At 31.0% G+C, this 57,671-nt stretch carries 52 protein-coding genes, 1 tRNA gene and 2 pseudogenes (1 of these 55 running past the window's edge); 21 read left to right on the top strand and 34 right to left on the bottom strand.

Translation table 11 applies throughout. The features are described from left to right. Positions 1 to 634: the 5' end (the start) of a helix-turn-helix domain-containing protein gene (locus ACIQ06_RS10390; protein WP_396146093.1), read on the bottom strand. 641 nt of this gene lie to the left of the window's left edge; the window shows 634 of its 1,275 coding nt (coding positions 1-634); it begins with the start codon at positions 632 to 634; its stop codon lies beyond the left edge, outside the window. Between the two features lie 42 nt (positions 635 to 676). On the opposite strand from ACIQ06_RS10390, the gene dusB reads away from it, so the two are divergent. Then, on the top strand, positions 677 to 1,669 hold the full coding sequence (gene dusB / locus ACIQ06_RS10385; RefSeq protein WP_396146091.1) for a tRNA dihydrouridine synthase DusB: 993 nt from the start codon (positions 677 to 679) through the stop codon (positions 1,667 to 1,669). On the opposite strand, the gene ACIQ06_RS10380 is transcribed toward dusB, so the two are convergent. Both ACIQ06_RS10380 and rbfA read right to left on the bottom strand, forming a co-directional pair. Then, complete coding sequence (locus ACIQ06_RS10380) at positions 1,666 to 2,868, bottom strand: ABC transporter permease (protein WP_396146089.1); 1,203 nt, start codon at positions 2,866 to 2,868, stop codon at positions 1,666 to 1,668. The genes dusB and ACIQ06_RS10380 overlap by 4 nt on opposite strands. Then, entirely contained in the window at positions 2,869 to 3,261 is a 393-nt protein-coding gene (gene rbfA, locus ACIQ06_RS10375) for a 30S ribosome-binding factor RbfA (RefSeq protein ID WP_298305562.1), read from the bottom strand. A gap of 128 nt (positions 3,262 to 3,389) precedes the next feature. Between rbfA and mce the strand changes: the two genes are divergently transcribed. Beyond that, positions 3,390 to 3,791 (top strand): methylmalonyl-CoA epimerase, encoded by a 402-nt coding sequence (gene mce, locus ACIQ06_RS10370; RefSeq protein WP_396146086.1) that lies wholly within the window; start codon positions 3,390 to 3,392, stop codon positions 3,789 to 3,791. 109 nt (positions 3,792 to 3,900) lie between these two features. Beyond that, positions 3,901 to 3,974: transfer RNA gene (locus ACIQ06_RS10365), tRNA-Ile, on the top strand. A gap of 333 nt (positions 3,975 to 4,307) precedes the next feature. Here ACIQ06_RS10365 and ACIQ06_RS10360 read toward each other — a convergent pair. From ACIQ06_RS10360 to ACIQ06_RS10275, 18 genes are all read right to left on the bottom strand, one after another. After that, entirely contained in the window at positions 4,308 to 4,907 is a 600-nt protein-coding gene (locus tag ACIQ06_RS10360; RefSeq protein WP_396146084.1) for a hypothetical protein, read from the bottom strand. Beyond that, a complete protein-coding gene (locus tag ACIQ06_RS10355; RefSeq protein ID WP_396146082.1) occupies positions 4,894 to 7,932 on the bottom strand; it encodes a class I SAM-dependent DNA methyltransferase in 3,039 nt (1,012 codons plus the stop codon). The genes ACIQ06_RS10360 and ACIQ06_RS10355 overlap by 14 nt, the downstream gene beginning before the upstream one ends. A 132-nt stretch (positions 7,933 to 8,064) precedes the next feature. Beyond that, positions 8,065 to 8,376, bottom strand: coding sequence for a helix-turn-helix domain-containing protein (locus ACIQ06_RS10350; protein ID WP_396146080.1), 312 nt, complete (start codon positions 8,374 to 8,376; stop codon positions 8,065 to 8,067). A 59-nt stretch (positions 8,377 to 8,435) separates the two neighbouring features. Continuing rightward, a complete protein-coding gene (locus tag ACIQ06_RS10345; RefSeq protein WP_396146078.1) occupies positions 8,436 to 9,035 on the bottom strand; it encodes a hypothetical protein in 600 nt (199 codons plus the stop codon). Positions 9,036 to 9,127: 92 nt separating this feature from the next. Further along, positions 9,128 to 9,868 (bottom strand): hypothetical protein, encoded by a 741-nt coding sequence (locus ACIQ06_RS10340; RefSeq protein ID WP_396146076.1) that lies wholly within the window; start codon positions 9,866 to 9,868, stop codon positions 9,128 to 9,130. Between the two features lie 35 nt (positions 9,869 to 9,903). Continuing rightward, the gene (locus tag ACIQ06_RS10335; protein ID WP_396146074.1) at positions 9,904 to 11,298 is read right to left on the bottom strand and encodes a hypothetical protein; all 1,395 of its coding nucleotides are present in this window, start codon (positions 11,296 to 11,298) and stop codon (positions 9,904 to 9,906) included. A 26-nt stretch (positions 11,299 to 11,324) separates the two neighbouring features. Further along, positions 11,325 to 12,110: a hypothetical protein gene (locus ACIQ06_RS10330; protein ID WP_396146072.1), complete on the bottom strand. Its 786-nt coding sequence runs from the start codon at positions 12,108 to 12,110 to the stop codon at positions 11,325 to 11,327. A gap of 135 nt (positions 12,111 to 12,245) precedes the next feature. Continuing rightward, a complete protein-coding gene (locus ACIQ06_RS10325) occupies positions 12,246 to 12,683 on the bottom strand; it encodes a hypothetical protein (RefSeq protein WP_396146071.1) in 438 nt (145 codons plus the stop codon). Positions 12,684 to 12,894: 211 nt separating this feature from the next. Continuing rightward, positions 12,895 to 13,668, bottom strand: coding sequence for a SprT-like domain-containing protein (locus ACIQ06_RS10320; protein WP_396146069.1), 774 nt, complete (start codon positions 13,666 to 13,668; stop codon positions 12,895 to 12,897). Between the two features lie 131 nt (positions 13,669 to 13,799). Beyond that, positions 13,800 to 14,744 carry a two-component system response regulator gene (locus tag ACIQ06_RS10315; RefSeq protein ID WP_396146067.1) on the bottom strand — a complete coding sequence of 315 codons (945 nt, stop codon included), beginning with the start codon at positions 14,742 to 14,744 and terminating at the stop codon, positions 13,800 to 13,802. Position 14,745: 1 nt separating this feature from the next. Next, positions 14,746 to 16,539, bottom strand: a complete 1,794-nt coding sequence (locus ACIQ06_RS10310) for a hypothetical protein (protein WP_396146065.1) — start codon at positions 16,537 to 16,539, stop codon at positions 14,746 to 14,748. Positions 16,540 to 16,543: 4 nt separating this feature from the next. Further along, positions 16,544 to 17,290 (bottom strand): hypothetical protein, encoded by a 747-nt coding sequence (locus tag ACIQ06_RS10305; RefSeq protein ID WP_396146063.1) that lies wholly within the window; start codon positions 17,288 to 17,290, stop codon positions 16,544 to 16,546. Further along, positions 17,287 to 18,315, bottom strand: a complete 1,029-nt coding sequence (locus ACIQ06_RS10300) for an ABC transporter substrate-binding protein (RefSeq protein ID WP_396146061.1) — start codon at positions 18,313 to 18,315, stop codon at positions 17,287 to 17,289. The genes ACIQ06_RS10305 and ACIQ06_RS10300 overlap by 4 nt, the downstream gene beginning before the upstream one ends. Beyond that, the gene (locus ACIQ06_RS10295; RefSeq protein WP_396146059.1) at positions 18,300 to 19,046 is read right to left on the bottom strand and encodes an ABC transporter permease; all 747 of its coding nucleotides are present in this window, start codon (positions 19,044 to 19,046) and stop codon (positions 18,300 to 18,302) included. Before ACIQ06_RS10295 ends, ACIQ06_RS10300 begins: the two co-directional genes overlap by 16 nt. Positions 19,047 to 19,054: 8 nt before the next feature. After that, positions 19,055 to 19,801 carry an ABC transporter ATP-binding protein gene (locus ACIQ06_RS10290; RefSeq protein ID WP_396146057.1) on the bottom strand — a complete coding sequence of 249 codons (747 nt, stop codon included), beginning with the start codon at positions 19,799 to 19,801 and terminating at the stop codon, positions 19,055 to 19,057. 253 nt (positions 19,802 to 20,054) lie between these two features. Beyond that, positions 20,055 to 20,450 (bottom strand): hypothetical protein, encoded by a 396-nt coding sequence (locus ACIQ06_RS10285; RefSeq protein ID WP_396146055.1) that lies wholly within the window; start codon positions 20,448 to 20,450, stop codon positions 20,055 to 20,057. 52 nt (positions 20,451 to 20,502) lie between these two features. Further along, positions 20,503 to 21,351, bottom strand: coding sequence for a hypothetical protein (locus ACIQ06_RS10280; RefSeq protein ID WP_396146053.1), 849 nt, complete (start codon positions 21,349 to 21,351; stop codon positions 20,503 to 20,505). Between the two features lie 39 nt (positions 21,352 to 21,390). After that, positions 21,391 to 23,139: a type IV secretion system DNA-binding domain-containing protein gene (locus ACIQ06_RS10275; RefSeq protein ID WP_396146051.1), complete on the bottom strand. Its 1,749-nt coding sequence runs from the start codon at positions 23,137 to 23,139 to the stop codon at positions 21,391 to 21,393. 517 nt (positions 23,140 to 23,656) lie between these two features. Here ACIQ06_RS10275 and ACIQ06_RS10270 point away from each other — a divergent pair. The 12 genes and pseudogenes from ACIQ06_RS10270 (at position 23,657) to ACIQ06_RS10215 (ending at position 32,733) form a co-directional block, all read left to right on the top strand. Beyond that, the gene (locus ACIQ06_RS10270; protein WP_396146049.1) at positions 23,657 to 23,872 is read left to right on the top strand and encodes a hypothetical protein; all 216 of its coding nucleotides are present in this window, start codon (positions 23,657 to 23,659) and stop codon (positions 23,870 to 23,872) included. 187 nt (positions 23,873 to 24,059) lie between these two features. Next, positions 24,060 to 24,488, top strand: a complete 429-nt coding sequence (locus ACIQ06_RS10265) for a hypothetical protein (protein ID WP_396146047.1) — start codon at positions 24,060 to 24,062, stop codon at positions 24,486 to 24,488. 43 nt (positions 24,489 to 24,531) lie between these two features. Then, positions 24,532 to 25,119 (top strand): hypothetical protein, encoded by a 588-nt coding sequence (locus ACIQ06_RS10260; protein ID WP_396146045.1) that lies wholly within the window; start codon positions 24,532 to 24,534, stop codon positions 25,117 to 25,119. 233 nt (positions 25,120 to 25,352) lie between these two features. Then, on the top strand, positions 25,353 to 25,796 hold the full coding sequence (locus tag ACIQ06_RS10255; RefSeq protein ID WP_396146043.1) for a hypothetical protein: 444 nt from the start codon (positions 25,353 to 25,355) through the stop codon (positions 25,794 to 25,796). A 26-nt stretch (positions 25,797 to 25,822) separates the two neighbouring features. Then, positions 25,823 to 26,047 carry a hypothetical protein gene (locus ACIQ06_RS10250; RefSeq protein WP_396146041.1) on the top strand — a complete coding sequence of 75 codons (225 nt, stop codon included), beginning with the start codon at positions 25,823 to 25,825 and terminating at the stop codon, positions 26,045 to 26,047. 20 nt (positions 26,048 to 26,067) lie between these two features. Next, the gene (locus ACIQ06_RS10245; RefSeq protein ID WP_396146039.1) at positions 26,068 to 26,358 is read left to right on the top strand and encodes a hypothetical protein; all 291 of its coding nucleotides are present in this window, start codon (positions 26,068 to 26,070) and stop codon (positions 26,356 to 26,358) included. Between the two features lie 25 nt (positions 26,359 to 26,383). Continuing rightward, the gene (locus ACIQ06_RS10240) at positions 26,384 to 26,782 is read left to right on the top strand and encodes a hypothetical protein (protein WP_396146037.1); all 399 of its coding nucleotides are present in this window, start codon (positions 26,384 to 26,386) and stop codon (positions 26,780 to 26,782) included. 1,219 nt (positions 26,783 to 28,001) lie between these two features. Continuing rightward, positions 28,002 to 28,826, top strand: a pseudogene (locus ACIQ06_RS10235) (DNA cytosine methyltransferase). Between the two features lie 285 nt (positions 28,827 to 29,111). Continuing rightward, a pseudogene (locus tag ACIQ06_RS10230) lies at positions 29,112 to 29,633 on the top strand (DNA adenine methylase); the annotation flags it as partial. Between the two features lie 1,078 nt (positions 29,634 to 30,711). Continuing rightward, positions 30,712 to 31,107: a hypothetical protein gene (locus tag ACIQ06_RS10225; protein WP_396146035.1), complete on the top strand. Its 396-nt coding sequence runs from the start codon at positions 30,712 to 30,714 to the stop codon at positions 31,105 to 31,107. 507 nt (positions 31,108 to 31,614) lie between these two features. Further along, positions 31,615 to 32,364: a replication initiation protein gene (locus ACIQ06_RS10220; RefSeq protein WP_396146034.1), complete on the top strand. Its 750-nt coding sequence runs from the start codon at positions 31,615 to 31,617 to the stop codon at positions 32,362 to 32,364. Between the two features lie 159 nt (positions 32,365 to 32,523). Then, entirely contained in the window at positions 32,524 to 32,733 is a 210-nt protein-coding gene (locus ACIQ06_RS10215; protein WP_396146032.1) for a hypothetical protein, read from the top strand. A gap of 139 nt (positions 32,734 to 32,872) precedes the next feature. On the opposite strand, the gene ACIQ06_RS10210 is transcribed toward ACIQ06_RS10215, so the two are convergent. The 13 genes from ACIQ06_RS10210 to ACIQ06_RS10150 form a co-directional block, all read right to left on the bottom strand. Further along, positions 32,873 to 34,006: a type II secretion system F family protein gene (locus tag ACIQ06_RS10210; protein ID WP_396146030.1), complete on the bottom strand. Its 1,134-nt coding sequence runs from the start codon at positions 34,004 to 34,006 to the stop codon at positions 32,873 to 32,875. Further along, complete coding sequence (locus tag ACIQ06_RS10205) at positions 33,996 to 34,466, bottom strand: type II secretion system protein J (protein WP_396146028.1); 471 nt, start codon at positions 34,464 to 34,466, stop codon at positions 33,996 to 33,998. Before ACIQ06_RS10205 ends, ACIQ06_RS10210 begins: the two co-directional genes overlap by 11 nt. Beyond that, positions 34,459 to 34,782 (bottom strand): hypothetical protein, encoded by a 324-nt coding sequence (locus ACIQ06_RS10200; protein WP_396146026.1) that lies wholly within the window; start codon positions 34,780 to 34,782, stop codon positions 34,459 to 34,461. The genes ACIQ06_RS10205 and ACIQ06_RS10200 overlap by 8 nt, the downstream gene beginning before the upstream one ends. Beyond that, on the bottom strand, positions 34,770 to 36,053 hold the full coding sequence (locus tag ACIQ06_RS10195; RefSeq protein WP_396146024.1) for a hypothetical protein: 1,284 nt from the start codon (positions 36,051 to 36,053) through the stop codon (positions 34,770 to 34,772). Before ACIQ06_RS10195 ends, ACIQ06_RS10200 begins: the two co-directional genes overlap by 13 nt. Continuing rightward, positions 36,053 to 36,529 (bottom strand): hypothetical protein, encoded by a 477-nt coding sequence (locus ACIQ06_RS10190; RefSeq protein WP_396146022.1) that lies wholly within the window; start codon positions 36,527 to 36,529, stop codon positions 36,053 to 36,055. The genes ACIQ06_RS10195 and ACIQ06_RS10190 overlap by 1 nt, the downstream gene beginning before the upstream one ends. A gap of 3 nt (positions 36,530 to 36,532) precedes the next feature. Next, entirely contained in the window at positions 36,533 to 37,471 is a 939-nt protein-coding gene (locus ACIQ06_RS10185; protein WP_396146020.1) for a hypothetical protein, read from the bottom strand. Between the two features lie 45 nt (positions 37,472 to 37,516). After that, positions 37,517 to 38,245, bottom strand: coding sequence for a hypothetical protein (locus ACIQ06_RS10180; RefSeq protein ID WP_396146018.1), 729 nt, complete (start codon positions 38,243 to 38,245; stop codon positions 37,517 to 37,519). 73 nt (positions 38,246 to 38,318) lie between these two features. Beyond that, positions 38,319 to 38,840: a hypothetical protein gene (locus ACIQ06_RS10175; RefSeq protein ID WP_396146017.1), complete on the bottom strand. Its 522-nt coding sequence runs from the start codon at positions 38,838 to 38,840 to the stop codon at positions 38,319 to 38,321. Continuing rightward, complete coding sequence (locus tag ACIQ06_RS10170; protein ID WP_396146015.1) at positions 38,827 to 39,984, bottom strand: hypothetical protein; 1,158 nt, start codon at positions 39,982 to 39,984, stop codon at positions 38,827 to 38,829. The genes ACIQ06_RS10175 and ACIQ06_RS10170 overlap by 14 nt, the downstream gene beginning before the upstream one ends. A gap of 50 nt (positions 39,985 to 40,034) precedes the next feature. Next, on the bottom strand, positions 40,035 to 42,194 hold the full coding sequence (locus ACIQ06_RS10165; protein ID WP_396146013.1) for a type II secretion system protein GspD: 2,160 nt from the start codon (positions 42,192 to 42,194) through the stop codon (positions 40,035 to 40,037). A gap of 42 nt (positions 42,195 to 42,236) precedes the next feature. Continuing rightward, positions 42,237 to 43,646 carry a GspE/PulE family protein gene (locus ACIQ06_RS10160; RefSeq protein WP_396146011.1) on the bottom strand — a complete coding sequence of 470 codons (1,410 nt, stop codon included), beginning with the start codon at positions 43,644 to 43,646 and terminating at the stop codon, positions 42,237 to 42,239. Further along, on the bottom strand, positions 43,647 to 44,132 hold the full coding sequence (locus ACIQ06_RS10155; RefSeq protein ID WP_396146009.1) for a hypothetical protein: 486 nt from the start codon (positions 44,130 to 44,132) through the stop codon (positions 43,647 to 43,649). Further along, the gene (locus ACIQ06_RS10150) at positions 44,133 to 44,543 is read right to left on the bottom strand and encodes a prepilin-type N-terminal cleavage/methylation domain-containing protein (RefSeq protein ID WP_298140179.1); all 411 of its coding nucleotides are present in this window, start codon (positions 44,541 to 44,543) and stop codon (positions 44,133 to 44,135) included. 121 nt (positions 44,544 to 44,664) lie between these two features. Here ACIQ06_RS10150 and ACIQ06_RS10145 point away from each other — a divergent pair, with 121 nt between their 5' ends. The 6 genes from ACIQ06_RS10145 to ACIQ06_RS10120 all read left to right on the top strand — a co-directional run. Continuing rightward, on the top strand, positions 44,665 to 45,201 hold the full coding sequence (locus ACIQ06_RS10145) for an OmpH family outer membrane protein (RefSeq protein ID WP_396146006.1): 537 nt from the start codon (positions 44,665 to 44,667) through the stop codon (positions 45,199 to 45,201). After that, positions 45,185 to 45,793 (top strand): hypothetical protein, encoded by a 609-nt coding sequence (locus ACIQ06_RS10140; RefSeq protein ID WP_396146004.1) that lies wholly within the window; start codon positions 45,185 to 45,187, stop codon positions 45,791 to 45,793. The genes ACIQ06_RS10145 and ACIQ06_RS10140 overlap by 17 nt, the downstream gene beginning before the upstream one ends. A gap of 6 nt (positions 45,794 to 45,799) precedes the next feature. Then, on the top strand, positions 45,800 to 50,797 hold the full coding sequence (locus tag ACIQ06_RS10135; RefSeq protein ID WP_396146002.1) for a hypothetical protein: 4,998 nt from the start codon (positions 45,800 to 45,802) through the stop codon (positions 50,795 to 50,797). A 163-nt stretch (positions 50,798 to 50,960) separates the two neighbouring features. Beyond that, the gene (locus tag ACIQ06_RS10130; protein WP_396146000.1) at positions 50,961 to 52,460 is read left to right on the top strand and encodes a hypothetical protein; all 1,500 of its coding nucleotides are present in this window, start codon (positions 50,961 to 50,963) and stop codon (positions 52,458 to 52,460) included. 8 nt (positions 52,461 to 52,468) lie between these two features. Further along, a complete protein-coding gene (locus ACIQ06_RS10125; protein WP_396145998.1) occupies positions 52,469 to 57,196 on the top strand; it encodes a lamin tail domain-containing protein in 4,728 nt (1,575 codons plus the stop codon). A gap of 20 nt (positions 57,197 to 57,216) precedes the next feature. Then, positions 57,217 to 57,671, top strand: a 455-nt coding sequence (locus ACIQ06_RS10120) for a hypothetical protein (RefSeq protein ID WP_396145996.1), incomplete at its 3' end; no start/stop codon positions are given.

Below are 57,671 nucleotides of genomic sequence, written 5' to 3'. Positions count from 1 at the left end.
TTATCCATTTGAATAAAATAGAATCGGCATAACTTACAACCTGAAACATCAATTTTTTGTACACATTATAATATCGAATGCTTAATATAAAATAAATAATCATTGAAATTAAACCAAGCTTTTGATACCAATCGTCAAAATCTTTATCCATGCCATTTTCGTAGAAAAAATAACCACCAAAAATAAACTTATCATATATCCAAATAGACATAATGTAAACTAGGTAAATAAATCCTGGAAGTAAATGAAGAACTTCTTTTTTTGAAAATTTAAAAGATGGATTTAATAAACTTTGTGTGTAAAAAAATATTATCGGACCAACAAAAAGTAAATGCTGAAAAGGTGTGTAGAATAAAAAGTCCCTGTAAGGTTGATTATCATACCAGCCAGCAAAACCGAGCATCCATGGAGCAATGTAAAGACAACACAGAAAAATAAATAAACTCAGCCAGTAATTAGAGTTGTTTTCAGTTTTAATTGCCTTTACAAGTAATAAAATGCTGTAAATTATTCCTTGTGTAAAAGAAATAAGTAAAACTGAACTATAAAACCCAAATTGAAAAAGCATTGTGAAGTTTTTGTAAAAATAATTATTAATTTTTAAATGATTGTCACACATCATATTAAATTTCATAACTAAATTTTCTTAACTATCTTTGCAAAAAAAATTAGTTCAATGCCCAAAATAGGCAACATCATATTACCCGATTTTCCGCTATTACTTGCGCCGATGGAAGACGTGAGCGATCCACCATTTCGTAGATTGTGCAAATTGCACGGTGCCGATTTAATGTACTCCGAATTTATTTCCTCGGAAGGATTGATTCGTGATGCTGTAAAAAGTCGTCAGAAATTAGATATTTTTGATTACGAACGACCAGTCGGAATCCAAATTTTTGGTGGTGATGAAGAAGCAATGGAGATGTCTTCACGAATTGTCGATGCTGTTCAACCCGATTTGGTAGACATCAATTTTGGTTGTCCGGTAAAAAAAGTAGTTTGTAAAGGTGCAGGCGCAGGCGTTTTGAAAGATGTAGATTTGATGATTCGCTTAACAAAAGCAGTTATTAAAGGAACTAATCTTCCGGTAACGGTAAAAACGCGTTTGGGTTGGGATGAAAATTCTATCAATATCGATGAGGTTGCAGAGCGTTTGCAAGATATTGGAGTACAAGCTTTAACGGTTCACGCAAGAACGCGTGCGCAAATGTATAAAGGTCATTCTGATTGGAGTCATATTGAACGTGTAAAAAACAATCCTAGAATTACAATGCCAATTTTTGGAAACGGCGATATCGATTCTCCAGAAAAGGCTTTAGAATATAAAAATAAATTCGGCCTTGACGGAATGATGATAGGTCGTGCCGCAATTGGGTATCCGTGGATTTTTAACGAAATCAAACATTATTTTGCAACAGGAGAACATCTTGCAAAACCAACAATTGCTGATAGAGTAGAAGCAGCTAGAAATCATTTAATTTGGTCAATGGATTGGAAAGGTGAACGCCTTGGAATTGTAGAAATGCGTCGTCATTATACCAATTATTTCAAAGGAATTCATGGCTTTAAAGAATACAAACAACGTTTAGTAACGACAGACGAACACAACGGATTGATGGATATATTTGAAGAGATTAGTCAAGAATATGCTAATTATCAAATTGTTTAGTCTAAAAGCTTTTTTGTTACTCTACTGCTTGCAATAAAACTTGCAATAATTCCCAAAGAAACAATCGTTAAAAATACTATCAAAACATTTAATATTGAAAATTCAACAGGATAGGCCAATGTTGGATTTATCATGATAAGCTGGAATTGTTGTTGTATTAAAACAATGATAATTCCTAAAACCAAACCTATTATACCACCAAAAATACTTAATATGCTTCCTTGAAGCAAAAATACTTTACGTAAATCTTTAACTTCTGTCCCAAGGTTATACAAGGTTTTTAAGTTTGCTTTCTTGTCTAAAATCATCATTATTAATGCTCCAATTAAATTGAAAAGAGCAATAATAATTACAAGAGTAAAAATAAGATAAACCGCTATATTTTCAGTATTTAACATTTTGTGTAAAGTTGCGTTTAATTCAGCCCTTGTTTTTACGTCAACTTTATTATTGAAAATGGCTTCTATTTTGGTAATTACTTCAGCTTCATTTGAATTAGGTTTTAATTTCAATTCAATTCCTGAAACCTGATTTGTTTTGTATTGTAATAACTCCTGGGCCAAACCTAAATCGGCAAATACATACTTAGAATTAAGTTCATCGCTAATTGCATAAATTCCAACAGGAATCAAGATAGATTTATTAAATGAATCTTCTGGATTTAGAGCCAAATCACCTATTCCAGGCTTGGGAGCCTTTACTTCAAAAGCATTATTGAAGTCAAACAAACCCATAGATAGTTTTTCAGAAATCCCATAACCAACTACAACTTGGTAAGTTTCAGGTTTTAACCATTGACCGTTAAATAGCTTTTGAGATGCTTTACTAACATTTTTGAAATTATTATCAACTCCTTTTAGAATAGAAATTTGTTGTTTTCCATCAAAAGAAAATAGTACTCGCTCTTCAATTATTTTACTAAAGTCAACTACACCTTCGGTATTTCTAATTTTTTTCTCTTGATCAGTTGTTATGTAAAATGATTTTCCTATGGATGGATTTACTTTTAAATCTGGGTCAAAATCATTTGAAAAGGATAAACTAAATACTCTCAATCCACTAAAAACAGATAGAACTACAAATAAAGCCATGGCTCCAACAATAATTCCTCCTGAAGCAATTTTAGCAATAATGTTGATGGCATTATTCTTGCTCTTACTAAAAACATATCGTTTAGCTATGTAAAAAGGGAAACTCACTTACGATCTCTTGCGTTTTTCTAGTAATTCTCTGTTTTCTATAGGATTTTCTTCTCCTTTTAAAGCATTGTCAATTTTTTCGATATAATCTAGTGAATCGTCAATATAAAAAGAAAGATTAGGCACTTTTCTCAACTGCAATTTAACGCGTTGAGACAAGTCATGTTTTATTAATGGTGCATTAGATTTTACTGCAGCTAAAATTTCTTGAGCTCTATTTTGAGGAAAAACACTTAAATATACACGTGCTACACCCAAATCAGTTGTAACAACAACTTTAGAAACCGAAATTATCAAATTTGTAAGTCCGTTTTTTCTCACTTCACCTTGAAGAATATCTACTAAATCATTTTGTAGAACGCTTCCTATTTTTTTCTGTCTATTTGTTTCCATGGTGCAAAAATACGATTTTAAGTTTAATTTCAAGTCATAGCGTTCATTATGATAAAAATCATTAGTTAATAAAGTTGGGAATTAGTAACTTTGATTTCTAATAAATCATTGAAAACAATAGTAAAATAATGAGAAAAATAGAACATATAGGAATTGCTGTAAAAAATTTAGAAACTTCGAATTTATTGTTTGAAAAATTATTTGGTGCACCAGCTTACAAACAAGAAGAAGTTGCAAGTGAAGGAGTAAAAACTTCTTTTTTTATGAATGGGCCAAATAAAATAGAATTATTAGAAGCGACAAATCCTGAAAGTCCAATTGCTAAATTTATTGATAAGAAAGGCGAAGGGATTCATCATATAGCATTTGATGTAAAAGATATTATATCAGAAATGAAAAGACTGAAAGATGAAGGATTTATACTATTAAACGAAATACCTAAAAAAGGAGCTGACAACAAACTAGTAGCTTTTCTTCATCCAAAGACCACCAATGGAGTTCTGATTGAACTATGTCAAGAAATTGATTAGAGGAATTGAATTTCAAATGATTATAGATTTTGTAAAATTCTAATAAATCAAAAATTTAAAAACACTTGCAATAAATTAAAAATAGTAGTAATATTGCAACCTCATAACCGGTCCTATAGCTCAGTTGGTTAGAGCACCTGACTCATAATCAGGTGGTCCCTGGTTCGAGCCCAGGTGGGACCACGCTAAAAATCAGAGAGTTACAACGATTTAAAGTTGTAACTCTTTTTTATTTGCACATAATTTGCAAGTAAATTTTGGCTTGTAATGTCTTGAAACGGAATATTTTGGCTTAAAAGACCTATTTAGAGTTTGATTGTTCTAACAAATCAATCTCAATCGATAATCTCAATTACAATCATTAGATTTTTTGCAAAAGATACATTTGCACATAATTTGCAAGAGACTACAATTAGGGAAACTTCTCTTATATCAATTTTTAGAAAGATAACCAGAAATATTTTTCGATAGAAATTATTATAAAAACAAAATTAGCAAATAGGAAGAGTTCAAGCATTATGTGTTGAAATCAAAAATCAAGTGTTTTATAGTTCCAATACTGTTATGATTCGATTCATAATAAGAATTATGAAGGTTGGAACTTACAGAGTTTAGTATTTCTGAATCTCTTTGATCTTTTTTCAGAAGAGAATTAATTCCATGAATTGTTTCTATTTCATTTCCTTCAGTCAAGTAACCCAACATACATCCTAAAGGATATTTTTCAGAAATATACCGTTGCATACCTTGGTCTATGTATGCTCTTTTAAGATTAGAATCATTTTCTTTTAATCTTTTAGCTTCCATATAACAATGAAATCGTTTCCCATTCCATATTTTGAAATAAACGAAATCAATTCTCGGAAGTTTATCGGCAAATCCTTTTGTCTGATTGTCGGCTTCTGTTAAAAGTTTATTTTCAGTTTTGCATGTAATTCCCTTAGATAAAGAAAATGTACTCTCATTTACATAATATCCCAACAATTCTGAAAAATCGTTTTCAAGCCAGTCAGTTTGATATTTTTTTTCTGCAAGCGCCAATATATATGCATTGGCAATTAGTTCGATGCAATCTTGCTCAAAGGCTTTCCTATAAATCAGACTAAGCTTCATCATGCTCTTCATTTAAAATTTCAAGAATTAAATCTGAAGCGTCTTCTACAGCAATAGATTGTGACCAAAATCTTCGTTGATTTGGTCGAATAATATATATATCGTTATTTTTTTTATAATTTAATTTTTTTCTAAAATATATATTAGTGGCTTTTTTCTCCCACAGGTATTTATCAAGTTTTTTGAGTTCTATATCCACTTGTTCATCAGAGAGAACAATATCTCTAATACTTATATCGTGAGAAATTTTTATCATCATTAATGGAGTAAAAACGCCAATTGAATTATATACAGTAACATTAGCAAATAACTGTTGCCCATCAAGAAAGTTATTGAGTTCATTACTGAGAATTATCGCATAAGCTGTTACCTGTTCTTGTTTCACAGGATACAAAGCAATCGATTTTTCCTTTTTGTGAAATAAATCAACAGATAATGTTATAGTGTCAGAAACACGAATTATATCGTTTTGAGATAGGTTGTATAACTTGTTTATTTTTAATTCCCAATATTGAAAATCAAAACAATTTTTATGCTGGTTTAATAGGGAAATTTTTCGATCAAAACATACATCAGAAAATTGTATTTTTTCTAAGTCCTTCCCGTCTAATTCTGAATAAGGGAAATCTAAATACTCTGTTAAAACTATTCTATCCCGCTCAATTGCCCAGGAAGAAGAAGTCAGAAAGAAAAAATACGTTACCAAATTAGAATTGAAAGTAATTACAATAGATTTTAATTTTTCAGTCTCATGGGTTGAGAATCCGTATACTGCTTTGTTATAATATACATCATAATCAAAGTAACTTGAGAGAATGTTTTTGTTTGTAATTCCTTCTTTTAGTATAGCTAAGGGATGCCTAAACAATTTTAAATTATTTTTTCTATACTCCTTATTAATTTCGGTAGTCTTTTCAATAGGAGTATAATATTTTTCAATTTTATCGGTATCAGTATGCCTACCTTCTATAAGTAACTTATTATGTTCATTTTCTTTTGGATGCAACCCTGAGCCATAGTCAATGTTATTTTTAACTAGGTATGTTTTGAAGCTGGATTGTTTTTTGTTTATTTTTTTGATTAACTCCCAATCATTCATTCCTCCCCACATAGAAACCTTCCAAATTTTGGTTTTGGGATTTTGGCACTCCTCTCTTGGTAAGTATTTTAAATCAGTAAAATCTATACTTAAACCTTCAACAACATTTGTTTTTATGAATGTTTTAGGAGCATAATACATTATTTTGTCTGATAATTCTTCTGGTTTTTCCTTCTGATAATATACAATGCTTATTGGTCCAGTTGCATCTCCAAACAACTGACCTCCAAAATTTTTAGGAACATTTCGAAGAATGGAAAAGTTAAAAACCTTTTCAACATAACAATCATTGAAAAGCCATCTTCTAAAATTTTGATAGGTACCTCCAGTATTGGTTAAAACTTTAGTGTTAAAAATCAAAGCAATTTTTCCATTCGGAGCAAATTTTACAGCTTTATGTAAAAATGGCAAAACCATTTCTTTGGCAAATTTATTTTCATCACAATATTTACTCACGGATTCAAGCAAACCTTTTGTGCCAAAAGGAGGATTCCCTACAACAAGGTCAAATTTTATTTTTTCAATTTCCTCATTTTTCTGAATAGAATCTCTTCTAAAAAGATTGCTCCCTTGCGTTTTTAAGGTGCTGTCTTCTGGGTCGTTAATAAGGTTTGGGAGATGGCTGTTTTTCTCTTGCCAAATAGTTTTTGGGTTAAGATGGTCTACCAAGGCTAAATACAAACTGAATGCCGCAACTTTTATGGCTTGTGGGTGAATTTCTATCCCGAAGATATTCTCAGTTAATAATGTTTTGAGTTTTTCAAAATCTGTTAACTTTTCCTGATGATGATTTTCGTATCTCTTTACCAAACGTTTAAAACTTTCAACCAAGAAAATTCCTGACCCACAACTTGGATCTAGGACTTTTACATTAAAATTTCCTTGTCCATTTACTGGGAGTTTTTCGTTTAGAATAAATTCAACTAAAGGAGGTGGAGTGTAGTAGGTTCCTGTTTTTTTCTTTAATTCAGGGTCGGTTTTAAACAGAAAATTTTCATAAATCTCACTAAGCAGTTCAATTTGTATAATACTGAAATCAAAAAGCCTCCAGTCTTCGAATAATTGTATCTGCGGAGTATTATCATTACCACTTATAAAGCACTTCTTAATAAGTTGTAACTGTTCCAAGCTTATGATTTCATTTTCATTTATTGAGAATACATTCCCATTGAAATGACCTTCCAATCTATTGTATAAGCTGTAGGTAGCCTCTACATCTTCTAAAATATCGAAATAAGATTTCGCACTATCCTTTATTTGTGAATAGAATTTTTCATCGGTAGCACCCCTATCTTCAAGATAGAGTAAAAATAAAGAGCGGAGAATAATTTTATGGATGAAGTTTATTTCAAGCCCTTGTTGTTCAAGTTGACGAGTTGTATTTACCAAACTTTCAACTAAGTACTTATCAACCCTACGTTGTATATTGATTTTGTCCCTGATAAATTGAGCTTCTTTAAGTGTCCATATGACACCAGAGTCAATTGCAATAGAGGAAAAAAGATGATTAAGTTCCTCGAGATGTTCTTTATCGGAAAATTGATATTTTTGTATTTCAATTTTTTGCAACTCTTTTTCGTAATTAAACTCTGTTTGAGTTACAATGAGTGGTTTTTCAGAACAGCTGTAAATGCGAATTTCAGTTTCGCAATAGACGTAAAGGAATAAAACCTTTTTGTAATTCCATATATCTTTTTGTATTTCCGCGATTTCTTTTAATGTTTCAAAATCAAAAGATTGCACTTTTTTTAAAAATGTTGCAGGAAAACTATTTCCTTCTTGGTCAGTATTGAAATAAACGGAATCAACATTAAATTTTTTTGCTAAGGTTAAGACATGCCTTTGACTTTCAGTCAGTTTTTCATTTACCGAGTGAGTTGAAATAGCTCTGTTTAGACCTATTGATTCAATTACAGATTGTCCTGACATAAATTAAACACATCAAACTAACCATCAAAAGTAATCTTTTTTTTGTGCTTTTAAAACTTTAAAACTTAATTTTTACAATCTGCACGAATCATTGATTTCATTGCTCAATTTCGGAATGCATTTTGCATTTCATTAAAACACCTCCTCTTTTTTCATTTCAAGGTATTTTAAAATGGAATTCCTACAATAGTATATTTTTTTACTGCTTAAACGGGACACCATAATTTTACCTTCATTAACCAGCAAACGAAGTGTTGTTGGTGACTGAATATGCAGTAATTCCATGGCCTGTTTTTTGGTTAGCCAAGAGATCGATTGTTCCTGTTTTTGTTGTGCAATTATTCGCTGATAAATCACTTCTACAAGTTTGTAAAAATCAGAAGTTCCCATCATAATGTATTGTACCGAACTAGGATGGTTTTTTGTGTCAAAATTGAAGTTCATAATTGAAGTTTTTGAAAATAAAGTATTTTATAAAGCACTTGGTTTTGTTGAGTTATTAACTATACATTTTGTTTTGTAAAAATAGCACTTATGGGATCACGGAGATAACTGATGCAGAACTTTCTTTGATTAACGGGAAAGTCAGAATGTACTTGAAAATACTGACCCTGAGCCAGAATTTCTATCTGAACAAGTTCTTTCTCTAGCAACCAATCTTTATCTAACATAGCACATTGTTTTGAGGCAACCATTGATTCCTCTTCAAATGAATACCCAAGGTTATAGTTTATATGAATGTAATCATGCCATGCTCGAAAATACCAATTTATTTTAGGGTCAGAAAAAATTGTGGTTTCTGAAGCCCCAGTCCAAATATGGATTTTTGCAGTTTCTTTAAATCTTTCAACGTGTTTTTTATGTGTTTCAGAAATGTCATCTAAATTAAAGTCATCAAAGTCTACAAAAACAAAGTAACGTGAATGTTTATTATAAAAATCTTCAATCCAAATATTTAGCCTTTTTGAGAAGGCTATGTCAGGCTTTAATCGTTCAAAATTTGTAATTAAATATTCCCTTTGTTTGAGATTGTTTTGGTAAAAATCATGACTTTCTACAAGCTCTTGAAGAAAATCTCTTTGAGTGTTTGTTGTTGTTTTCATTTTTTTAAATTTAGTTATGTTGTTTTTAAAAGAATTATTTAATCGATAGAATTACTCCGAGGCAGAACCTCGGGGTAATTCATTAATGAAATTTATAATCTTAACCAGATAATATCTTTTTTATATCCTAGTGAAGAAAAGATAGAGCTCCAGAAATAGTCAGTAAACACCATTTTTGATTCAGATACACCTTTAGGAATTATTACTTTGATGCTTCTTACTTTGCCAAAGCAAGTATTACTTAAGCTATACTCATCCATTAACCTTTTGGCTAATGTTTTAGCTTGGTTTTCAGCAGAAATTTTATTCGCAAAACCTTTCATAATAATTCTTTGTGAATCTTCCTGCATGTCACTTATCAGCAGAATATCTATTGAATTTCTATATTCTTTTACAGATTCTTTAATTTTAGGTAAAAGGTCTAACAAGTATGTTTTAGGAGCTGATTTTTGGTTGAGTGTAATTAGATAATTGATAACATTTGTTAACATCCTTTTGCAATCATTTTGTTCTACAATCTTCTTTTTCATCAAATCAATTTTATTCTGGGCATCAGTCCTAAAGCCTGTAGGAGCTTTATAGGTTGAAATGAATTTAAAAAGTTTAGTATTTCCAGCATTATTGGAGCATTCGTTGGCTAGAAAAATTGCTACATCAGTGTTGGGTTTGCAATCTTTAATTAAACTTTTTTTAAGTTCATCAGATGAAGCGTTATTAACGCTAGCTGAAACATCATAAACAATCACTAAGATGTTGTTTTTAATTACACTAGCTTGTGCTTTACCGTTCAAGCAAAACAGTAATGAGAATAATAATAACATTGTTTTTTTCATAATTTCTAAGTTTTAAAGTTGTTAGTAAATAAGGGTTAAGAATTTTTTTCGTTGTAAAGAAGATACCTTTTGGGAGTATTATCAAAGGCAATATCTTTTGGTGTGCCATGTCGAATTCTATCAATAAATTGAATCTCGCCATGAAGGCATATAATTCGATACGCTTTATTTCGGTATGTTTTTATGGTAGTTTTTGTTGCTGAAAAACTAGCTGCTATTCGTGATAGTTTATTTGCTTTAGCCTCTACTTTGATTTTTAATTTTAAGCAGGTCGTATATATGGAAGCCATTTCAAAAAGTGTAGCTGAGTTTAATAAAATAATTAAGGAGGAGAAAATAATGGTTAAACGGTCTAAAAATGAATCTTGTTCTTCTAGTTTTTTGGCGACATTTTTTTTACGGGATTCGATATCGGCAAGTTGTGTTTTAGCCTCGTCATAACTGATTACTCCTGCGTCTATATTGTTTTGGATATTCATTTGTGAATCTTGAAGCATTACATACTCTGTTGAAGCTTTATCTTGTTGTTTTATCGTATAAAACACAGAGCCTAATGAAGCAACATAGACCAGTGTAATTAGAAGTAAAAAAAGATATACTCTGTTGATCTTTATTGATAGAAAACGAAACACTCTAGACTGATTTTGTAAGAACTCCAATAAACTACCATGTAGTAAACTACCAACAATTTTGGATAGTAATACTGCTGTAGCTCCAGTTATGTATGATTCATAGCCTTCGAAGGCAAACAATGTGTTTAACACTTTGCCGTACAAAAGAGTTTCAACAGTAATTCCAATTATGTAAATTACCCAGGTTAATACAATTTTCCCCACACTTAGACTACCGAGTAATGTTTGGTTTAGAATAGGAATTTTAATTAATGTTTCGACATTGTATTTTAGTCCAATTAAATCTTCTGGAGTATCATCTGCAAAGTTCTCTTTGGCATATTGATGGGCATATCTACGTTGCGCCTGATAACCCTGCATCTCTAAGGTGTTATAATCTGGATTTTCATTTACAGGACTATATTCAATTACTTTTGGCTTTGTTTTTTCTTCTTGGGCAAGTACTGCTTTATTAGTATCATCTTGGGATAGTTTGGATTCTAAATCAGATTGAACGTCTTGACTAACTGCCCAATTAAGATAATTATAATGCTCCTGCTTGTACTGCTCTGCTAGGACATCAAATTTTCCTTTTAGTAAATGAAGTCTTGTTTGGAATTTGTTGAGTGTAGATTCGTAATTCGAAAAAACGGATACTTTTTTAAATGAAAAGGTTCTATCCCCACTTATTTTATTCAAATCATTGGTTTCATTATCAATTTGTTTTTTTAAGTTTGACAGAATGACATCCAATTTATCTGTTTTATAGTATGGAAGTGGTACCAGTACAGAATTGTTAAGAGGTAAAATATTTCTCATAATTTAAAATTTTAATTGTTTGTGATTTATAGTATTTGTAAGCTGCGTTCTAAATTTAGAATCTCTTGAAGTAAAGCTTCTCGTTTATTTGCTAATGATTTTGAATCAATAGAATTGTCATTAAATGGGTCGTCAGAATTATTTTCTGGAGTTTCGGATAGTAAGTGAATATATTCCTCTTTCTTTTTTAAAATTTTGTTTTGAATGGACTGAATTAAGATTCTATTATCGGCTTCAAAATCGTCTTCATTCAATTGAGATTTACTAAACCATAGAAAATTGATAAGAGGTAAGAGCGAAACGCACCATAATATGAAAGTTATCAATAATCTAAAGTCAGAGACAGTATGTTTCTGTTTTGTATTAAGATGTGGGAGTGCCTTGATAAGAGCTTCAGCGTTTTCCAATGCAGTTTGATCCTTGCAGTATTTTGCAATTTCAGTCTCGAGATAGAAATAAAGAAAATAATAGGATAATAAGTAACTTAGTACTAAATATAACAGAAGGTAAAGTACAATCGAAATAGTTTTGGTTTTACCAGAACCAAATAAAAAAATGGTTCGATTAATGAACAAACAAAAAAGTATAAAAATAGAACCAAGTAATATTGTCAAGGGTAAACGCTCCATATAGCTATCTAGATATAGTGTGAAGACAACTGCGAAACTACTTGCGGATATTAAAGATGTTATTCCAATTGTCTGTATAATTCTCTGTTGAATAGGATCATAAGGCTTACCTTCTTGAGCTGCTAGAAAGCTTAGAAGTGAAAAGCTATTATCTTTTAAATTGATAGTGTTATTAGATTCCATGAAATTTATTATTAAATTATTAGTTAACAGCCCATATCCCCATATCATAGGGCTGTTTTAATTATACTGAAATGCAATTGATGTGAAGAGATAGAGGAATTGCAGAGAACTATTTCAGTGTGGAGATTTTGCCTCTTAAAGTCGAATTAAGTTGGGTTGGTTGTTTAACACGAAAAGAACAGTTTCCTGATTTGTATCATAACCAAACCTAACTAACATGCTTACAATCTCACGAATTGCATTTAAATGCTTTTGATCATCTATAAAATTGAAAGCAGAAATAATTATCGTGTCTTCAACAATAATGTCAGAATTATTATTTTTATAAAGCGATTTGGTGTAATTTTCATTTGCGCAACCAAAGTAGTTTATGAAATTTTGACGAAAGTCATGGATCCAACATTTAAGTTTGACTTCATCTATTAGTTTAGACTTTTGGTCTCTGTTGGGGATGTAGATTGAGAAGCTACAGTTAGAAGCTTCTATTACTATGGCTTTACTATGGTTTTCAGTAGGAGGAAGTATTACTGAATTAATATAAAAATCTTCTAAATTTGTGAATGTTTTTTTCATAATAGTGATTTTAAATTTAACTTTTTTTGATTTAAAATGCACTTGCGTTTGGTACGGAATTTATTATATTTACAAACGAAGGCATTTCTAAGTTTTCTTTAAACTAACTTACTGTGATGTTTGGTAGACGGTTCAGTTGTTAGTTAACGATGTTTTCATCGCGTCACATTTTGTGGCGCTTTTTTTTAATTGTTATTTTGTTTCATAGGCATTAGGTGTTAATTAGTTTGATTTGACACGGTGTACATGATATATTTAGATTTGGCTTACCCCATACTTTTGTATCGCAATTTGGACAACTGTATTTAACTTTGACCTTTTGCTCAGCATATTTCTCCTCTCGAAGAATTCGGTTTAGTCGTCTAGCACCGTTTTTATTGATTTTAAATGGTGTAAGTATATCATTTGGAATAAACTGAGTTAAAGTCTCGAATTTACCTCCTTTTACGATGTAGTGCCCCATTTTGATACCTGTTTTGTAGCCTCCTGGTCTGCTAGTTGAAGAACATATTAGACCAAGTTCCTCCATAATTTGAGCGAATTCTTTGTCGTGATAGCTAGAGATACGACCTTTTTTCTTGCCAAGTGTGTACTGGTAATGATGGGCCATTTCATGAACAAGAACGCTCATAACCGAATACACGTCATTGCTAAGGAATTCAGGCGTTAGATTGATGAGCGAGAAAACGTTTTGGTATTGATCTACGTATTTATCGAAAGCATAATAGCCAAGAGATTTTCTTCTGCTATCGTTCAGTGAGAACATTACCGGCGATAATTTCTTGCCGAATACAGGATAAAATAACTGTAGATTATAAAAATCGAAAGCGCTTTGAATAGCGTTAAACTGCAGTAACGTTGGTTTTGAAAAGTCTCCTAGAATTTGAGTTTCTACTTCTGGGTTTTGAATCACGAAATTTTTATTTCGTACGGTGTAATTTTTTTGGTTCTGAAAATCTGAAACAGCAGGTAAAATTGGCTTCATAATTTGTGGTTTTATGAAGCAAATATATAGTGAAATTTTAATTTAAAAAAAATAAATCATTGATTTTCAATGACTTAAAATAAGGTTATATAAAAGTTTACTAGAGATGTTATATATAACCTTACAATTTTTTAAACCTCTTTTTTTGATTCCATATCAATAATTATTTCGTCAATGAAAGTACCAAAAGAAGCATTATTAAACATTTTTTGTTTAGTAAAATGAATTAATGAGTCTAATTTATCTTTATTTTCTATAATTAATCTTATGGTTAATAATCCATCTTTGGTGTATTTTCCATCTTTAAAAAGTTGAAAATATTTATTATATCTCGGTCTTACCGTCTCTAAACTACTTTTTGCTTTTTTGCTATTTATGTAGTCTAAAAGTTGGACTTTAAGCTCCTCATTTATATTTTCATTACTTATTTTATTACTTTCAATGAAATCTATACTTAATGCCAAATTATCTCTTCGACATAGAGGCAAATTATTTAATTGTACAATTTTGTTTTGAATTAGTAATCTATTTAATCTTTCTTGATAAAAACCTTCTTTTGTTGATGAGGTTAGTATTTCGTATATTGGCGTTGATAAGAATTTTTCTCTTATTGTATTATTGTAGTCTGTGTTAATTTTTTTAATTCTATAATCTAAATTTCTGATTTCAAACTTATTTTTAACCGAAGGAATTGTTAATATAAATTCTATTTTTTTATTTAATTCAGAGATGAAGCCTGATTTTGAATAGAAATAATCAAATCCACATTCTGTAATTGCTTTCAAAGCATAATCAATGTCAGATTTTGCAGTTAACATAATAATTGGGATGTGATTAATTTTTTCTAAAGTCATGAATTTTTTTCCGAATTCTCTTCCTGTTATGCTGGGCATGTCTTCATCAACAAAAATTAGATCAACATTATTATGCAAAATATGGTCAATTGCATTTTTACATTCATTCTTATCGTCAAATATGCTTACATTATAGCCTAGGTTAACAAATGCATCTTTTAGGGAGGCTAAGAATGTTTCTTCATCATCTATTAAAACTAAATTCTTAATTTTTGTAGTCATATTAATTAATTTTAAGTGTTATGTGTAATGTGTTTGATTCTATTTTTGTTAAATTTGGGTCAATCGATATAAACTTTACCTCTTCAATAGTTTGTTTAATTATAGTTAATCCTCCATTTTCTTTTAAAACTTCATTTTTTCTACCAGTTAAGTAATCAGATACTTTATGGGCTTTATCTAGTAAATCATTTCTTACATGATTAGAGAAAGTAATGTAGAAAAAATCATTAAATTGAACCATTTTGATTAATATTTTAGTGCCAGATTCTTTTTTAGAATAGGCATTGTGCCATAAATTCCATAAAATCATGAAAACTTCCGGCATTTCTTTCTTTATCGGTTGCAAATGTGTCTCATCAGTTATGTCGAAAATAGGCTCTTCAACTCCAAAATCAAAGTCTTTATAACAATCCAAAATATATTTCACATAGCAATCAATAGTCTTTCCATACAAATAATGACCCTTATTTAGACAATCAAAGATTGCTTGAAAGCAAATATCATATGTTTTAAAAATACCTAAGGCATTTGATAAGTTTAAACTTAATTTTTCATCGTTATATTTATTTGAGATTTGTTGTGATGAAGCAATTAAAATCTCAGTGGTTGAAAGTAAATTAAAAATGGTATGCTGATGGGCTCTTGCTTTTTTTCTGAATCTGTCTAAGCTGTGAATCTCATTTAATTTGAGTTTTATTTTTTCTAAAATATCTTCAATGGCAGATTTAAAAATGTAATTGTTTAGTAGAACTATTATCTTTTCATATTTCTCTTTGCTTAGTTCTATGTCCAAAACAAGAAAACAAGATAAGTTAACTTCAATTTCATTAATGAGCAAGTGTTTGTTTATCCAGAAGGAAACTTTTCCAAAGTTTTTAGTTGCTAAATGCTTGTTCCATTTATCGAAGCTAATTTGAGGATTATTTTGATATTCATTAAAAAGATTCCTTTTTAATTTTATGTTAGATTCTTCTAAATCATTAATCTTTGAATTACTATTACCATTGAGGATATTATAACCATTAAAATTTACATTGCAATTAAGTAATGAGTTGTGTAAATTCAGAAAATCATTCAATATATTAGAATATTCATTAATGGCAAAACTCCTATTCATTCCCTCATTAATACCTAAACTACTGTTAAAAAAAGTGTAAGCAAAATCAAAAGCCAAAACATCTCTATTTTCTTTTAAGCTTGCTGAAATTAAATTATTAATACTTTCTAAAATGTCGCTGGAATCATTAAACTCGGAAGAGCTTTTTAAAGTATCATTCAAAGAAAATATATTTAATTTATCAACTGAATTTATATCAAAATAATCTACTTCTAAATCAAATGGCTTTAATCTATCTTCCCAAATTTGATGTATCCAAAATCTTTTATTCTTTTTAAGTTCAGAATATTTAAGAGTTTGTTCTGTTTGTAATATTTCATGTAGTGTACCATTTGAACCATCAAAAGCAAAGATAAAATCACTAATTTCAATCATTGTATGAACTCTCTCCCCTAAATTAGTAACACTTATAGTTTTGTCTAAAAATGCATTAGGAATCTCCTCATAACCTTCAAATATTATTCCATAATTTTCTAATGAAATCTCTGAAAACTTATTTTGAGCTAAAGATTTGGCTTTCTCGCAAACTAGTTCCATGAAACCGCTATATCCTCCAGTTACTATACGAATTTGTTTATAATGTGAAAAAATATACTCAAGTGTCTTTTCCACTAATTCAATATATATGTCAGATATTTCACTTTTACTACTTCCATAAAAACAAAAAGTTTTGACCATGATCTTACTCTTTTTTAAACATTATATATTCATACATAGGACTTTTAGGTTCTCGGACTTCATTTATGTCTTCTTTAAACTCCTCTAAAGTGAAACCAACATTACTAGCTTGGTCAAAATAATCTTCAAAAGAATATAAAATTCTATAATAATCTAAAGTTGATTTTTTTTCTCCAATGTTTATTTTTTTTGAAATCACTAAGTGATTTTTTGCCTTTTTATAATTAGATATTAAATTTTTATAATCCTTTTGATTTTCAGAAACTCTGTAAAGCTCTATTAGAGGATTTAAGCTAACAATAATCAGGTAACCATTTTTTGATGTTAATTCATATAAATTTTTAAATACAATATCTAAATACGACATTTCGATTAAACTAAGACAGCAAACAACAATATTTGATTTTAATGCTTCTAGTTTTTGATTGTGTTGATTAACTTCTATATCTAATTCTAAAAAATGATTGCCTTTTGTATTATTTAGCGATGATACAAAATTGGTACAATTATCTATACCTTGATAAACTAAATCATTAGGAATAATATCTTTTAGCCAGCCATTACCACATCCTACATCTAATAATTTTACTATTTCTTGTTTGTCTTGTTTAATTTGGCAAATTTTTGTTTTTAAGAAATTAGAAATATTTTTTTGGTTAAAACTAGATTCCAATATGAATTTTGAGTTTACTTCCCATGAAGTTCTATTTGTTGTTTTGAAATCTACTTTGTTTATAAGTTCAAATGTCATTTGAATTGATGGTATTTATTAATAAAACGCTGGTCTACAGATTTATTGAAATCAAATGTTTTTATCACTTTCAATTCTTTTAAGATTACAACCATTTTTTCCCATTCTTGGGCTTTTGCGTATAAGACTTTTTTATCTTGTCCTTCAAAATAACTCAATCCTTTCTGAAGAGACGCATACTCTCTTTTAACATTGATGTTTGAATCATATTTTTTCAAATACTCTATTGCTTTTGAAGGGTTCTTCAATGCTTTTTCCCATCCTTCCGCTAATGCATTAACAAATGATTGCACAATTTTTGGATTATTTTTTATGTTTTCTTTAGTAGTAAAATATACTGTACCAAGAAAATGAATATCATAATCAACGGGCTTAATTAAATTATATTTTATTTTTTTCTCGTCTAAAGTGACGGGCTCGTCATAGACAAAAGCTGGTCTTACATCATAGCTGTCTGTTATGAAAGTACCTAAATCGAAAGGAATGTCAACTTCTTTTAACTTTGTTTTATCTAGCTTTAATTTATTAACTAAAGCTTTATAAATAAACTCTGTGTTTGTACCTGTTAAAATGCCAATTTTATGTCCTTCAAAGTCTTTTGGCTTATTGATGTTTTTTTCTTTTTTAGAAATATAACATGTTGGTGAAGAATAGTTAATGACTCCAATAACAACCAAATTAGCTCCACGTTCATTTGCACTTATCACTTTATCGGCACTTGCTACTCCAAAATCATCTTCACCACTTATAACCATTTTAACAGGATCTATTTCATCTGATCCTGCATTCAATTTTATATCTAGTCCATTTTTATGAGCTGTTTCATTTATTGCCATTACTTCTCCAGCATATCCTGAATATGGAAACCACTCTTGTATTAAAGTGACGGTTTTGTAATGAATCTTGGATTTTCTGCTTAGTTTTTTATTTGTATCTTCTTTACATCCTGATATTGAAATTCCAATAATAAAAATCAATGCAAAACTAATTAACTTGTTCTTTTTTAAATTTACTTTAAATACCATTTTCCAAATTTTTTTTCAATTAATACTATGCTAATATAGAAGAGTCCTCCTAATAATGATGAGAGAAAAAGACTCGACATCATAAGTTCAGGTTCTAATCTTTTTGCTGCAATAAATAAATTTTTCCCAATACCAATCTCTGTTCCATTAAATTCTCCAACTATTGCACCTATCACTGCCAATGTTGAGGCAATTTTGAGTCCAGAAATAATTGAAGGCAGAGCCAAAGGAAAATACATATATCTTATTTTATCAAGGTTAGTGGCATTATAGACAAACATTAATTCTTGTATGTTTTTACTAATAAGTTTTATTCCATTTGAAAAGTTTACGAAAATCGGAAAAAAACACATTAAAGTTGCCATCATAATTTTAGATTCTATACCCAATCCAAATAAAATTATAAACAAGGGTGCCAAAGTGATTAATGGTATTATTTGACTAACAACCATAACAGGAAGAACATATTTCATCAATTTAGGAACATATAAACATATTACCATCATTGTGAAGCTAAATGTTGTAGCTATTAAAAGTCCAGCAAATGCCTCTATAAAAGTATAAAATGTAGCTTCTAATAATTTAGATATATTTATTTTGAAAAAATCTAACACTAACAAAGGGGAACTAACAAGTAGTCTTACTTTGTCTGAACATTGAGCCATATATTGCCATAGAAGTAATAGCGATATAATAAATATTGTATAAAAAAATATTTGTTTACTTTTCATAATTAAAATTAATTCTCAATTATTAGTTTCTTAATTTTTAAATATTCATTTTGAAGCTCAAATACATCTTCGTTTGAGAAAATTCTCGGCAATTTTTTTTCAATAATTAATTGTTCAACTATTTTTCCTTCTTTGCCCATCACTAAAATGTTGTTTGATAACAATAACGCCTCTTGGATATCATGGGTTACTATGATAATTTTAGAATTCATTTCCTCTCTTAGCATTTCTAATTCTTTGTAAAGAATAGACTTCCATTTTACATCTAAAGCTCCAAATGGTTCATCCAATAATAATAATTTAGGTTTTGTTATAAATGTTCTTGCAAGTGCAACACGAGTTTTCATACCTCCGGATAACTGCGATGGTAGATAATTTTTATAATTTGTTAATCCAACTTTCTCTATAACTTCGTTAATCCATTGATCATCTATTTTGTTTTTAAGCTTCAAAGGAAATCTAATATTTTCGACAACTGTTAAATTTGGAAATAATGCAGGTTCTTGAAACATAAAACTTGTTTGTCCAATTTTAATATTCTCAATAGGATTTAGACCATTAATGGAAATACTACCCTTTAAAAAATTAACGCCTGTTGGACTTATATTTCCCGAAATTAAACGCAACAAAGTTGATTTACCACATCCAGAGGCTCCAACAATAGCCAAATGTTGATGCTCTGTAAATGAAAAAGATACTCCATTAATTATGGTTGACTTTTTATCATAACCAAATTGTAAATTCTCTACGATCATAATCTTTAAATAAAGTACGGATAAACAAAAGTAGAAAAATATATGCCAAAGTTTTTTTTTATATGAAATTGATGTAAGGTTACATTTTATTCATAGTCTGGAAACCCTTAGCTATTCTAATTTTGATTGATTTTTTTAAACTTTAAATAAGGTAAATAATTGCAGGATATGAAAAGTGACTAAAGAATAATATTTAACATCAACACAGAACAGTTTTGCATAAAAAATTCCCTGTAAAAAACAGGGAATGATTTTAATCTTTTTTGCAATACTGATCTAGGTAGTAATCTACCGTTGCCCAGCTAATGCCTTCTTCTCTGTGATGATTTTCAATCATTTTAACCAGTGCGCCTTCGAAGGTTTTTCGATCATAAATACTACCGATGGCTTCTTTTTCCTTTTTTTGAGCTCTGGTCTCAAAATGAGCTACTGTCCAAATAATGGCGAGTTGGAGATACACAATTCGCGTCATTACTTCTTTTTCAGAAAGATTAGGAAAAAGCTGTGTGTCGGCTTTTTGAGATACGACCATTAGAACTTTACTGTCATCGGGATTGACTCTTCCATTGGCAGCAGCATCAGAGGCAGATTGAGGGTTTTCTGCCAAAACAAACCCAAACTCATAGCGTACGAAATAAAATTTTTGCATAATAAAAAATGTTTTAGACTTTTTTTTACTCGTTTTGTAACAAATTACAAGTCTAAAACAAGCTTGCGGTAGTTCCATCAAATAACCACCAATCGAAAAAACTGTCCACTGATAATTCATCAAGTGATTTAAACAAGAAATGTTTTTTAGCAGAAGCAAAACGGGCATCCTCATTGAGTCTTTTCATGGCCTGTATTTTGTAACTTTCTAGTTCGAATACACAAAGTACACGGGAACCATAATTTAATCCATATTTTTTCGATGGCTGACCATTGGAGAGTGCTTGCAGGTGATAAAAAAGTGAATCATGCACCCTATGCGTGTCATCTCCATTATACATCTCAACAGCTAGCAATTCTAATCTTCGAACTGTTTGAAGCATACAGATCGCATCTGCAATCAAATATTCTTCCTCATTAATAGGTATGGCAGATTCGGCGCGATACCCTTTTTCTTTACCAGTGGTTAGTTTATCGAAATACGCTCGAAAAAAAAGCAAATCCAAATCATTTGCCATAGCCCACAGATTAAAATGTATATGAAAGGTTATTAAATTCACCCTATGAAAGTAGTCTTGCTGAAAAAGTCCATTTTTTCCTTTGGGATACCTAACAAAAAAACGCTCACCAAAGTTTTCTTTTAGAAGCATTGCTCCATGGGAAGTTAAATAATGGATGTTTTGAAGTTTACCTAGCTTTGGATGCACTCCAAAAGAGATTGAACCAACAAGTGGTCTGTAACGATTTTTAAGTACTGTAATATTTTTATTGATGTTGGCTCTGTCGCTCATTACCTCTAAAAAGAGAAGTTGTCCAGTGGTTAAGTATTTAAATGTAGCAAGAGCCACGAGAATTTTTTGTTGAGCAGGTGTTATCTGCTCTAGGGCAGGAGTTGCATTCATTTTGTTTTTGTTTTAGATTTTAAATATCCCAATACTTTTTTAGAGATCAAACTTTGGCATAAAATCACCATAAGATTCTTTAGGTGTTTTATGATTTTGATTACTATCGGGACTTGTTTGTGTTGTTTTTTTTGTTTTATCTTCTACTGGTAATTCACTATTTCTGTAAATTCCACTTTGATGCAGACAAAATTCTTTTATTGATTTGACTTCTTTTGGCAATGCAAAATAGACTTTGTGATTTTTGATTAAAAAATCTGGACTTTTAACTTTTAGTGCAGGATGATGGTCGTATTTTAAATAAAAATAAAAAGGTGGTAGATTTTGTAACTCAGAAAACGAAACTCCAATGTCTGGCGCTTGCAGTTTAAGAGCAGGAAGCCCATTTATTCCGACAAGTTTAACCGCAGTATTATTGAGTACCATCTCTTTTAATGATGAGGGTAATTGTGACACACTTTGAACCCCAACTATCATGTGCAAATTATATTTCCTGGCTTCAGAAAAGACCGTCTCCATACTCGAGGAAGCCAGATTGTGGAACTCATCCACAAACAAATACGTTTTCCCCCTAGTAGACTCATCTTCAAAAGCTCTTTGCAGTGCAATACTTAAAATAGTAGCCGAGATAAATCTGCCCATTGCTCTTGAGCTATCCTCACCGAGTTTACCTTTTGATAAATTAAACAACACAACTTTTCCGTCTTGCATGGCTTTTTTTAAATCAATGGTACAGGGCCCATTCATCATCTGATAAAAGATATAATTGTTCATCAAAAATTGTAATCTATTATAAACGGCTAGTTTGGTAAGAGCGAGTTTTTTATTTAAAAATCCTTGCTCGAAAAAACCACGGAATACAGGATTTCTGGATTTTTTACCCAGTTCTACTAATTCTGAATTTAAAGTATCATCCATAAAGTTTTTTAAATCCATCAGTCCGAATCCTCCATTTTCAATAAGAACACAAAGGCAAGGTTTGAGTAACGTTTCCATGTTTAACGAGATGCCCGCTTCAGGAATAAGGTCAGCAAATGCTTTTGCCCATTGTTGGGATAGTAAATCCACAAAGACAGGGTCTGTCACTTTATCCCAAAACGGATTGATACATGGAATTAATTTTGAATCCAAATGAGGATCTACATACCAAAGACGCTCTGGATTTTTTAAATTCAAACGAAGGGTTAAAAGTTCTGAAGAAATATCTCCATGCGGGTCAATTAGAATTAAACTTGACGATTTTTTTTGGGCGGTTTGCTCTTGAAGTTGGTAGAATAAACTTTTGATAAAATGTGTTTTTCCAGAACCTGTTCTACCGGTTATTAAGAGATGGCGGTTCAGAGCCGATATTGGAACAGGAACTGGCCTTGGACTAAAAAAATAGGCATAAGGTTTAGGAAGGTATTTTTGAAGTAGTTCCAAATAGTTTTTAGCATCGTCAGTTGCATTATAGAGTAAATGTTTTAGGGATGATTTTTTAAGTAGCTCCCAATAATTAATGGCATGAATCGAAATCCCATTTGGATTTTTAGTGTTTTTTGCTGATTTGGATAAGATTTCATATTCGCTGAAGCTCAAAAATCTTTTTTTTAATAAAGTGACATATTCAATTGAAGTAGTACTGATGCTCGATAGTTTTTTATCTAATTCCGAAATATGATTCACAATCATTGGCTGGGTCAGTTCTGTAGTATCTGCCATGATATAATCCCCTGCCCAAAACAAATCCAATGATTTTATTTTCCAAAGAGGAAGGTTTTTGTTGAAGTGTACAATTGCTGTTTTCATAGCCTAGATTTTAAAGAAAGATTGCAAAACTAGAGTGGTTAGAGCCTAGTGGTTTAAGTAAGATAATTTGTTGATTTAGCATTGTCCATTTAAAGGTAGACAAGTTGACCAATATTGATTGATAAGTTAAAATGCAAGTCAATTAGCGCTTTTAAAATTAAAGAAGGTTTAAATGTCAAGCAGGTGTGCAATAACCTTTATGACAACCTTTATAACAACCTTTTTGGGAACCTGTAAAGATTTGGCTTCCTCCCAAAATACATACAATATGTACCCACAAAAGGTATGCCACTATAGCTCAAAGAGCTATTTTTTATCTACACATAAAAACACCCCAAGAAAATACAAGTGGTCAAGTCAAAAATCACAAAATAGCTTGCACTCTAAAGATACTTTCTTAAAAAATGTATGTCGACAAAAAATAGCCTTTATATCCTAAAGCCAAGAAAAGGTAGTAAAGAAAAGTAAGACAATTACAGAGTAAGAAAAAAAGTAAGGATTTAAAAAAAGAAAAGTAATGAGTAAAAAATTAGTAGACAAGACAGTTAATTTAGATTTAGTAGGAGTGGATGGCAATGCCTATGTCATTATGGCAAGTTTTAAAAGACAAGCCACTAAGGAAGGTTGGAGCACAAAGGAGATAGACCTGGTTTTGGAAGAGGCCCAAAGTAAGGATTACAATCATTTACTATCAACAATATTAGATTATTGCCAGGTAGAAAATAGGGATTAAAACATTTAGCAATTGCAAAAGCGTAATGAAAAAAGAACATCATTTGGTTATCAAATACTTCTTGCTGAGTCATTATAAGACGATACAGTCTCCACTGACTCTTAAGGTGGATTCCATCTTTTGAGAATTACTGACCAAAGAGGAACTGATTCTGATTATTAAAGATATGTATGACGAGTGAATTGATATGTATTATGATTTGCAAAATGTATCCACAGATGATTTGTTAGAAATTATTGGTGATAACAGTTATATCCTGTCGTACATCATCGATAATTGGAATGACTTTGACTCCGCAACTCCCAATCAGTTTACGCCTCAAATGGTAAAACAAATCCTAAAGGAATTGGGAATACAAAGACATGTTTTGAGTAAAAAACCAATTGAGCAGCGGGATAGTTCGGATTACAAAACCTATCAAATCTTACTAAAAGAGGCGGGTAAACCTTACTCTCGCTATGGGATTGTATCAAAAGAAATAGCGCAAGAAAACATTGGAGTGTTTGCTGACCAAATAGAGTTGTACAACACCGAGGCAGAAGCCCGAAAAGCGCTCTTTAATCTTCAGATAGAGCAAAACGGGGACATTGAAAATCTAAGGGTTGTAGCTGTCTAAAGTAATTAAAAAAATTAAAACCACCTTAAACAAAAACAAAAAAATGAACGCAAAAATTCGTGTTACTCTGCATTACTTTTTAAGTATGCTAGAGAAAAGATTATCTCTCGAGAAACAAGAAACAGTAAATCCCATCTTCTTGAAGTTCTTTACAAAAGAAGAACTACTAGAGATTCTCAGCTGGTTGTATCATGGGAATATCCCACAAACATATGACCCACCACAGATGAGTTCTGAAGAAGTCTTGGATGCCATAGTTAGTGAGAGAAGTATTCTACTTTACATAGTACAGCTTTGGGATAACGAAAAAGAGAAGGATTATGTAGTGGATGCAAATAATGTTCACTCAACCCTTGCTCAACTTGGACTTCAAACCCATTATCTAGCTGAAAAACCCATACCTGATTGGGACGAGTACGATAGAAGTAACTTTCGCTCATTGCTTAAAAAAGCAGGCAAGCTTACTCCAAGATTCGGCATCTTTGATGCTAATGTTAAAGAAGAGGACAAGTATTCTTGTACCACTCCAGCCAAACGTTATACGACGGAGTGGGAAGCTCAAATGATGTTGGCATTACTTATAGCTGAAGCAGGGTTTTGCGAGGGGGAGCTTAAAGTTATGGAATTGTAGAAAGAAAATGAAAATTCGATTTGTTAAACAAAAACAAAAATGAATAATGACAACAAAGAAAATAAATGCATAAAGTATTTTGTTATTCTAGTAGCGCTCAAAAGAGGAAGATACAGGCATTATATAGCCGAGCCTGAAATCTTCTTCGCTACACAAGAGAATGCTCAAAAGATAAAAGATAAATTAATAAAAAAAGGAACGTATAAATCCAATCAATTAAAAATTCAAAGTGTATGGAAAGTGAAGCCTTCAAACAGCACGGATCTCTGCAAAGAGCTATAGATATTGCACTGTGGATGAATTTTAAATACCGCGTGCAAAATAGAAGTTATGTAGTTATCCAAGACAAAAAAACAAAACTATATCAAGTAGTTACTAAAGAGGGAAGAAGAAAAGGTTCTTATATAGCATTACCCCAAAACTATAATCAAATGGACTATGAGCAGATTGTAACTATTCGCTCCCAAAAATGTCCACTTAATCATTGGGAAGAAATTATGGGACTTTTTAGTTCTTCTCATGGGGAGATACTTCGATTTATTTTGCAATACCAAGTTCCCCTTGAGCGTATCATCCGTTATGAATTAGCCTCTAGAGGCTATGACAAGAACCACCAGTGGGTCGGATATGATAAAGCCAATGAAATTTGGCTCGCTAATACTGATTTAGAAAAATGAAAATAGATGCAAGTAAACTCCCTGTAATGCCGTCACATTGTAAAACCTGTCCTTTTAAACCTAATGAATTGGGACACTATCAAGATACGCATTTGGCTAATGAAGTCATTAAAAGAACGCTTTTTAAAGCGCATCAGATTTGTCATGGCACAGAAGGTAAAAACCGTAAAGCCAATCATAGGTGTAAAGGCGCTTTCGACCATAATATGGAGATTTATAAAAGGATGGGTGTAGATCATTTAATCGAATAAACAATCTAAAAAAATGAAGTATGAAAGCTACAAAAAGGCTTATTGACTCCGTTTGGACTCTTGAGTATGAAATAGTAAATGAGAATTGTATTAAAATTCTACACTATGATAACCAAGATGCAGAAGGATATCAAAAAGAAAAACAATTGCCAAGATGCGAGTTAGAAGAAACAAAAGACAGAACAGTTACAGTAGTTTGGATAAAACCATACGTACCATTTGAATATACTATGGTCAAAGACCATAATGCCAGAAAGTATGAGGTTATAAATCCACAGTTTGTTTTTAGCTACATCAAAGAGAAAAGTTGAAAAAATAAATTAAAAAAGGAAAATTATGAATCAAAACAAGCAATCGCTGATGAAAATATTTTCATTAGTATTAAAAGAAAGATCGAAGGCGGAGTCTGAATTCAGAATAATCAGCCCAGAGATGGTAAAGTTCTTTTCAAGAAAGGAACTCATTGAGATTATTACTAAAATCTTTAACGGCACTGTTCCCAAAGAACACAATCTGGTAGAGATGGAAAACGAAGGATTATTAAAACTCATCGGAGATGATTTATTTATCATTTCGTATATGACAGAGAAATGGAGTAAAGAGGTACTTTTATTACCGCTTGCTCCAGAGCATCCAATTATCCCAGCTTCAGTAGCAGCTGCATCAGCTAAAATTGAAGCCAAAAAAAATGAAACTAAAAAAGAAGAACCAAAAGGGGAAGAGAAAAAAGACTAAATTCGTTTAAAAGTATGGATTGTCTTTAACATCATTTTTTACAAATGAATAGCTCGGGGTTTCTGAGCTATTTTTTTAAACTTTATTTTTCCAGATTACTAAAATGAAAAATCAAACAAAAATCAAAACACCTATAAGTTACTACGGTTGAAAGCAACAGATGCTAAAACATATTTTGCCAATAATTCCAGAGCACACTACGTACATAGAGCCGTTTTTTGGCGGATGAGCACTGTATTTTGCCAAGGAGCAATCCCCTGTTGAGATTATTAACGACATTAATATGAACGTAGTTAATTTTTATGAAGTTCTAAAAACGAACTTTATAGCTTTACAACAAAAAGTAGAAACGACACTGCTCTCTAGGTCAACTTATAAAAAAGCACTTTTAATTTACGATACACCAGAGCTTTTTGCAGACTCCCCTATAATAAGGGCTTGGGCATTTTTTATTGTCACCAACATGTGATATTCTAATAAGATAGGCAGCTGGTGATACGATAGAGAAAATAAAGCTACGCTATCATTTAAAAACAAGGTTGAGAATTTTAAAGAAATGCTAAGTAAACGTTTAGCTAATACCCAAATAGAAAATAATCTGGCACACAAAGTAATAGAGAGTAGGGACCATAAACAGGCCTTCATTTTTTGCGACCCCTCCATATATTGGCACAAATCAAGGTCATTATGGAGGTTACATGAAGGAACATTTTGTGCGTGATTTAAATGTACTGGCTAATGCAAAATGAAAATTTCTACTCTGTAACTACCCTTCTGATATATTAATGGAGTTTGTTCAAAAACATGGATGGTATACCAAAACCATAGATATGCCACTAACAGCAGGAAATAGGCTTAAGGCGTCCCAATGAAAAAGAAAAAAAGAAATCCTTGTGGCAAACTATCCCATTTAAATGAAGCATTTTATATTCTTTATTATCATTAGATATGAAAACCAATAATAGTGTCTTGAATAAAAAATCTAAAGAAAGACAAAGACTTAGAATCAAACAAAGACTCAGACAAAAGGCATTTAAAAACAGAGAAATATCTTTTAACACCATCAAAAAAAGATATGAAAAATATAAACTACAACCGAAAATTAAGCAGCAACTACCCAAGGACTAATTGACTAAATGTATTTGGACTTTTTCTTGGAGGCGGAGGCTCTACTATGGGCTATAAACTTGCAGGATGCAAACATTTGTGAGGGGTAGAAATTGACCCAAAAATGAGCAGAGTGTATATAAAGAACCACAAGCCTAAGTATTACTATGAGCAGGATATCAGAGAATTTAATCTCAGAGAAGATTTGCCTAAAGAATTGTATGCTTTAGATATTTTGGATGGCTCCCCTCCTTGTAGTGCGTTTTCAATGAGTGGAAAACGTGAGAAGGATTGGTGAAAACCAAGAGTTTTTAAAGAAGGACAAAAAAAGCAAACCTTGGAAGATTTGGTATTAGTGTATTGTGATACGGTTCTAAAACTAAAGCCTAAAGTAGCACTAATGGAAAACGTAATGGGACTCGTTGCAGGAGCATCTCAAAAATACGCACTTTCAGTTTGGGATAAACTCTCTAAAAATGGCTATGATGTACAACTCTTTGCGCTGAATTCCGCAACGATGGGAGTGCCTCAGGCACGTGAGCGTTTATTCTTCATTGCTAGAAGAAAAGATTTGAAACTACCTGACTTATATTTGGATTTTAATGGGTCTCCAATATACTTTGGAGCTATTGCAGATCAAAACCCTAAGCAGTATAAGCCCTTACGAGAATCCATTAAACTTAGGTGGCCTTATGTAGAATATGGTGATCAGAATCTAAAATTTGCGGATGCTAGGTACAGAAAACTAAAAACCTATAATGCTTTTTTTAGTACCAATATCCTCTACGACCATATTGTCGCACCAACGCTTACTTCAAATGGAGCTACAGTATATTATAATGAGGTTCGTAATCTTACCGATGCTGAATACGTTCGTATGAGTAGCTTTCCCTTAGATTATGATTTTTGCAATTTAGATGTTCGTAATATCTGCTGAATGAGTGTTCCGCCTCTTATGATATCATCAATTGCCCATGCAATTAAACAGCAATGGTTCTTTTGATAGTTAGTATTTATAGTAAGAAGTAAAAGAATGCTAGTTACGAGTTATCTTATTTTAAACAAGAGATTTTTATTTAATAAAAACAAAATGAAAACAAAAAAGCCTTTGAGTTCCCCATTTGTATATTATGGTGGTAAGCAAAAAATGAGTGGACTTATAACGAGCTTAATACCTAAACACCAGTTATACTGCGAGCCTTTTTGTTGAGGAGCTTCTGTATTCTTTAGAAAAGAGCCTTCTAAAATAGAAGTATTAAACGATACCAACACAGCACTAATTACCTTTTTTGAAGTAATTAAATCTGATTTTGGAATGCTTAAACTTTTAGTCGATAATTCCCCTTGCAGTAGAGAGGTGTTTAATCATGCCAAAATGGTTTTAAAATATCCAGCTCATTTTGATAGAATTAAAAGAGCATGGGCATTTTGGATTTTGTGCAATTTATCTTTTTCTGCAACACTCTCAGGAGGATATAAATACACTAGAGGTACTAATAAATCGGTGGTTAGTTTTCATAGAAAAAAAGAGCGTTTACAAAAATATCTTTTAGATAGACTAAAAAATGTCGATTTTGAATCTAATGATGCCATTGAGGTTATAAAATCTAGAGATTTTGAAGACGCTTTTTTTTATGTAGATTCTCCATATATTAGTGACTGCCCTGTTCATCAGGGACACTATAGTGGGTATAGGTCGGAAGATTACATTACTCTTTTGGACACGCTCTCTAAAATACAATGAAAGTTTTTACTCTCTAACTACCCTTCTGTTATTTTGGATGCTTATGCCAAGCGTAATGATTGGTTTGTGGTGTACAAACAAAGTAAAATAATAGCCAATAATAGTAATCTGCCAAGAAAAGACAAAGTAGAGGTTTTGGTAGCCAATTACTATATTGAATAAAAACATTTTAGAGTTGGTTGATACTGCTCTGTTTTACCAAAACTAGATTCAATAAGCTTTAACAAGACTTTGACAAAGGTATTTCAAGTATGTGATAAGCTCTAATTATAGTTAGAAATCAAAAAAAATGCTGAACAGAATAATACAGATTTAAAAATTCTCGATTCTTATTTTTACCAGTTAGTTTAAAAAATTGTTTTTGAGTGTATTAAAATTTAAGCACCAATCAAAATCCATAAAAATAGAATTTTGAAAAATTTAATTAGAAAAAATTGAATTATTAGAAGTGTTTTTTCAATAATTAGGACTCTGCTATGAGATTTTTCACAAACAATGATGATTAAGGGTTGTCAAAGGTCTATCAAACACAATTGAATGTTCTGACAAGTATAAATTGGCTTTAAGAATACAATTTTTGATACAGTCAAACGATAGAACAAACAACCTTTGACAAGACTTGTTACTAGAGTTATCAAACCTTTAATATAGTTTGTTATACTCCCCTTCAAGGTAAATTAGTCCTAGTATCAACCTTGCTTTAGCTTTGTCAATACAATATCAAAAAAATGCTCTTGAAAAATGGCTTTAAAAGGTTATACTAAATAAAAATTGTTACTCCCCTGTCAAGGCTATAAACAAGAGGTGTTACATCCTTTGTCAAAAGATTGATTGAGCTTATAACAGGGGACTGACAACCCTAGAAGTTACAAGGTACTACCTTGGGTGATAACCATTAGTTAGCATTTAATTAATAACCAAATAAGTAATGCAAATTGCAAAATCAGAAGCCGAGAGAATTCTTGGGGTGAGTTATACGACTTTTTATAATCGGGTTAATAAACTTTGAATTGAGCTGATTACTAAAATTGATACTAGAGGAAAGAGCAGTTACATTGAGTGGGAGGATTTACAAAAGATGGCAACAGCTATGGGTAAATCAATAGAAGGGGAGTCTACTAATAAAGAATCTGAATCCAAAAAAGAAACCCCAAAAGAGCAAGAGATCACAAACGGGGCAGAGCAGGAAGATAAAATTCAACAGATTCAACAAGAAAATTTTACGCTTCAATTAAAAGTTAGACAACAAGAGGAGTCCTTAAAAGCTAATAATGAAGTCATCACACTTTATAAAGAACAAACACAGCAACTTCAAAACGGACTGCAACAGGCACAATCGCAGTTTAATATGATGTACTTACAAATGATTAAAACCTCTAATAAAGCCACTGGATTTTTAATAGCTAGTATAGCGCTAACTATATTGTTAGTATTATTCATCGGACTTGTAGCACGAGGAAAATTGAAGTTTTAACAGGGGAGTGACAGGGTTTAGTAACAATGTTTCAATCCTTGACAAGCGTTTATTAATCTTCGCCCCGATAATGATTCCCAAAACTAAACCAAATCTATAATGAGTGTTATAAATCAGTAGCACAGAGCCAAAAACAATCAAAATTATTAAAAAATAACAACCCAAAATATTTAGTAAGCTTAGGTGTTTAATATGTTACATAACTTAAATGTTTATATTGTTTATAGTACTTAAAAACTTAGTTATAAAGCCTGTTTTGAAAAGATTCGGCACCAGAAATGGAACAGAGTATAACATAAATGGGGTGGAGTATTTCAAATTCGGTTTGCATCAGCTACAAAATTGGGGCGAAATGCTTCAAAAACAGCCAGCAAGTGCTACTTATTTGGGGACTTCACTAAGGTTACAAATTCGGGGCGATATACTCTTGAAGTATTACAATTAAAAATTACAGTAGCTAAGAGTTGTAGCTTAAAACATAAATGTTTTATTTTATAAAACGGGCCAATGAATGCCACACAACTAACAGTTAAAAAATCACATGATTTAGTAACGGCCAGGCACAGTTTTACCCTTATGGAAATGAGACTTTTTACCATAATAGTAAGTCTAATTGATGACAGGGATGAGGATTTTAAAACCTATAAAATTCCGATTAAAGACATCATTGATACTTTTGAGCTAAAATCTAAAACTATCTATGCTGAAATTAGTCAGCTAACCACTAGCATGCTCAAAAAAGTAATTACCATTCCACTTAGAGAAAATAACCAAGAGAAAGAGTTGAAGACAACTTTAGTTTCATCGTTTAAGTACAACGTAAATGGAAGAGGTATTCTTGAAGCTACGTTCCATCCGGCTATGAAACCATATTTGTTGCAATTAAAAAATAAATTTTTGTTGTATGATTTGAAAAATATTTTAAAAATCTCTAGTGGAAACTCCATAAGAATGTACGAGCTATTAAAATCATACGAGGGGATTGGCAAAAGGGTATTTGATATTGAGGAATTAAAACAGATTCTAGGCGTGGAAGATAAGTATTCTAAATTCGCCAATTTTAAAACACGTATTTTACTCAAAGCGCAAGAGGACTTATTACAACACACCGATATTAGTTTCACTTTTGAAGAAATTTCAGAGAATTCTCGCCGTGTGGAGAAAATCACTTTTTACATTCATAAAAACTCACCAAAGCAAAAATTAAAAGGTAAAACGGGTAATAATACAATTGAAATAGTTAATGAAGCTAATTGAAGTAATCCACTAGATACCATAAGGGGTTTGGGGGTATTGCAATCGGTTATAGATTCTGAAATACTTCCGCATTACAATGAATTATATATTCAAGAAACTTTAAAAAATTGTCAATTGCATTTTAAAACCAATAAAGTAGCTAATCAAGCTTGATTTTTTTTGACTGCTTTGCAAAAAGGATACTATAAAAATCAAATAGAAATAGAGCAGTCAAAGCAAAACAAAAAAGATCAAAATAAACAAGAGCAGTTATTTCAGTCACAAAATCAGCAAGGACAAAAAAATCAGCAAGAAGAGCAATTACAGAAATTAAGAGGGCAGTATATGGATAATGATTTTATTGAACTGGTTTTAGAGCAATATGAGTGAAATTTTTTACATCCAATAATGAAAAAGGATTGGGCGGCGGGAAAGGTTAATAAGTTCTTGCAAGGATTTGTGGATAGAAAACTAAGAGAACTCTATGGTGATAATTAAAAATAAGTTATTTGTTTTTACAATGAATTTTCTATCCAATCACACTACTAAGTTCAAACATAGGTAAGTATAAAGCGACCAATAAAACTCCTACTATTAGCCCAACGATAATAATAATAAGAGGTTCAATAATTGTTGCAATTAATTTTGATTGTCGTACAACGTCATTGTTGTATTGCTCGTTTAATTGATTAAACACAAATTCCGTTTGATTGGTTTCTTCGGCTACTTTAACTAAAGAAATAATTCTTTGGTCAAACATTGCATTTCCAATAAGACTCTCACTTAAACTTTTACCTTTTAAGATGCTTTGTTCTACTCGCTCCAACGATTGTTGTAAAGGCACAAAACCAATCATATTTTTAACCATTTGAATACTATTCAAAATTGGAACTTTAGAACTTGTAAGTAGTGATATGGCTTGAGTAAATTGGGCTAAGTATATTTTACTCATAAAAGCACCTATAACAGGTGTTTTTAGTATAAGATTGTGCAAAAAGGATTTAACTCTAAAATTTTTCATTAGATACTTTCCTAGTAAAATGGAAAGGAATATGAGTAAGAAGAAAATCCATCCATACGATTTTATACTTTGAGAAACAGCAATAATTATCCTTGTTAGAAAAGGTAGTTCTATTTTGTTTTGTCTAAAAATATCTTCAAACATCGGTACTACATAACTAAGCATAAAGAAAACTACTAAAACAGCTGTTGATAAAACAATTATAGGATATGTTAATGCACTAATGACTATTCTTTTCTGCTCATTTTTTCTTTCAAAGAAAACACCTAAACTTAAACAAACTTTTGAGAGTGTTCCTGTTTCTTCACCAATTTTAATGGAATAATATTCATATTGTGTAAAATGTTTGGTCTGATTAATAGCCTCAGAAAAGGGTTTACCATTAATCACATCTTGTAATATGGTTTGATAAATAACTTTATGAGCTTCTTTTTTTTGATTCTCTTTTATAAGATGTAAAGCATCTTTTATGGTTATTCCCGCTTTCAAAAGAACACCTAACTCACTATAGAATTCAAACTTTTGTTTTGCAGAAAACCCATTACCAAAAAAAATGATTTCTTTTTTTAATAACTTTTCAATATCAAAGCTTGACTCCTTTTGAGTTTCTTTATTGGATATGTTTTCTAGTTTAAAAGCCATCTTGATTCATAAATAAAGTTGCGTCATTTTTCTTAAAAACAAAAAAATGGGAATCTGAAGCTTCTTTTTTTTCAATAAAAGAAATAGCATCTATTCTTCCTGAGTTGACATTTGTACCTTCAAAACATATTTTTTCAATTTGAACTTTTGTGTTCAAAGTATCTGTATTTCGTAAAATATATTCTTGATTAAAATTATAAAAGATTGAGTCTGTTTCAGACTTTAAAATTAACTGATTAGACTTAGAATCAAAATTTATGTGAGAATAGTTGTTAAAGTCTAGCCATATTCTTTGTTTAAAAAAAGCTAATTCCGTAGTTCTGTTGTAATTCATTTGAATAGTATGAATTTGTTTTTTTACTAAATTCAAAACTGTAAAAGCCAATCCTACAACAATAAGTGTAATTATCATTGCAACTAGCAATTCTGAAAGCGTGAAGGATTTTATTTTTTTATTCATCTATTCTAGTTTTTACTATAACTTTTAAAGATTGCTCTTTTCGTGCTTTAAATTCAATAATGCTATTGGTGTTCTTTTCAATTACTATGTTCCAATTCTGATAACGCTCTTGATAGGGAAGAAGTATTTTCTTATTTTGATATTCATATTCTAATTCATAAAGTCTGTTTTCTATCTCAGTTGTATTATTATTAAATCCATTTAGTAATAGATTGTTTATTATTAAACTAGAAACCACAAAAATTATTACAATCAAAACGGTTGCTACTAAAGATTCAACTAGCGTTGCAGATTTTATTTTCTTTAATACATCCATTTAGCCACTGATTTTAAATTGTCTTTAAATAATAATCCGCTAAATGACTCAGGAAAATCGTCATTTACTATTTGTCCGTTATACAAATGGTTTATAAAAATTGATCCTGCTGCATTAACAATAAATTGCTCCGTATAAACACTTCCAACAACTTTACCTTTTAATTCCAAGTTTCCTTGGCAATAAATTTCTCCTTTTACAATTGCCTCTTCACTCAAGGTTATTTGTGTTTTAAAATCATTTTCTTTTATCGATTTTAAAAAACAAATAGTTCCTAATATTTGAGTGTTTTTTTCAACTTGAATATGATAATCTAATGGGTTAGAATTTAGATTTGCTACACTTTCTTTTTCTTGAATTAAAACTAGAGCAGAAGGATAATTTAGTTTGCAATTTTTACCAACTGTAATTCTTTTGTTTGTTATTACTTGAAAAGTTCCCACTACTTCATCTTCTATTTCAACTATTGGAGCTATGATAATAACATCTCGTAAAACAGCTGTTTTTTTTATCTTTACTAGCTCATCAGATTTAATTATGATATTACCAGTAATTGAAGTGCCATCGAGTTCAATTATTCCCTTTTGATACATTATTTTGGTAGGCTTTAAAAAGGAGTTAATTATCTTACTTGTATTGTCCCATCCCAAATAATTTTCCTCTGAAAATTCTGTATTGTTTTCAAAAACTTCTCCTAGCTCTTTATACATACTATTTAACTCGGGTAATTTTTTAATACTGTTTTTGATTACTCCTTCTACGAGCTGACTACCAAAAAAACTCTCTCCAGCAATATAGCCTGGACTAATTCCTTGACTAGGAATATAAACCAATCCTTTTAAAACGGTTTTTCCAACCACAACTAAAGGTTTGTAATTGTCTTGTAAATATAAACTTGGTCTTTTTTCTTTGGTTATTTTAGTTCCAAGTAAAGCTGATTTATAGAATATTTTTTTTCTATGAGTGGTCTTTACAATTCCTTTTTCAAAAATTCCCCAATTGGATAGTTGGACTTCAACTTTTTGGTTCTCATTTGTAAGCTCTGGAAGAGTTAAGGTATCTTTCAAAGTCGTTTTTTGGTTTAATAAATGATTAATCCCTGAATTAGCTAACTGAATATTTTCAACGGTTGCTTTAGATTGTTCAATAAAATAGGTGTGAGTATTTTGAAGCATTACTAAACCAGCTAATAGCAAAGCAATGATTACCCCAATAAAAATAGTAAACTGAAGTGCACCCGAATAAACTTTATTTTTTAATAGCCATTTCACTATTGAATGAAAATTATTTTTAAATCCCCTTTATAAAGTGTGTAAATAGTTTCTCTGTCACCATCCTTTAATTTTACTCCTTCTTGTTGCTCTCCTTTTTTCATTAAGTAGGTTTTGCCATTAATAATTAGCATGTAAACTTTCACTTTCTCTTTGTTATCAGAGACGATTCCTTTATAGCTAACCTCTGGCCATTGTATTTCTTCTTTTATTTTAGGTGCTTTATGGGTCGTGATAGCTTTTTTAACTTTATTACTATTTTCACTGGAGCTTATACTTCCTAAAAAAGGATCTCTTTTACTTATTGATATATTAAAAGTATCTTTATCCTTTATATTAAAAGGCTTTATGCCAATCTCAGCATTAGGAATTAGCTGCTCATCATCACTAGTAAAAGTAAAAAATTGATATAAAACTGCTCCCCAAATAAGTAAAACTATAGGTAGAAGAATATATATGTTTTTTTTATTTTTCATTATCTAGTTGATGGTAAAACTGAAAGTATTACTAACATTACCAATATTTCCAGCTGAATCAAAAGCCTTAACTCTCCAATAATAGGTTCCCGAAGTTAATGTTTTAGAATAAGGACTCGTAGCCTGAGCTTTAGAATTTAAAGTTGTCAAGGCGCTATTAGTATAAATATAAATGCTATCTCTTTCAGAACTTCCAATTATTGGAGTTCTATTCCATGAAAATGAGACATCTGTTGTGGAAGAACTAGTTGAATTTGCAGGAGTAACAAGTGTTGGTGTATTGGGAGCAGTTACATCAACTAGAATGGAGCGAGATGTGTATAAAGTATTATCTGAACCATTTGATGCTCTAACTTTCCACTGATAAGAACCCTCAGCAAAAGTGTAATTGTAGGATGTACTACTTGTATTTTGGTCTAATACTAAAGTATTTGAGCTATCAAATACTTGTAATTGATAATTAGCAGCACCAATGATTGCTTGCCAAGAGAGGCTTTGAGTAGCTAGGTTGGTTATTAAATTATTAGTGGGAGTAACTAAAGTTACTGTATTGCTTTGAAAATCATCATTACTTGCAATGGTAATTGTTCGTGTAGAATAAGAAGTGCTATAAGAACCGTTTAAAGCTTTTACACGCCACTCATATTGTCCTACAGGTAATTGATATGAAAAGGAATTGCTAGTCACAATAGTATCTAAAACAATTTGAAGTGGAGCAGTAAAACTAGGTTTTGCAATTTGAAGCTGATACTGAGTTGCATCTTGAAGATTCTCCCACGAAAAGGTTACGCTTGTCGAAACAAATTGAGCATTATTGACTGGAGCAGTTAACTGAACATACTTATCCGAAATATCCTCTTCAGATACAATTTCACTGCATGAAATTAGGGACAAGAAAATTAACAGATTAACAAAAAAAAGTCGCATGTATTTTAAAACCATCTTCTTTAGTTTTTATAGGTTATGATATAAAACATTTTTGTGCAATTACATTTTAAACAAACGCTCACTTTGTTTGTTTTCTTTCATTTTTGAATAGGTAGCTCCTTTACAAGAATTACACTCCTTTACAATATCGGCTAGATACCACTGATGTTTTTTATTTAAAGCCCAACAACTTTTTGAGAGTTCATATGCTATTACCACACCCGATTGTAAATCTATTGTTTGTATTTTTTTATTTTCTTTATATAAAACCAAAGTATACTTTTTATTAGAACTATTTACTAAATAATAAGTATCTGCTTGTCTTATTTTTTCTATATTATCATTAGATAAAGTAGTAGCTATGCTTGTAATAACTTTAGATTTTTTTGTGTCTTTTAAATAGGTTAAAACCTGTTTATTATGCTCTGCATTTATCTCACTCATGTAACCTTGCATATCTAAAACACTAATGGTTACCATCTCGGGTTTTGTTTCTATGCTATCAATAAATTTAACTTCAGGTTGGCTTTGGTTGTATTTGGCTTTTTGTAAGTAGGCTTTATTTAGTTTTTTGTTAAAAGGGACAATGCTCACATCTACTCTAATTTTGTTTTCTAAAATCGGAAACACTTTTGTTGAGAAATCATTTTTGTAAAAAAGCGATTTAGACTGCCCAATGCTACCAATTTCTGTTGTTGCATCAGTTATCTTGTATTTTCTGTTTTTTATTGAAACACTTTGACAGGAAAATAAACCTAAAAGAACTACTAAAAGAATATATCTCTTCATGAATTTTGATGTTTTTGTAAAAATATACATTTATTACTTATGTTTTTAAGACTTCATCTTTCAAAGTATAAAATTATTGATTTATCTTTTGATTGGTCTGAACTATAATAGTGGTGATTAAATAATCCTTATTAATTTTATAATTGTTTTTCTTTATCGTGTAGATGTGTTTGATTTGACCTAAACTCTGTTTGTTTTCCAAAGCACTAATTAATTGGAGTACTCCATTAAAACTTCCTTCTAAAGAAAAACTATAACTTAAAGTTTGGGTATTTTTTTCAATAAAAACATGAGGCTTTTGAAAATCAACTATTTTAAGACCATATGAATCACTAGATAATGTAAGCTGTTTTAATAATTCATTTTGAAAATTAGAGGATAAAAAACTATTTTTTGCCATCCAAAGATCAATCTGTTTTTCTTTGTATCTTAGATTAGCTAGTACTTTGGGTTGATTACCCTCAGAAGTCATTTCCTTGTTTAGGTTATACTGATTTCTGTAAAATAGGGTTTTAGAAATAGCAAAGCTGTAGCTCAAATACAGAACAACTATAAAGCCAAAAATCAATATCTTGTTTTTTCTATTTAATTTCATTGGGCTTCAAATTAACTTGTAAAGTAAAAATTGACTGATTGTTCTCATTTTTTCCAAAGTGAACAATATCGGTGGATTTAACCCATGACTTAGTGCCTATTTGCTCAAACCAATTAGTAAGCTCTTTTGCATTTGTTGTAATTCCTGATAACGTAACTACATCTGATTCAAAAACTAAAGCCTCTTCTATTTTGATGTTTTTTTTCAATGGATGATAAACCAGTTCGTTTAGTAAAATTGAATTAGGTAAATCTTTTACTAATTCATTGACCAAAAAAGAACTCTTTGAATCAAAAAAATTAGTAGAATTTTTAAGTTTTGCTTCTTTTTCTTTCAAACGCTGTTTAACTTGTTTTATTTGAGTTATCATGTCTTTATTAGCAAGTACATCTGAACTACTCTCAATAGACTTTTTATAATAAAAGTTGAAAAGAAAAAAATTAATTAATAAAATAACGAGTAATGCGAAAACCATAAAACGTAGCCCTTTTCTAAAAAAACTATTTTGATAGAAATTATTGTAAAGTTTTTCATTGATAAGATCCACACTCCCAGAAAGGTTTTTGTTAGGTATAATTTTTTGCAATACACTACAAAATCCCAATAAATAGGTGTTTTGAATTTCAAGACCATTAATGTCGTAGGTTTTCACTAAAGAATCTTGATTAGAATTTAAAATCGATTCCTTATCTATATCTATACTTTGCGAATTGGTATTAATGATTTTTGAACCCACATAATCACTTATTTGTGACAGCCCACAAACACCTAGACTAATTGAAGTAATCGATAGTTTTAAATCTTTAAATTGTTGCAACAACTCTTCAATATAACTTTTTCTACAAATAGCAATTATAGACTTTTGATTCAATCTCCAAATTTGATAATAGAAGTCTTCCAACTTAATATTAGGAAATGCTTTGTGAAGTAGTTTAGTATCTATGCCCTCAGCGGTGTCAATTTCTTTATGAATTACCTGATTATTATTGATAGTTAAAAAAATAGGAAGCTCTTTGTTTGGTCTGTTAGTTAAATTATCAATTGAACTTCGTTTTTCTTTATTTTCAATGAGAAGCTCATCTGCTTTTTTTTTAATGTGTAAAACCGCTATTCCGTCTTCAGAATCTAGACAATATAATTCCATCCCCACAAACTGGGAACCCAATAGAGCATTATCTAGTCTAGGCAATTGCATTAATAAATAACGGTTGGCTTTATTAAAACTGATAATTTCTTTTTTGAATCTTCTCTTTTCCTTGAACTAAACAGCCATTTTATTACTGGAATTCTTGCAAGAAAAGGGACTCCTGAACCTGAATCATTTTTAACTTTCTCCTCCAAACCACCAAGTACAATAATATCTTGATCCTTTACTCTAATAATTGATGTAAACTCTCTAGAATTTATCCCTGGAGGAGCGTCTTTATCCACCTTTTGACCATTAAAGCTTGATTGAACAACTTTAATATCCATCGTAATATCTCCATCACCTGATACTAATGGTTTTATGGATAATGATAACTCAGCGTCAATAGGTTGATAGTTTTTAATTTCTGAAGTTTGTGGAATTTGTGAACCATAGAAATTTTGATTAGTCACAACATAATAAGTTGTTTCTCCTATAGAAAGATAAGCTCTATGTCCATTTAAAGTAGATAATCTTGGAGTAGAACGAATATTTAAATTTCCATTAGTTTCTAAGGCTTTTAGACTTAAATAAAAATTTGGAATTACTTTTCCGATATTCAAGGAACCAAAGCCATCAAAGTGATTGATTATGTTATTAATTGTATTTGCGCCATAGGTTATATCTGCCGATGGGAATACGCTTCCTGTTGTGGTTACAGGTTTGTCTCCAATACCTGCTTTGATTCCTGTTTCAATAGTAGCCGAGCGACTAACTTCTAAAATCATTACTTCAATTAAAACCACAGGTACTTCTTTATCAATGTATTTGATAAAAGATTCGAATCTATTAATATTTTCAGCTGGTCCACATACAATAAAACTGTTTAACTCAGTATCAATTTTTATATCCAAACCATTTTTTACCTCATTTGGGATAATGCTAAAAATATCACCACCACTTTTTGAGCTAGATGAATTGTCCGTGTTGTTTTGAAAATTACTATTATTATTGTTATTCTTATTGTCAAATGAATTGAAATTTGTAAAACTAGATTGATTATTTAATCTTCCTGAACTTCTACCTTCTTTTGAAGGATCACTCAAAAGCTCGATGGATCTATTCATCAGCTGAATGGCCTTGATATTTCTTTGAGTTAGTTGATTCTTTAAACCAAAATAATAGATATTATCCTTTTTGAAGTAGGAATAATTATCACTCACTTGCGGATTTATTTCGTTAGAAGCACCATAAGAGGTTGTTGATGTATTTTGATTTGCTGAACCAACAGCTGAATTTTTTGATTCAAATATCTTATCAAGTAACTCATCAAAAGTTATGTTTTTAGCTTTAACTGTTGCGTTTCCAGCACTCTCCAGTGGATTGGAAATAAACATATCAATATTTAATTCTGATCCAATATCATAAACAATATTTGAAATGGGAGTATTTTCAAAATCAACTTCTAAAACCTTTTTGTCAGCATCTAAGATGTTAAAAAAGAAATTAGATTTCCTAGACCTTATAGGTTTTGATGCTCTGGGTGTTGATGAACCATTTGAAGCACTCGAACTAGAATTTACAACATCTTGCTCTAATGATTCAAACAAATAGAAGTTATCCTTAGTTTTGGTAACATTTAAATTATTAGCGTAAGCTAGTTTATTTAAAGCATCATCAAAAGGAGTATTCTTGATGTACGCTGTTAGTAGTTTGTTTTCAAGTCCTGGAGTAAAAACAATATTTTTACCACTTACATCTGTTATTTTTTTAAAAGCATCATACAGCTTATCGTCTTTTAAATTCAGTGACAACAAGCTCTGGTCAATGGAATAATCTACCTCAATTGTTTTGGGCTCAATTTTCTCAATTGGTTTTTCATATCTTTTAATAGCAATGATGTTTCCTGTAAAATCAATTCTTAAATCATATTCTTTACATAAAAAGACAAGTAAATCAGCAACAGTAACATCAGTAAAATTATTCACTATTGAAATGGAACTAAGTGAAGGTTCCACACTAATATTTACTTTATGAACCTCTGATACTGCCAGAAAAAAACTAGAAAGAGTAGTTTCCTTTACATTGATGTTTACTTTTTGTCCAAGACCAGGAACATCAGCAATTAAAGCATCAATATTATACTTTATCTGTTGAATTCTGTTTTCTTGTGAAAAACTCTTGGAGATGGAAAAAATAAGTAATGATAATAAAAGTAGTTTCTTCATAAAAAGCAGACTCAAATGGTTTTGAATTCAAATATAATTTTTTTAATCCATTAACAAAGAAAAAACTTCTTCAACAGAAGTTACCCCTTCACTAATCAAATTTATAGCATTAGACTTTAGTGTTTGAACTTTGTTTTTTTCTAAATATTCATCAATTGATAGTTGATTGTTTTTAATATGTCCCATAAGTTCTTTATCAATTGGGAGAATTTCGTAAATAGCTTTTCTTCCTAAATAACCTGTATGGTAACAATTTTGACAACCCACAGCTTCAAAATGATATTCTAATTGATTTGGAATAGTAAATCCAGTTGGGAAAATTTCACTTGTTACAGATTGTCTTTTTTTACATGATGGGCATAATTTTCTAACTAGTCGTTGAGCAATACTTACATTTAAAGTATTTGCAATTAAAAATGAGGGAACTCCCATATCTATTAATCGTGAAACGGTTGCCCAAGCTGAATTAGTATGAATTGTTGATAAAACTAAATGTCCTGTGAGTGAGGCTCTAATTGCCATATTAGCGGTATCAACATCACGAATCTCTCCCACCATAATAATATCAGGATCTTGTCTTAAAAAAGTACGAAGTGTTGACGCAAAATCAAGACCTATACTTTCTTTTAATTGCACTTGATTAATTCCTTCTAAGGTATATTCAATTGGGTCTTCAACAGTTAATATATTAGTGTTGGGTTTGTTGAGTGTCTTTAAGGTTGCATAAAGAGTTGTAGTCTTTCCTGACCCCGTTGGACCTGATATTAAAACGATACCATTGGGTTTTTTAATGTTCTCTAGATACACTTTTAGCTCTTTGTCAGTAAAGCCAAGTGTATTTAAATCGATATGAGAAGTATCTTTACTTAAAAGTCTTAAAACAACTTTCTCACCATAAAGAGTTGGCATTACCGACACACGAATATCAAAATCCTCCTGCTCAGTAACTATAGAAATTCTTCCATCTTGAGGCAGTCTTTTTTCAGAGATATCAAGTTGTGCACGAATCTTAATTTTATTTATAATTATTGGATATTCCTCAAGCGATAAGTGAAACTGTTCTTTAAGTTTACCATCTAATCGAAGTCGTATTCTAGCTTTACTCTCAAAAGGTTCAAAATGAATATCACTACTTCCTATTTCTTTTGCCGTGAGTACTATCTTTTCAAGAAAGTCATTACTGTAATGAATATTGGATATTTTAGCATTTGTTTTTTTTCTATAATTTATGCTAAGCAAAGTATCAATATCTTCTTTTTGCTCTTCCACTAATTTTATTGGATAACCCAGCACTACTTGCAACTCAAGTTCTAAATTGGCAATACTTGAATTATCTGTTTTAAAATAAACAACCTCTTTTTCCTTGTGCGAAGGAACAATGCGATAATTATAAGCCGTTTCAGCATCGATTAATTGTTGCAATTCAACTGGTATTTCAAAAGATGTATTCATTTAGTATGCAAATAGAAAATTACAATTTATAAAAAAAGTAGCACAGTAGACAAAAGCAAAAAAAAGAGCCATAAAACCCGCAAGTGGAATTGTTGAATGTTCTTTATAGCTCTTCTTTAATAAAAAATGCATTAGGAGCGAAAAAAATAATGAAAATACAAAAAGCACATAAAAAGAAATTATTGAAAAACAAAAAGCCAAAGCTATAAAAAATAAAACATCACCCATTCCTATGCTTTGATCAACTAGTTTTTTTTTCAATATTATTTTACAGTACACCCAAAGAATTAAAAGTACTGTTGCTATAAGACTTAAATTCACTAAGGAGTTTATAATAATGGCATTTGATTCTAAAAAGCTCTTTTGTATAAAAAAACCTAAAATTCCAACTAGTGGATAGCAAAACCAATACACCAATCGTTCTTTAACATCTTGCCAAATGATAACTGTTAACACTAAAACCAGTACAATTTTCAATACAATCATTTAATCTTTGGTAACTTGTGTTGGATTTCCATTTTTATCTACTTCCCAAACATTAAAAATTCCATCACCATTAAAATCAGTTACCGCTGTAGCTCTTGCTTTGAAATCTGTATTACTTGATTGAATAATTTCATATTCATAATTAGCAGAGCCATTTTGCTTTACTGTTTTTGGAGTTTCAAAATCAAGTTCATTGAAATCAGAACTGTATTTTGAATACATAAAATAATATTGTTTTTCAGAATTGTATATAGCCTTTAATTGTGTTTGCGCCTCAATACTTTTTGCTTTAGAAATTAAAGGCATAAGGTTAGGCAAAGCTATAAGAAGTAATATGCCAATAATTGCTAATACAATTAGTGTTTCTTGTAGGTTAAAAGACGGTATTTTTTTTGTAGTAATAGTTCTCATAAAGCGTCAGTGGTTATCATAGCAAACAAATATATGTAAAAAATATTTTAAAATACTGTATAATATTTTGTTAATTTTTAAGTTTTATTTTTTATTATTGTAGGAAATTTAATTTAATAATATGAAACGATTACCACTTATTCTATCAGCCTTAGCTATTTTATTGGCCGCTGTCTCTTTTTACTTTGCAAAATCAAGCTCTGAACTAGTTTATGTTGATGTCAATAAACTCATTGAAGGATATAAAAGAACTAAAATAGCAAAAGCTGAATTTGATAAAAAAGCCAATACAATGAAGGGGAATATTGATTCTTTGATGACAGGTTGGCAAAAAGAACTTCAATCTTATGAGAAAGAAAGGGCTTCGCTATCTCCAAAAGAGCTCCAACTAAAGCAAGAATTATTACAAAATAAACAACAACAAATCAATGGTTATCAAGAAGCAATACAGAAAAAAATACAAGAAGAAGATAAAAAAGTAACACAAACTGTTATTAATGATATCAATGATTATGTTAAAGAGTATGGAAAAAAACATGGTTATAAAATAATTTTTGGAGCAAGTGGAGGAGGAAACATAATGTATGCTGATGATTCCTCTGATTTGACAGAAGAGGTTTTAAAAGGATTGAATGCAGACTATGGTACAAAAAAGTAATTACCTATTATTATTGTTAATTTTTGTTTCTGCTTGTGCAAACAAAACTTTTGATAACACAGAAGAAATAACAGAATATATTAAAGAAGAGGAGAATAATTATTGTTATAAAAAAAACATTGAAGGTATAGAATACATTCTTCAGTATAAGCCAACTGATTTATTAGTTGAACAAGAATTAAATGATAAAACAGATCAAAAAAAAATAGAACAATTAAGAGATAAGTATAAGAAATACATGTATTTTAATTTATCAATGTCTCTTAACAACCAAGAGTTACTTAGTAATGTTGCTCGAGATAAATCAAAATTTGGACAAATGGTGAATGATTTAGCTTTTGGAATGGAAGAAAAAGTAAACCTATTTACACCAAAAAATGATACGCTAGCAATGGCAGATTTTATATATCCTAGAATGTATGGAATGACCAACAATACAAGTATCATGATAGTATATCCTAGAGATAAAAACTATTTAAAAGAAGATTATATATACTTTACTGTCGAAGACTTAGGTTTTTACACAGGTGAAGTCAAATTTAAAATAAAAACACTAGAAATAGTAAACGAGCCACAATTACGATTTAATTAGTATTATATGAGAAAACATCAAAAACGCCAACGATTTATAGCAACTTTTTTTCTGTTAATCTTTTTTCCAACATTAGTGCCAACTAATTTATTTGCCTCAAATAATGGACCTAAATCACCAGAAGCTGCATCTTTTGAGCCTGTTGATGCAACTGATATGGTGAATCTTTTAACAGGACAATACAGCTATGTTTTACCTTTATTAAACGTGCCAAGCCCCGAGGGTGGTTATCCTTTAGCACTAGGATATCATGCAGGTATTGCAATGGACCAAGAATCCTCTTGGACTGGTTTAGGATGGAATGTTAATCCAGGAGCTATTGATAGAAGCATTAATGGTTATCCAGATGATTATAATGCCTCACATTTAAATGAATATTTTTATGATTCTGGAGGTGAAGCATATGCTTCTTTTGTTTCAGTAGGCTATTCTGTAGGTGTGGCTTCGGTTGGACTGGGGTTTAATTGGGGAAGCAATCAGTCTTTAGGAGGATTTGTTAGTACGGGGGTTGGTTTTGATATTGGCGGAGGAAACAATATTGGAGTAAATTCAAAAATTGGAACTTCCGGTGCTTCAGTGGGTGTTGGCGTTCAATTTGCGGGAGGGTTAAGTGTTGGGGTTGAGGCTAGCACAGATGGCATTGTAGGAGGAAACATTGGGTTTGACAGTAATGGAGCTGGATTTAGCATGGGTTATGACTCTTCTGGTACTTTTTCGCAATCCATGAGCGGTGGTGGATTAGGTATTTCTATGGTAACGTCAAGTAAAGGGCTACGTGCGTCAGTTAAAGCTGGAGGAGTTGGTTTTAGTACTTCATTTAATAATACATTAAAAATGGGGGAGTATTCAACAAGTACAAGCGGCTGGGTTGTGCCTCTTTCTGTTCCTACACCAATTGGAATTTTCAGCTTATCTTTTGGTAAACAAACATTTAAGTATTGGTTAGCTAAAAATAAAGACAATTATGTAACAGGACCTCTTTATTTTCAAAATGGTGTAAAAGATATATTCAAACAAAAATATATTCCTCCATATATTGCTTCCCACACGGTTACATATTTTTGCTATTGGACTCCGTCGAATCAGACTTTTTGTACTTATAATCCAATTACCTCGGGACCACATTCAATAAATGGGCAACATCACGTTATTGCTACTTGTTCTGGAAATGTTAATGACGGTTTTCCCGGACCACATACTACTTCAGGACATTGGATCCAAATTCCTGTTAATAATGCCTTTATGGATATAAATGAAACATCGATAGAAGCTTCAAATTTAGCTTCATCAAGTAATTTTACTGATAATAATATGTCATTTCCAAATTATGATAATTTTAATATTCAAGCTCAAGGTTTGTCGGGAAGCATGTCTTCTCCAATATATAAAAATGGTGCTCTAATTGGATTGACAGGGAATGAAAATAATCAAGGATATGCACTTAAATATAATATCAATGGGAGTTCTCCTGTACCTGATTATGCAAAGTTTAACGAGAAACCTAAATTTTATTTAGAGAATGAAATAAGTACCTATATCAATGTTTTACCTGCAAATTATAACGCAACTTCTACAAATAGTGACATATTAAATTATTATGTGACAGGCAGTGTTGATTTACAGGCTAAACCTAGACGAAAAACATCTTCTTTTATTGAATATTACAGTAATGATGAAATTGTTAATAATATTACCGTATTGAAACAGAATGGATATTTGCAACCTTCAGTTTCAGGTTTTGATAGATCAATAATGCCAAAGGAAGGTGTTGGAGCTTATAAAATTACGGCTATCGACGGTAAAACGTATCATTATTCTTTACCTGTTTACAACCATGAAATAATAACGAGAACTTCAGGAGTTGTTTCAGATAATAGACAGGATGAATCACAATCTTATATGGAAAAAAGACAGTTAGAACCTTATGCAACCCATTGGTTATTAACCGCTGTAACTGGACCTGATTTTGTTGATAATGGTGACGGTATTCCTAGCGATGGAGATTTAGGATATTGGACAAGTTTTGAGTATGGTAAATGGACAGATGGTTTTATTTGGAAAGCACCTTATAAGAAGGAATATATTCGTGATGATAATAATCCTAAAATAAAAACTTGGATTAGGGGTAGAAAACAATTATATTATTTAGATAAAGTAAAAACAAGAACTCATACGGCACTTTTTGTAAAAAGCCAACGAACAGATGCGGCTTCTGAAAATTGGATATATAATTCAGTTAATCATTTAGATGATAATAGCGGAAATTATTCTAATCAGTTTACAGTTCCTTCACAAAATCAACTTCGTTTGGATAAAATTATTTTGCTTAAAAATCAAGATGATACTGTGGACAAAACATTTGGATTAGATTCTAATCAAAGTGTTACTATAGGATATGTTAATTCAGATAAAACAAGTGAAAATGCAAAATATAATTTGTTCGATAACATTATTGACTACCAAGACAATTGGCAAAGTTCCATATCTAAAGCTATTAAAGTAATTGATTTTGGATATGATTATAGTTTGGTGCCAGGAGATAATCGTTTAACTTTGAAAAATGTAAATTTTAAAGGAAAATCTGAAAATAATATTTTGCCCCCATATCAATTTGAATACAACAATAGTAATTCTTTATTTAATATTGATGACAATGATGGATGGGGATATAATAGCAAAAATAGTTCTTTATGGTCATTATCAAAAATAATTACTCCGTTGGGTGGTCAAATTAATATAGAATATGAATCAAATATTTGTAAGTCAATTACAAATAATAAATTTGATTTTAATAGTTCTAGTGGAGAAAATGTATTTTTTGATGAGTACATAAATCCGCAAAATAAGTTAGAATTTAAAGCCAAATTAAAATACAGTTTTGGAATTGATGTAGGCTCAATAGTACAAGTTTCTTATCAAAAAAAGATTAATTATGGTTATGGAAGACAATATCTTCATACTCCATCAGCAGTTGTAACTCAAGATTTAGGAAACAATGTTTTTCGATTAGTGTCCACTGGTCCCATTCATACTGAAATGAATTCTCCTGTGCCTGTTGGAAATGATATTTTTAAGGGTTCTTTTACATTAAATCGATATCAATTTGAGATTAATCAAAATGCTTATAATCTTATTAGTAGTTCAATAATTAGAGCTGGTGGAGTTAGAGCATCAAAAATAAGCATTGTAGATGCAAATCAAACATATTATACAGAATACAAATACGGAAATAATGAAGATGGTGTCGGATATGTTAGCTATGTGCCGTTTGCACCTCATCTTAATAAAGAATTGCCATACAGTAGTGAATTACCCGCACCCAGAGTTATGTATGACTGTGTAACTATTAAATCATCAGGAAATGGTTTAACATATCTAAATAAAAGTCAATATAAATTTAACACATTAAAACCAATTAATCAAATTTCTGGAAGTGGAAATCTAATAAAGTATGGAGATTTTTATGAGATTACAAAAAATGTAAATACACATTCAAACTCTACAGCTTATAAGGCAGTTAGTGTTGGCTCCTTCACCGTTAAAGACAATCTAGCTTCTATTGGTCAATTGTTAGAGGTTAAAACATTTAATAGTCAAGGTCAAATGATGAGCAAAATTTCAAATGACTATTACAAGACTACTGATGTTATTCCTAATAATCTGGGTGTTACTCAAGAATCTTATCAAAGCTATAAAACAGTAGATTACACAGTCCCTTATGAACAAGACAAATGGCTTATAAATTCATCTACTAGAATTAAATATCCAAATTTAATAAAATCATCAACCGAGCAAAAGGATGGCTATACCTACACTACAGAGTTCAAAGATTATGATTTAATTTCAGGAGTTGCCAAAGAAACTTGGTCAACTTCAAGCGACGGTAAATCCTTAAAAACCAAAATCATTCCTGCGTACACAAAATACCCACAAATGGGTAGCAAAGTAGATGATATTACTAATAGAAATATGTTATCTCAGACGGCAGCCGAGTACTCTTATCAACGAGATGCTGCTGGCAATGATAGAGTTACAGGAGTTGGCATAACCACTTGGAGTAATATTTGGAGTTATAAAGACATTGCAGGAGCAACAACCTCGCCAACCTTAGATAAAGAAAAAATTTGGAGAAAACATAAATCTTACACTTGGAATGGGGTTGTTGATTCGGAGGGTTATTTTCCAACAACATTTAACAGTGCGACCGATGATGGTTTTGTATGGGGAGTTGGACTTCCGCAAACCAATTCTAAATGGAAACAAATTTCTGAAGTGACTTTATACGATCATTATTCAGCACCAATAGAAATGAAAGACATTAACAATAATTTTGCATCCACCAAAATGGGAGATAATGACACTAAAGTTATGACAACAGGTAATGCTGGTTATAATGAAATGTATTATGCAGGAGGTGAAAATATTGATAATACCAATACTTGGTTAGAACCAGAGGTAAAAGGAGTTGGAATTACAAGAGATGTAACAAAATATCATACTGGTAAATACAGTATTGCAACCACGTCAACCTCTCAATTTGGAGTTGACATGAAAGCAACCCAACACCGAGCTGGAAAATACAAATTATCCGTTTGGGTGCATAATACTAATGCTGCCAAGGCAAGAGTAAATGTTGGAGGAGGTCCAGTTACATTCAATGGAGAATCGGTTACAGCTGGTAATTGGACTCTGAAAACGCATTATTTTAATGTTACTTCTGCTGCAATTATGCCTTATGTTTATTCGGTAGACGGAACAACTGTGTATTATGACGATTTAATGGTTAGACCTGTAGCAAGTTCCATTACAGGCTATGTATATAATGAGTGGGACGAGCTAACGTATATTATTGGAAACAATGGTTTGGCAACAAAGTATGAATACGATGCAGCTGGAAGATTGGTTAGAACTTCGGTTGAAGTAGTAGATGATGTTGCTAATGGATTGACAGGTGGATTCAAAAAAGTAAGCGAAAACACAATAAAATATAAAAATTTACCATAAAAATTTGGTAGTTAAAAAAATAATATTAATTTTGAAAGCATAAGGAGAAGATTCGATTATACTTTAAAATAGTATATAGTGAGCCTAGAGTGATCTGAACTTTTAGTGATTTAAATTTATTTAAAATACTTCTTCTCCTTTTCTTTCCTAAAAAAATAAATGTATGAGTGATCTAACTAGGAAAGATTTTTTACGATTGTCTTCGTGGGGGCTTGTAGCCACATTGTTACCAATAAGTCAAATAAACGCCCTTTCTTCCATTTTAAAAAATGAAGACTCACCAAAAAATGATGATTATTTAAAAGCAAAAGAATTAGCTAAAGAAGCTAAGGTTTTTTTCTATAAAAAAAACTTTAAAAAAGCAGAAGAGTTATACTTAGAGTGCATAAAATTAGCTCCAAATGCTATTCGCTTTTACGATAATTTAGAAAACGTTTATGGTGCAAACTTGGATTTGCTTTCAAGTGTTGAATTATTTAAAAATGGATTGTTGGTAAATATCAAAAATCCTGCTTTTTATGATAGAGCTGCCCGCTCCTTAATGCGGTTAGAGTTAGGAAATACGAAACATGCCGAAATGTATAAAAATAAAATTAGTTCGGTATCTTTATTAAACGATGCAAAAGATTTGATAACAAAAGCTATTGCGCTAAACGCATCAAAAAAATATTTAACAGTTAGTTTAGCTACTATTCAAAAAAAAGAAGCACGAAATAGAATAAGAGATGAAAAAGAACGTTTGGTTTTAATAAAAGAAGAGCGTAAAAACAATAGGATTCAGTTTAAAAAAACTTTTAAAGCAAAATCTGAAAGCGAGATAATTACATTATTAGAAAAAGTAGCTACAAAAAAAAGAGTTACTCTTTATCATGTTAAGGAGATTGATCATCAAAACAAGCAAATCAGCAAACAAAAAAGAAGGTATAATCAAATTTTGCTTTCAAAATTAGATTCAAAAAACCCTGAGAGAGAAAAATTAGTAGAAACCATTTTTAACTTAGACCCTTCTAACTCTTCTTCTTTACATCAGATAAAAAAGGAATATTATAAAAACAATAGATATGCCGATTTTATAGCGGTTAGACAACAATTTGCCGATAAAAAACAAACCCTATTTAGTAATCTTGGGCTAATGGATGCTATTGAAAAAGCCTATTTAGAAAAACAAGTTTCTTTTGAAAGTTTAGAAAAAGCAGTGACTATTGGCAAAGAACTTTTTGAAAATTGGCCTCTATTGGAGGATAAAAAAGTCGATGTAGCCAATAAATTATCTAAAATTTATATATTACAACAACGATTTGATGAAGCAAAATTAGTTTTAGTAAAAACCATTAATACTTGTTCTACTAGCACTCCAGCAGTAGTAAATAAATTGTTGTATAGTTATGCTTCTGTATTTTTAGCAGAACAAAATTTTGAAAAAGCCAATCAAGTTTTGCAAATAGCTATTAATAATGATGAAGAGATAAAAAACGAATCACTAAAAGAGGTACTAAAACTTGCAAAGAACAAAAAACCAGAAGCCTTTAAAGATAAGTTGAGTCTTTATTATTTATTATATAAAGTTTATAAAGCTTCCAACATGAATCAAGAATCCATTCTGATTTTAGAAACTTTGCAACGCAACAACCCAAATGATCAATTTGTATTAACCAGAAAATAAGGCAAGCTATGGCAAACAAATTAAAATTTATAATAGTTCTTCTATTTTTTGTTTCAAAAATCAATGCGCAATGTGATGTAAATTATGGAAGTATCATAATTTCAGAAGTCTATTTTGATACTCAGTATAATGAACAAATTGGTGCTAAACATCACAATTTTGGAGAATATATAGAATTATATAATTCCTCGGATACTCCAATTAGCTTACACGGCTGGAAAATAAAAGATAATCATACTGAGTTTACTTTCACTAATAATGAAATTATTAATCCTGGCAGCATAAAAATTATAACTTATGAAGGGTTTTATGCTTATGGTTATACAAATATTTATTCTGGTGCACAAAGTCATTTGGGAGGTATTGCAAAATTTGTGGAGCTTTTTCCAGAGGCTGCGGGACATGAGCAAGACATTATTTTACAAAACACAATGGTTTTAGATAATGACGTAGATAAAATATCTTTATATAATCCATTAGGTAAATTAATTAGTGAAGTTTCATATACTAATGGTAATGGTAGTGCTTATTACTTAAATCCAACGCCTTTAGATTTTATGCAAATTCAAAGTTATACTGTAAATGTTACACCATACATAGAAAATTTAGGAGAAAGATATCCAATACCTTTTAATTACCCTATTGGAAATATACCACAATTAGATGCTTGGGGAAATATTGTGTTTGAAAGCGACGGAGTGACTCCAGTTTTGGTTTCGCATCCAGAATATAAAAAGGCAATTTATCTAACTACAAACAACAATGGTTATTATTCTAATCATACAGCTCTAGACTATCAAGTTGCAGTTGCCACCCCATTTTCTATTCCATACACAATTGCTCTTCAAGGAGTTGACCCTTTATTGCTTTTTGCACCTGGTTATAACAACTCTTTTAATTTTATAGAATCTATTTCTTATGATATATTAAATGGTACTATAAATGGGCAATCCAAATCTTATTTTGATGATTTGGGAAAACCAACTGTTACAATGTCTAAAGATTTTGTAACCAATACTGTTTGGGGTTCAGAAACTGTTTATGATGGTTTTGGTAGAAAATTTCAAGAATCGTTTCCTGCGGCTTCCTGTTCTGCTCTTGATAAAATGAGTTTTTTAACCAAACCAACAATTAAAACTGCCTTTTTAGACTGGTATTACAGTGACAACAATACAACTGAACCTTATCAAGCAACAGCAACGCAGCCCTATTCTGAAATAAATTATGATAAACTCAACCCAGGTAATGTAGTAAATGTTGTAGGAGGAAATCAAATTGGCGGAACATGGAAAACAGGGTTTACTTACACTGTGCCAGCTGCTCAAGAAATGTATTACGTATTTGGTTATAACTTTTTTAATGGGCCAGTTACTGGAGGAGTAGAAGAAATACAAACAAAATTTTATAAAACCGTTTCTATAGATGCCAACGGAGTAGAGAATGTGGTTTTTACTGATGGCGAGGGCAAGACTTTGGCGTCTGCTAGATCAGGAGCAACAATTCCAGCTACTATTAATCCATACCAAGTTCGTTCCTTAATTGGTACACAAGGCTATGTAGATGTATGCATTCCACCTGGAATTGCATCTTCAGATATAACTTTATTAGGAACAGGAGGAGCAATTAACTATGATGTATATAATCTTAGGGATAACACAGGTTTAATTACCACTGCACCTCTTACAGGTGGCAACTGTTACCGCATTGTTGCAAAAGTAACCCCAACAGCTGAACCTAAAATATTTGTAACAAATGCAACACCAGGAGTATTAAGTTCAACCACTACAGACCCAGCTGGAGTAAAAGGAGTAACCTATTCAGTTAATTATTATGATTATGCAATTAATGTTTATGATAAAACAGGACGATTAAGTAAAACAATACAACCCAATGGATTTAGCAGTGTTTATCCCTCAACACCTTCAACACCAGCAACATTTACAATTACTCCTGCACCTGCTTATTTAGCAAGTGCAAATTTTGCTACATCTTACCTTTATAATACACTAGGACAAGTTGTACAAGTTACAAGTGCTGATGAAGGGATTAGTAAATTTGCTTACCGTCAAGATGGACAAATTAGATATTCTCAAAGTGCTTTACAAGCTTTATCAAAAAAAGTATCTTATACCAATTATGATTCCTATGGAAGACCAATTGAAAGCGGTGTGGTAACCTCAACTAATCCTAATATATCAAATGCTGTATTTTGGAGTACACTTCAAGGTAACGTAGATCAACCTCTTTTAGTTCCAACATCATTAGGCGCTACAATCCCAAGTGAAAGAACATTTTCTGTTTATGATGACATTGCCAATGTTTCTAGCACTGCAACTGCTCAAATTCCAACTCCTTATTCCTTAATTATACCTTCAGCTCTAAGTTTAGCCACTTTGGCATCAGGTTATACACAAAATAATCTTACTGGAAATGTAGCAGCAACCTATAAGGCAGAAGCAACTACGATAAACGCTATCACATGGTACAGCTATGATATATACGGCAGGTCAGAATGGGTGGTGCAATATAATGATGGTTTTACTATTGGCAATCAAATAAAAACTATAGACTATGTCTATGATTATAAAGGAAATGTTGCCAAAGTTGACTATCAAAAAAGTAACACAACAGAAAGATTTATCCACCGATACACCTATGATGGCAATGGGGTTGTTACTGATGTAGAAACATCTAAAGACAACAGCACTTTTATAAATCATGCTATTTATACTTATTATAAAACTGGTGAGTTAAAACGTACTGCTTTAACACAAGCGCAACAAGGATTGGATTATGTTTATACTCTTGGTGGGCAATTAAAAAGCATTAACCACCCAAGTTTAGAATCGGCAAAAGATCCAGGTAAAGATAATGTTGCTGCTGGACCTAATCCAAATTTTAATCCTGATTTATTTGGTATTTCATTAGATTATTACGATGGCGATTATGTTCGAAGCAATACAAATATTGGCAACATCCTTAATGTTGCTGGAGCCAACCAAGATTTTACAGGAAATATAAAAGCAGCAATTTGGGCAAACAGACAAATAGATGGCACCAATGCTTTATCACCTGTTTCTCCAACTAATTTAGCAATTAAAAAAGGATATCTGTATAATTATGATAGGAACAATTGGATGACTAATGCTACTTATGGCACTATGGCTCCAGCGGCAATTGCTATAACATCCAATAATCAATACTATGAAGGTGGATTAGAGTACGACTCCAACGGAAACATAAAAAAGTTACAACGCAGAAATGAAACTAATTTAGTAACATTGCAAGATAGATTGGACTATAATTACAATTTTGGCACAAACCAATTAAACAATGTTGACGACGACTTAACACTATCATCAGTTTCTACTACCGATATTGACGATCAAGCCCCAAATAATTATACTTATGACGCCATAGGGCAAATGACAAAGAACACAGCAGAAAACCTTTTTTATTTTTATAACACCCAAGGATTGGTTACAGAGGTAAGAAAAGGCGCTTTCCCTGCTGTGAAATTCTATTACAATGAAAGAGGTCATCGCATCAAGAAAGAAAGTTTTGTACTAAATTCTCCTACATTATCAAGCACTACTTATTATGTATTAGATCTTGCTGGAAATGTAATGTCTAATTATTATAAACCAAATAATAATAATCCAATAACCCAAACCGAATTGCCAATATACGGCATTAGCCGAATTGGAATTTATGTAAAAGGCATTAACGACTACGCTAACTACCAAATCACCGACCACCTTGGCAACGTGCGTGTGGTAGTTAAAAAAATATTTAATGGTAGTGCGCCTAGCGTAAACTCTTTTGCAGATTATTACCCTTTTGGGGAGCAATTGCCAAGTAGATCTATAGTTTCTAGTCCTCCTTATAAATACGCTTTCCAAGGGCAGGAACTCGATACAGAAACTGGTATGGAGGCGTTTCAGTTAAGGCTTTGGGATGGTAGACTTGGTAGATGGTTAAGTCCTGACCCGTATGGGCAATACGCCAGTCCTTATTTAGGGATGGGGAATAACCCGATTTCAGGTATTGATTCAGATGGTGGATTCTGGGAAGAATTAGGGAATTTTATAACTGGTAATGGTTGGAATACAAACAAAATGTTAGAGTATCAAAAGAATGGCTGGAATTTAGGCGAATGGAAAGGAACTCCTTTTAAAGGGTACAGACAAGCCTCTAAAATTGGTAAAGAAAATAAAGATAATTTAAGTGAAGTAATATTTAAAAGATTAAACTCCAGAAATGATTTTGATTTTAAAGTTGATGATGATTCAGGTTTCAAAGTCACAGCTGGATTACAAGCTGGAATTTCAATTGAAAAGATAGAATTTGATATTAGTCCACTTACTACTACTTTGGTTGAATGGAAGCCAAAAGATGGATGGTATTTTATTTGGAATAATGTTGAAGGATCTGGAGGAAGTGAAAGAAGATTTAGTGGTAAACTTGCAGCAACAGGTCTTGTAGGATATGTACCAGTTAATGGAGAAATAGGATATGAATTCACTAGTTTTGGTTATAATAACCCAAAAAATAACTGGAGAGTTTATGGACAAGGTGGCGTCACATCGCTTCTTCAATTTGGTATTGAAAAATCATCAAACGAAAAAGTTGCAAGAATGTATTCTAAACATGGATTACTAAATTTTGAAGGGAAATTATTTATAGGTGTTGAAATTAATACAGCAACAAAATTTTCATTCAATATTCCCAATTAAGATTAGACAAAAAATTGATCATGAAAAATACTTCAATACAAATTAGACCCCATAAAAATTGGATTAGTATAATTGCATTAATATTAATGTTTTTTGTGATATTCTTTTTTTTAATATTATATTTAATACTTTTCATATATAATAAAATGTTTATCATTATAATACCTATTTTTATAATGTTTGTTATTAATTTTTTGATAGTGAAACAATTTTTTTTGTTATTTTTTGGTAGTTTAGAAATATATTTTTCAATAAATGAAATCTCAATTAATTCAAAATTTATGTCAATAAATAAATATAAATATTACCAATTGGATGAAATAAGTGATATATGGGTGGATGACTCTTTTGTTTTAAAAAAAATAAATAAAATACCTCTTTTTGGTCAGATTTTTTTTCAACTAATTAGTTCAACTAATCCTGACAATAAATCAATTATGATTAAGTATAAAGGAAAAGTATTAAATATAATATT

The organism is Flavobacterium sp., assembly GCF_044341265.1.
GTDB lineage: Bacteria > Bacteroidota > Bacteroidia > Flavobacteriales > Flavobacteriaceae > Flavobacterium.
Note: the sequence above shows the minus strand (reverse complement) of the source record. Positions and strands in the feature narration are given on the sequence as shown.

What these genes read in the sequence shown, in the direction of transcription:
- ACIQ06_RS10155 (WP_396146009.1), bottom strand. Translation starts at nt 44,132, where the DNA reads ATGATTGTATTGAAAATTGTACTGGTTTTAGTGTTAACAGTTATCATT.
- ACIQ06_RS10330 (WP_396146072.1), bottom strand. Translation starts at nt 12,110, where the DNA reads ATGGAATCTAATAACACTATCAATTTAAAAGATAATAGCTTTTCACTT.
- ACIQ06_RS10345 (WP_396146078.1), bottom strand. Translation starts at nt 9,035, where the DNA reads ATGAAAACAACAACAAACACTCAAAGAGATTTTCTTCAAGAGCTTGTA.
- ACIQ06_RS10270 (WP_396146049.1), top strand. Translation starts at nt 23,657, where the DNA reads ATGAGTAAAAAATTAGTAGACAAGACAGTTAATTTAGATTTAGTAGGA.
- ACIQ06_RS10220 (WP_396146034.1), top strand. Translation starts at nt 31,615, where the DNA reads ATGAATGCCACACAACTAACAGTTAAAAAATCACATGATTTAGTAACG.
- ACIQ06_RS10315 (WP_396146067.1), bottom strand. Translation starts at nt 14,744, where the DNA reads ATGACTACAAAAATTAAGAATTTAGTTTTAATAGATGATGAAGAAACA.
- ACIQ06_RS10140 (WP_396146004.1), top strand. Translation starts at nt 45,185, where the DNA reads ATGGTACAAAAAAGTAATTACCTATTATTATTGTTAATTTTTGTTTCT.
- ACIQ06_RS10240 (WP_396146037.1), top strand. Translation starts at nt 26,384, where the DNA reads ATGAATCAAAACAAGCAATCGCTGATGAAAATATTTTCATTAGTATTA.
- ACIQ06_RS10245 (WP_396146039.1), top strand. Translation starts at nt 26,068, where the DNA reads ATGAAAGCTACAAAAAGGCTTATTGACTCCGTTTGGACTCTTGAGTAT.
- ACIQ06_RS10190 (WP_396146022.1), bottom strand. Translation starts at nt 36,529, where the DNA reads ATGAAAAATAAAAAAAACATATATATTCTTCTACCTATAGTTTTACTT.
- ACIQ06_RS10355 (WP_396146082.1), bottom strand. Translation starts at nt 7,932, where the DNA reads ATGTCAGGACAATCTGTAATTGAATCAATAGGTCTAAACAGAGCTATT.
- ACIQ06_RS10275 (WP_396146051.1), bottom strand. Translation starts at nt 23,139, where the DNA reads ATGAAAACAGCAATTGTACACTTCAACAAAAACCTTCCTCTTTGGAAA.
- ACIQ06_RS10205 (WP_396146028.1), bottom strand. Translation starts at nt 34,466, where the DNA reads ATGAATAAAAAAATAAAATCCTTCACGCTTTCAGAATTGCTAGTTGCA.
- ACIQ06_RS10280 (WP_396146053.1), bottom strand. Translation starts at nt 21,351, where the DNA reads ATGAATGCAACTCCTGCCCTAGAGCAGATAACACCTGCTCAACAAAAA.
- ACIQ06_RS10335 (WP_396146074.1), bottom strand. Translation starts at nt 11,298, where the DNA reads ATGAGAAATATTTTACCTCTTAACAATTCTGTACTGGTACCACTTCCA.
- ACIQ06_RS10135 (WP_396146002.1), top strand. Translation starts at nt 45,800, where the DNA reads ATGAGAAAACATCAAAAACGCCAACGATTTATAGCAACTTTTTTTCTG.
- ACIQ06_RS10255 (WP_396146043.1), top strand. Translation starts at nt 25,353, where the DNA reads ATGGAAAGTGAAGCCTTCAAACAGCACGGATCTCTGCAAAGAGCTATA.
- ACIQ06_RS10180 (WP_396146018.1), bottom strand. Translation starts at nt 38,245, where the DNA reads ATGAAGAGATATATTCTTTTAGTAGTTCTTTTAGGTTTATTTTCCTGT.
- ACIQ06_RS10225 (WP_396146035.1), top strand. Translation starts at nt 30,712, where the DNA reads ATGGCAACAGCTATGGGTAAATCAATAGAAGGGGAGTCTACTAATAAA.
- ACIQ06_RS10160 (WP_396146011.1), bottom strand. Translation starts at nt 43,646, where the DNA reads ATGAATACATCTTTTGAAATACCAGTTGAATTGCAACAATTAATCGAT.
- ACIQ06_RS10175 (WP_396146017.1), bottom strand. Translation starts at nt 38,840, where the DNA reads ATGAAATTAAATAGAAAAAACAAGATATTGATTTTTGGCTTTATAGTT.
- ACIQ06_RS10170 (WP_396146015.1), bottom strand. Translation starts at nt 39,984, where the DNA reads ATGGAATTATATTGTCTAGATTCTGAAGACGGAATAGCGGTTTTACAC.
- ACIQ06_RS10310 (WP_396146065.1), bottom strand. Translation starts at nt 16,539, where the DNA reads ATGGTCAAAACTTTTTGTTTTTATGGAAGTAGTAAAAGTGAAATATCT.
- ACIQ06_RS10125 (WP_396145998.1), top strand. Translation starts at nt 52,469, where the DNA reads ATGGCAAACAAATTAAAATTTATAATAGTTCTTCTATTTTTTGTTTCA.
- ACIQ06_RS10145 (WP_396146006.1), top strand. Translation starts at nt 44,665, where the DNA reads ATGAAACGATTACCACTTATTCTATCAGCCTTAGCTATTTTATTGGCC.
- ACIQ06_RS10130 (WP_396146000.1), top strand. Translation starts at nt 50,961, where the DNA reads ATGAGTGATCTAACTAGGAAAGATTTTTTACGATTGTCTTCGTGGGGG.
- rbfA (WP_298305562.1), bottom strand. Translation starts at nt 3,261, where the DNA reads ATGGAAACAAATAGACAGAAAAAAATAGGAAGCGTTCTACAAAATGAT.
- ACIQ06_RS10260 (WP_396146045.1), top strand. Translation starts at nt 24,532, where the DNA reads ATGAACGCAAAAATTCGTGTTACTCTGCATTACTTTTTAAGTATGCTA.
- ACIQ06_RS10185 (WP_396146020.1), bottom strand. Translation starts at nt 37,471, where the DNA reads ATGGTTTTAAAATACATGCGACTTTTTTTTGTTAATCTGTTAATTTTC.
- ACIQ06_RS10265 (WP_396146047.1), top strand. Translation starts at nt 24,060, where the DNA reads ATGTATTATGATTTGCAAAATGTATCCACAGATGATTTGTTAGAAATT.
- ACIQ06_RS10340 (WP_396146076.1), bottom strand. Translation starts at nt 9,868, where the DNA reads ATGAAAAAAACAATGTTATTATTATTCTCATTACTGTTTTGCTTGAAC.
- ACIQ06_RS10295 (WP_396146059.1), bottom strand. Translation starts at nt 19,046, where the DNA reads ATGAAAAGTAAACAAATATTTTTTTATACAATATTTATTATATCGCTA.
- ACIQ06_RS10300 (WP_396146061.1), bottom strand. Translation starts at nt 18,315, where the DNA reads ATGGTATTTAAAGTAAATTTAAAAAAGAACAAGTTAATTAGTTTTGCA.
- ACIQ06_RS10290 (WP_396146057.1), bottom strand. Translation starts at nt 19,801, where the DNA reads ATGATCGTAGAGAATTTACAATTTGGTTATGATAAAAAGTCAACCATA.
- ACIQ06_RS10320 (WP_396146069.1), bottom strand. Translation starts at nt 13,668, where the DNA reads ATGAAGCCAATTTTACCTGCTGTTTCAGATTTTCAGAACCAAAAAAAT.
- mce (WP_396146086.1), top strand. Translation starts at nt 3,390, where the DNA reads ATGAGAAAAATAGAACATATAGGAATTGCTGTAAAAAATTTAGAAACT.
- ACIQ06_RS10165 (WP_396146013.1), bottom strand. Translation starts at nt 42,194, where the DNA reads ATGAAGAAACTACTTTTATTATCATTACTTATTTTTTCCATCTCCAAG.
- ACIQ06_RS10210 (WP_396146030.1), bottom strand. Translation starts at nt 34,006, where the DNA reads ATGGCTTTTAAACTAGAAAACATATCCAATAAAGAAACTCAAAAGGAG.
- ACIQ06_RS10325 (WP_396146071.1), bottom strand. Translation starts at nt 12,683, where the DNA reads ATGAAAAAAACATTCACAAATTTAGAAGATTTTTATATTAATTCAGTA.
- ACIQ06_RS10285 (WP_396146055.1), bottom strand. Translation starts at nt 20,450, where the DNA reads ATGCAAAAATTTTATTTCGTACGCTATGAGTTTGGGTTTGTTTTGGCA.
- ACIQ06_RS10200 (WP_396146026.1), bottom strand. Translation starts at nt 34,782, where the DNA reads ATGGATGTATTAAAGAAAATAAAATCTGCAACGCTAGTTGAATCTTTA.
- ACIQ06_RS10150 (WP_298140179.1), bottom strand. Translation starts at nt 44,543, where the DNA reads ATGAGAACTATTACTACAAAAAAAATACCGTCTTTTAACCTACAAGAA.
- ACIQ06_RS10360 (WP_396146084.1), bottom strand. Translation starts at nt 4,907, where the DNA reads ATGATGAAGCTTAGTCTGATTTATAGGAAAGCCTTTGAGCAAGATTGC.
- ACIQ06_RS10350 (WP_396146080.1), bottom strand. Translation starts at nt 8,376, where the DNA reads ATGAACTTCAATTTTGACACAAAAAACCATCCTAGTTCGGTACAATAC.
- dusB (WP_396146091.1), top strand. Translation starts at nt 677, where the DNA reads ATGCCCAAAATAGGCAACATCATATTACCCGATTTTCCGCTATTACTT.
- ACIQ06_RS10305 (WP_396146063.1), bottom strand. Translation starts at nt 17,290, where the DNA reads ATGACATTTGAACTTATAAACAAAGTAGATTTCAAAACAACAAATAGA.
- ACIQ06_RS10250 (WP_396146041.1), top strand. Translation starts at nt 25,823, where the DNA reads ATGCCGTCACATTGTAAAACCTGTCCTTTTAAACCTAATGAATTGGGA.